At 71.8% G+C, this 56,187-nt stretch carries 56 protein-coding genes (1 of these 56 only partly in view); 40 read left to right on the top strand and 16 right to left on the bottom strand.

Going from position 1 to position 56,187, the window contains the following annotated elements; all coding sequences use genetic code 11:
- From secY to glmM, 15 genes are all read left to right on the top strand, one after another.
- Positions 1-188, top strand: the final stretch of a protein-coding gene (secY, locus tag ABT084_RS24240; RefSeq protein ID WP_351047585.1) for a preprotein translocase subunit SecY. The gene continues 1,126 nt to the left of window position 1, outside the view; the window shows 188 of its 1,314 coding nt (coding positions 1,127-1,314); its start codon lies off the left edge, out of view; the stop codon is at positions 186-188.
- Positions 188-835 (top strand): adenylate kinase, encoded by a 648-nt coding sequence (locus ABT084_RS24235; RefSeq protein WP_351047582.1) that lies wholly within the window; start codon positions 188-190, stop codon positions 833-835. Before secY ends, ABT084_RS24235 begins: the two co-directional genes overlap by 1 nt.
- A gap of 163 nt (positions 836-998) precedes the next feature.
- Positions 999-1,850 carry a type I methionyl aminopeptidase gene (gene map, locus ABT084_RS24230; RefSeq protein WP_330332037.1) on the top strand — a complete coding sequence of 284 codons (852 nt, stop codon included), beginning with the start codon at positions 999-1,001 and terminating at the stop codon, positions 1,848-1,850.
- A gap of 137 nt (positions 1,851-1,987) precedes the next feature.
- Positions 1,988-2,209, top strand: coding sequence for a translation initiation factor IF-1 (gene infA, locus ABT084_RS24225; RefSeq protein WP_003956442.1), 222 nt, complete (start codon positions 1,988-1,990; stop codon positions 2,207-2,209).
- 73 nt (positions 2,210-2,282) lie between these two features.
- Entirely contained in the window at positions 2,283-2,396 is a 114-nt protein-coding gene (gene rpmJ / locus ABT084_RS24220; RefSeq protein WP_003956441.1) for a 50S ribosomal protein L36, read from the top strand.
- Positions 2,397-2,596: 200 nt separating this feature from the next.
- On the top strand, positions 2,597-2,977 hold the full coding sequence (gene rpsM / locus ABT084_RS24215) for a 30S ribosomal protein S13 (protein ID WP_053682609.1): 381 nt from the start codon (positions 2,597-2,599) through the stop codon (positions 2,975-2,977).
- A gap of 66 nt (positions 2,978-3,043) precedes the next feature.
- A complete protein-coding gene (rpsK, locus tag ABT084_RS24210; protein WP_006376016.1) occupies positions 3,044-3,448 on the top strand; it encodes a 30S ribosomal protein S11 in 405 nt (134 codons plus the stop codon).
- A 136-nt stretch (positions 3,449-3,584) separates the two neighbouring features.
- Positions 3,585-4,607: a DNA-directed RNA polymerase subunit alpha gene (locus tag ABT084_RS24205; protein ID WP_283521070.1), complete on the top strand. Its 1,023-nt coding sequence runs from the start codon at positions 3,585-3,587 to the stop codon at positions 4,605-4,607.
- A gap of 82 nt (positions 4,608-4,689) precedes the next feature.
- The gene (rplQ, locus tag ABT084_RS24200; protein WP_330332038.1) at positions 4,690-5,157 is read left to right on the top strand and encodes a 50S ribosomal protein L17; all 468 of its coding nucleotides are present in this window, start codon (positions 4,690-4,692) and stop codon (positions 5,155-5,157) included.
- A gap of 121 nt (positions 5,158-5,278) precedes the next feature.
- Positions 5,279-6,130, top strand: coding sequence for a tRNA pseudouridine(38-40) synthase TruA (gene truA / locus ABT084_RS24195; RefSeq protein WP_351047577.1), 852 nt, complete (start codon positions 5,279-5,281; stop codon positions 6,128-6,130).
- Positions 6,131-6,200: 70 nt separating this feature from the next.
- The gene (locus ABT084_RS24190; protein WP_351047574.1) at positions 6,201-7,829 is read left to right on the top strand and encodes an ATP-binding cassette domain-containing protein; all 1,629 of its coding nucleotides are present in this window, start codon (positions 6,201-6,203) and stop codon (positions 7,827-7,829) included.
- 67 nt (positions 7,830-7,896) lie between these two features.
- Complete coding sequence (locus tag ABT084_RS24185; protein WP_351047571.1) at positions 7,897-9,144, top strand: glycosyltransferase family 87 protein; 1,248 nt, start codon at positions 7,897-7,899, stop codon at positions 9,142-9,144.
- A 237-nt stretch (positions 9,145-9,381) separates the two neighbouring features.
- Entirely contained in the window at positions 9,382-9,825 is a 444-nt protein-coding gene (rplM, locus tag ABT084_RS24180) for a 50S ribosomal protein L13 (RefSeq protein ID WP_283455924.1), read from the top strand.
- A gap of 42 nt (positions 9,826-9,867) precedes the next feature.
- A complete protein-coding gene (rpsI, locus tag ABT084_RS24175; RefSeq protein WP_351047569.1) occupies positions 9,868-10,392 on the top strand; it encodes a 30S ribosomal protein S9 in 525 nt (174 codons plus the stop codon).
- 136 nt (positions 10,393-10,528) lie between these two features.
- Entirely contained in the window at positions 10,529-11,887 is a 1,359-nt protein-coding gene (gene glmM / locus ABT084_RS24170; RefSeq protein ID WP_351047566.1) for a phosphoglucosamine mutase, read from the top strand.
- Here the strand turns inward: glmM and ABT084_RS24165 are convergent.
- Both ABT084_RS24165 and coaA read right to left on the bottom strand, forming a co-directional pair.
- Positions 11,884-12,873 carry a DUF389 domain-containing protein gene (locus ABT084_RS24165; protein WP_351047563.1) on the bottom strand — a complete coding sequence of 330 codons (990 nt, stop codon included), beginning with the start codon at positions 12,871-12,873 and terminating at the stop codon, positions 11,884-11,886. The genes glmM and ABT084_RS24165 overlap by 4 nt on opposite strands.
- A gap of 58 nt (positions 12,874-12,931) precedes the next feature.
- Positions 12,932-14,023, bottom strand: a complete 1,092-nt coding sequence (gene coaA / locus ABT084_RS24160) for a type I pantothenate kinase (RefSeq protein WP_351047561.1) — start codon at positions 14,021-14,023, stop codon at positions 12,932-12,934.
- A gap of 241 nt (positions 14,024-14,264) precedes the next feature.
- Here coaA and ABT084_RS24155 point away from each other — a divergent pair, with 241 nt between their 5' ends.
- The 8 genes from ABT084_RS24155 to ABT084_RS24120 all read left to right on the top strand — a co-directional run bounded on the left by ABT084_RS24155 (position 14,265) and on the right by ABT084_RS24120 (position 22,805).
- A complete protein-coding gene (locus ABT084_RS24155; RefSeq protein ID WP_351047558.1) occupies positions 14,265-15,047 on the top strand; it encodes a hypothetical protein in 783 nt (260 codons plus the stop codon).
- A 161-nt stretch (positions 15,048-15,208) separates the two neighbouring features.
- Positions 15,209-17,059, top strand: a complete 1,851-nt coding sequence (gene glmS, locus ABT084_RS24150) for a glutamine--fructose-6-phosphate transaminase (isomerizing) (RefSeq protein ID WP_351047556.1) — start codon at positions 15,209-15,211, stop codon at positions 17,057-17,059.
- A gap of 19 nt (positions 17,060-17,078) precedes the next feature.
- Positions 17,079-17,447 carry a holo-ACP synthase gene (locus tag ABT084_RS24145; RefSeq protein ID WP_351047553.1) on the top strand — a complete coding sequence of 123 codons (369 nt, stop codon included), beginning with the start codon at positions 17,079-17,081 and terminating at the stop codon, positions 17,445-17,447.
- 61 nt (positions 17,448-17,508) lie between these two features.
- Complete coding sequence (locus ABT084_RS24140; protein WP_351047551.1) at positions 17,509-18,960, top strand: NAD(P)H-hydrate dehydratase; 1,452 nt, start codon at positions 17,509-17,511, stop codon at positions 18,958-18,960.
- Between the two features lie 429 nt (positions 18,961-19,389).
- The gene (gene alr, locus ABT084_RS24135) at positions 19,390-20,604 is read left to right on the top strand and encodes an alanine racemase (RefSeq protein WP_351047548.1); all 1,215 of its coding nucleotides are present in this window, start codon (positions 19,390-19,392) and stop codon (positions 20,602-20,604) included.
- Positions 20,605-20,682: 78 nt separating this feature from the next.
- Complete coding sequence (locus ABT084_RS24130) at positions 20,683-21,855, top strand: alpha/beta fold hydrolase (protein WP_351047545.1); 1,173 nt, start codon at positions 20,683-20,685, stop codon at positions 21,853-21,855.
- Positions 21,815-22,378, top strand: a complete 564-nt coding sequence (gene tsaE, locus ABT084_RS24125) for a tRNA (adenosine(37)-N6)-threonylcarbamoyltransferase complex ATPase subunit type 1 TsaE (protein WP_351047542.1) — start codon at positions 21,815-21,817, stop codon at positions 22,376-22,378. Before ABT084_RS24130 ends, tsaE begins: the two co-directional genes overlap by 41 nt.
- 181 nt (positions 22,379-22,559) lie before the next feature.
- A complete protein-coding gene (locus ABT084_RS24120; protein WP_351047539.1) occupies positions 22,560-22,805 on the top strand; it encodes a hypothetical protein in 246 nt (81 codons plus the stop codon).
- A 94-nt stretch (positions 22,806-22,899) separates the two neighbouring features.
- On the opposite strand, the gene ABT084_RS24115 is transcribed toward ABT084_RS24120, so the two are convergent.
- A complete protein-coding gene (locus ABT084_RS24115) occupies positions 22,900-23,460 on the bottom strand; it encodes a hypothetical protein (RefSeq protein WP_351047538.1) in 561 nt (186 codons plus the stop codon).
- Positions 23,461-23,614: 154 nt separating this feature from the next.
- Between ABT084_RS24115 and tsaB the strand changes: the two genes are divergently transcribed.
- From tsaB to ABT084_RS24090, 5 genes are all read left to right on the top strand, one after another.
- Complete coding sequence (gene tsaB / locus ABT084_RS24110; protein WP_351047535.1) at positions 23,615-24,277, top strand: tRNA (adenosine(37)-N6)-threonylcarbamoyltransferase complex dimerization subunit type 1 TsaB; 663 nt, start codon at positions 23,615-23,617, stop codon at positions 24,275-24,277.
- Between the two features lie 107 nt (positions 24,278-24,384).
- Positions 24,385-24,879, top strand: coding sequence for a ribosomal protein S18-alanine N-acetyltransferase (gene rimI / locus ABT084_RS24105; protein WP_351047641.1), 495 nt, complete (start codon positions 24,385-24,387; stop codon positions 24,877-24,879).
- Positions 24,872-26,029, top strand: a complete 1,158-nt coding sequence (gene tsaD, locus ABT084_RS24100; RefSeq protein WP_351047532.1) for a tRNA (adenosine(37)-N6)-threonylcarbamoyltransferase complex transferase subunit TsaD — start codon at positions 24,872-24,874, stop codon at positions 26,027-26,029. Before rimI ends, tsaD begins: the two co-directional genes overlap by 8 nt.
- Complete coding sequence (locus ABT084_RS24095; RefSeq protein WP_351047529.1) at positions 26,026-26,343, top strand: hypothetical protein; 318 nt, start codon at positions 26,026-26,028, stop codon at positions 26,341-26,343. The genes tsaD and ABT084_RS24095 overlap by 4 nt, the downstream gene beginning before the upstream one ends.
- A gap of 55 nt (positions 26,344-26,398) precedes the next feature.
- Positions 26,399-27,127, top strand: coding sequence for a hypothetical protein (locus ABT084_RS24090; protein WP_351047526.1), 729 nt, complete (start codon positions 26,399-26,401; stop codon positions 27,125-27,127).
- Here ABT084_RS24090 and ABT084_RS24085 read toward each other — a convergent pair.
- Entirely contained in the window at positions 27,057-28,241 is a 1,185-nt protein-coding gene (locus ABT084_RS24085; RefSeq protein ID WP_351047523.1) for a THUMP-like domain-containing protein, read from the bottom strand. The genes ABT084_RS24090 and ABT084_RS24085 overlap by 71 nt on opposite strands.
- 136 nt (positions 28,242-28,377) lie before the next feature.
- Here ABT084_RS24085 and ABT084_RS24080 point away from each other — a divergent pair, with 136 nt between their 5' ends.
- The 3 genes from ABT084_RS24080 to ABT084_RS24070 are packed head-to-tail and all read left to right on the top strand — an operon-like array spanning position 28,378 to position 30,997.
- The gene (locus tag ABT084_RS24080) at positions 28,378-29,283 is read left to right on the top strand and encodes a polysaccharide deacetylase family protein (RefSeq protein WP_351047520.1); all 906 of its coding nucleotides are present in this window, start codon (positions 28,378-28,380) and stop codon (positions 29,281-29,283) included.
- The gene (locus tag ABT084_RS24075) at positions 29,280-30,191 is read left to right on the top strand and encodes a polysaccharide deacetylase family protein (RefSeq protein ID WP_351047518.1); all 912 of its coding nucleotides are present in this window, start codon (positions 29,280-29,282) and stop codon (positions 30,189-30,191) included. The genes ABT084_RS24080 and ABT084_RS24075 overlap by 4 nt, the downstream gene beginning before the upstream one ends.
- A gap of 23 nt (positions 30,192-30,214) precedes the next feature.
- The gene (locus ABT084_RS24070) at positions 30,215-30,997 is read left to right on the top strand and encodes a GNAT family N-acetyltransferase (protein WP_351047515.1); all 783 of its coding nucleotides are present in this window, start codon (positions 30,215-30,217) and stop codon (positions 30,995-30,997) included.
- Positions 30,998-31,042: 45 nt separating this feature from the next.
- Here ABT084_RS24070 and ABT084_RS24065 read toward each other — a convergent pair whose 3' ends face one another.
- The 4 genes from ABT084_RS24065 to ABT084_RS24050 form a co-directional block, all read right to left on the bottom strand.
- The gene (locus tag ABT084_RS24065) at positions 31,043-32,431 is read right to left on the bottom strand and encodes an FtsW/RodA/SpoVE family cell cycle protein (protein ID WP_351047513.1); all 1,389 of its coding nucleotides are present in this window, start codon (positions 32,429-32,431) and stop codon (positions 31,043-31,045) included.
- Complete coding sequence (locus ABT084_RS24060; RefSeq protein ID WP_351047510.1) at positions 32,419-33,645, bottom strand: LCP family protein; 1,227 nt, start codon at positions 33,643-33,645, stop codon at positions 32,419-32,421. Before ABT084_RS24060 ends, ABT084_RS24065 begins: the two co-directional genes overlap by 13 nt.
- 83 nt (positions 33,646-33,728) lie before the next feature.
- Positions 33,729-35,084 carry a sensor histidine kinase gene (locus ABT084_RS24055; RefSeq protein WP_351047509.1) on the bottom strand — a complete coding sequence of 452 codons (1,356 nt, stop codon included), beginning with the start codon at positions 35,082-35,084 and terminating at the stop codon, positions 33,729-33,731.
- 205 nt (positions 35,085-35,289) lie between these two features.
- Positions 35,290-35,979 (bottom strand): response regulator transcription factor, encoded by a 690-nt coding sequence (locus ABT084_RS24050; protein WP_351047507.1) that lies wholly within the window; start codon positions 35,977-35,979, stop codon positions 35,290-35,292.
- Positions 35,980-36,226: 247 nt separating this feature from the next.
- Between ABT084_RS24050 and groES the strand changes: the two genes are divergently transcribed.
- Together groES and groL are read left to right on the top strand one after the other, a co-directional pair.
- On the top strand, positions 36,227-36,535 hold the full coding sequence (gene groES / locus ABT084_RS24045) for a co-chaperone GroES (protein ID WP_283455899.1): 309 nt from the start codon (positions 36,227-36,229) through the stop codon (positions 36,533-36,535).
- 133 nt (positions 36,536-36,668) lie between these two features.
- On the top strand, positions 36,669-38,297 hold the full coding sequence (groL, locus tag ABT084_RS24040) for a chaperonin GroEL (protein WP_351047503.1): 1,629 nt from the start codon (positions 36,669-36,671) through the stop codon (positions 38,295-38,297).
- A gap of 118 nt (positions 38,298-38,415) precedes the next feature.
- Here groL and ABT084_RS24035 read toward each other — a convergent pair whose 3' ends face one another.
- The 3 genes from ABT084_RS24035 to ABT084_RS24025 all read right to left on the bottom strand — a co-directional run bounded on the left by ABT084_RS24035 (position 38,416) and on the right by ABT084_RS24025 (position 40,669).
- Positions 38,416-39,105, bottom strand: a complete 690-nt coding sequence (locus tag ABT084_RS24035; RefSeq protein ID WP_351047500.1) for an ester cyclase — start codon at positions 39,103-39,105, stop codon at positions 38,416-38,418.
- Positions 39,106-39,180: 75 nt separating this feature from the next.
- Complete coding sequence (locus ABT084_RS24030; RefSeq protein WP_351047498.1) at positions 39,181-39,954, bottom strand: SDR family NAD(P)-dependent oxidoreductase; 774 nt, start codon at positions 39,952-39,954, stop codon at positions 39,181-39,183.
- 25 nt (positions 39,955-39,979) lie between these two features.
- On the bottom strand, positions 39,980-40,669 hold the full coding sequence (locus ABT084_RS24025; protein WP_351047496.1) for an MOSC domain-containing protein: 690 nt from the start codon (positions 40,667-40,669) through the stop codon (positions 39,980-39,982).
- A gap of 80 nt (positions 40,670-40,749) precedes the next feature.
- Between ABT084_RS24025 and ABT084_RS24020 the strand changes: the two genes are divergently transcribed.
- Positions 40,750-41,655, top strand: a complete 906-nt coding sequence (locus ABT084_RS24020; protein ID WP_351047493.1) for a LysR family transcriptional regulator — start codon at positions 40,750-40,752, stop codon at positions 41,653-41,655.
- A 106-nt stretch (positions 41,656-41,761) separates the two neighbouring features.
- On the opposite strand, the gene ABT084_RS24015 is transcribed toward ABT084_RS24020, so the two are convergent.
- Entirely contained in the window at positions 41,762-42,103 is a 342-nt protein-coding gene (locus ABT084_RS24015; protein WP_351047490.1) for a WhiB family transcriptional regulator, read from the bottom strand.
- A gap of 379 nt (positions 42,104-42,482) precedes the next feature.
- Here ABT084_RS24015 and ABT084_RS24010 point away from each other — a divergent pair, with 379 nt between their 5' ends.
- The 4 genes from ABT084_RS24010 (at position 42,483) to ABT084_RS23995 (ending at position 47,126) form a co-directional block, all read left to right on the top strand.
- Entirely contained in the window at positions 42,483-43,094 is a 612-nt protein-coding gene (locus tag ABT084_RS24010; RefSeq protein ID WP_003948568.1) for a response regulator transcription factor, read from the top strand.
- Positions 43,095-43,520: 426 nt separating this feature from the next.
- Positions 43,521-44,150 (top strand): sigma-70 family RNA polymerase sigma factor, encoded by a 630-nt coding sequence (locus ABT084_RS24005; protein WP_351047487.1) that lies wholly within the window; start codon positions 43,521-43,523, stop codon positions 44,148-44,150.
- Between the two features lie 189 nt (positions 44,151-44,339).
- The gene (gene guaB / locus ABT084_RS24000; RefSeq protein WP_351047485.1) at positions 44,340-45,845 is read left to right on the top strand and encodes an IMP dehydrogenase; all 1,506 of its coding nucleotides are present in this window, start codon (positions 44,340-44,342) and stop codon (positions 45,843-45,845) included.
- Between the two features lie 156 nt (positions 45,846-46,001).
- The gene (locus ABT084_RS23995) at positions 46,002-47,126 is read left to right on the top strand and encodes a GuaB3 family IMP dehydrogenase-related protein (RefSeq protein WP_351047482.1); all 1,125 of its coding nucleotides are present in this window, start codon (positions 46,002-46,004) and stop codon (positions 47,124-47,126) included.
- Between the two features lie 104 nt (positions 47,127-47,230).
- Here the strand turns inward: ABT084_RS23995 and ABT084_RS23990 are convergent, their stop codons facing one another.
- The 4 genes from ABT084_RS23990 to ABT084_RS23975 form a co-directional block, all read right to left on the bottom strand.
- Complete coding sequence (locus ABT084_RS23990) at positions 47,231-49,048, bottom strand: insulinase family protein (RefSeq protein WP_351047479.1); 1,818 nt, start codon at positions 49,046-49,048, stop codon at positions 47,231-47,233.
- A gap of 12 nt (positions 49,049-49,060) precedes the next feature.
- Positions 49,061-50,020, bottom strand: coding sequence for a hypothetical protein (locus ABT084_RS23985; protein WP_351047477.1), 960 nt, complete (start codon positions 50,018-50,020; stop codon positions 49,061-49,063).
- Positions 50,021-50,178: 158 nt separating this feature from the next.
- Entirely contained in the window at positions 50,179-50,655 is a 477-nt protein-coding gene (locus tag ABT084_RS23980) for a hypothetical protein (RefSeq protein WP_351047474.1), read from the bottom strand.
- 130 nt (positions 50,656-50,785) lie between these two features.
- Positions 50,786-52,015, bottom strand: a complete 1,230-nt coding sequence (locus tag ABT084_RS23975; protein ID WP_351047471.1) for a nucleotide sugar dehydrogenase — start codon at positions 52,013-52,015, stop codon at positions 50,786-50,788.
- Positions 52,016-52,246: 231 nt separating this feature from the next.
- On the opposite strand from ABT084_RS23975, the gene ABT084_RS23970 reads away from it, so the two are divergent.
- Both ABT084_RS23970 and ABT084_RS23965 read left to right on the top strand, forming a co-directional pair.
- The gene (locus tag ABT084_RS23970) at positions 52,247-53,953 is read left to right on the top strand and encodes a glycerol-3-phosphate dehydrogenase/oxidase (RefSeq protein WP_351047468.1); all 1,707 of its coding nucleotides are present in this window, start codon (positions 52,247-52,249) and stop codon (positions 53,951-53,953) included.
- A gap of 143 nt (positions 53,954-54,096) precedes the next feature.
- The coding region (locus ABT084_RS23965) for a serine/threonine protein kinase (RefSeq protein ID WP_351047465.1) at positions 54,097-56,187 on the top strand (2,091 nt) is incomplete at its 3' end.

Raw genomic sequence — 56,187 nt, 5'->3', positions numbered from 1 at the left:
GGCCGGGGTCGCTGTACCTGGGACTCATCGCTCTTGTGCCGACGATGGCGTTGGCGGGCTTCGGCGCGAACCAGAACTTCCCGTTCGGCGGGACGAGCATCCTGATCATCGTGGGTGTGGGTCTGGAGACCGTGAAGCAGATCGAGAGCCAGCTCCAGCAGCGCAATTACGAAGGGTTCCTCCGCTGATGCGTATTGTCCTCGTCGGACCTCCTGGTGCGGGCAAGGGAACGCAGGCAACCGTGCTTGCCGAGACCCTGTCCATCCCGCACATCTCCACGGGCGACCTGTTCCGCGCGAACATCAGCCAGAAGACGGAGCTGGGCCGGCGCGCCCAGTCCTACATGTCGAAGGGTGACCTCGTCCCGGACGAGGTCACGATCGACATGGCGAAGGACCGTATGGAGCAGCCGGACGCCGCGAACGGCTTCCTGCTCGACGGCTTCCCGCGCAACGTCTCCCAGGCCGAGGCGCTGGACGACATCCTCAAGGCGCAGGGCATCAAGCTCGACGCCGTCCTCGACCTGGAGGTCGAGGAGGACGAGGTCGTGAAGCGGATCGCCGGACGGCGTACCTGCCGCAACGACAACAAGCACATCTTCCACATCGACTACAAGCCGCCGAAGGTCGACGGGGTGTGCGATGTGTGTGGTGGCGAGCTCTACCTGCGCGACGACGACTCCGAGGCCACGGTGCGCAACCGCCTCGACGTCTACCACACGCAGACCGAGCCGATCATCGACTACTACAAGGCCCAGGGCCTGCTCGTGACGATCCCCGCCCTCGGCGAGGTCAAGGACGTCACGCAGCGCGCGATGGACGCCCTGAAGAAGTAGCTCCCCCTCTTTGCCGTACCGGCCGCGGTGTCCCTTCGGGGGCCCGCGGCCGTCTGCGTGACGGTTTTCGGGACGTGAGCCAATAATTGAGGAACCACAGCGGAGATCAACCACCTCCGCGAGAGCGGCGGCGGTTCAGCCGCGAATGAGGGAAGGCACGTTCATGGTCCAGCTGAAGACCCCCGAGCAGATCGCGAAGATGCGGGAGGCCGGACTGGTCGTCGCCGCCATTCACGCCGCCACCCGTGAGGCGGCCGTGCCGGGCGCCACGACGCGGGACCTGGACATGGTCGCGCGCAAGGTGATCGCCGACGCCGGAGCGAAGTCGAACTTCCTCGGGTACGGCGGGTTCCCCGCGACCATCTGCACCTCGGTCAACGAGGTCGTCGTCCACGGCATCCCGGACGACAAGACCGTCCTCAAGGACGGCGACATCATCTCGATCGACGCGGGCGCGATCATCGACGGCTGGCACGGCGACGCCGCCTACACCGCCTTCGTGGGCACCGGGCACGCGCCCGAGCTCGTGGAGCTCTCCCGGGTGACCGAGGAGTCGATGTGGGCGGGCATCGCCGCCATGAAGCTCGGCAACCGCCTCGTGGACATCTCCAAGGCGATCGAGACCTACATCAAGCGCCAGCCGCGGCCGACCACCGGTGAGCACAGCCTCGGCAAGTTCGGGATCATCGAGGACTACGGCGGCCACGGCATCGGGTCCGAGATGCACATGGACCCCCACCTGCTGAACTACGTCTCGCGCAAGCGGGGCAAGGGCATCAAGCTGGTCCCGGGCGTCTGCCTGGCGATCGAGCCCATGGTCTCCCTGGGCACCGCCCAGACGGAGGTCCTGGCGGACGACTGGACCGTCATCACGACCGACGGCACCTGGTCCTCCCACTGGGAGCACTCCATCGCTCTCACCGAGGCCGGACCCATCGTCCTGACCTCTCCGGACTGCGGCAAGGCGAAGCTGGCGGAGTACGGGGTCACCACGGCGCCGGACCCCCTCGGTTAATGATCTAGACTTCGGGGCAAACTTTCCGGATTCGTCTTTCTGGGTGCCCTGACGTAGACTGACTCGTCGGCTCTCGTGCACTTCCATGCCTGCATGGGCGCGAGGCCGATCAAGGTAGCCGATTCGAAAGGCGAAGCGTGGCCAAGAAGCAAGGTGCCATCGAAATCGAGGGCACCGTGATCGAGTCCCTCCCGAACGCGATGTTCAAGGTGGAACTCCAGAACGGTCACAAAGTCCTCGCGCACATCAGCGGCAAGATGCGCATGCACTACATCCGCATCCTCCCTGATGACCGGGTCGTCGTGGAGCTGTCTCCGTACGACCTGACGCGTGGCCGGATCGTCTACCGATACAAGTAGATCTTGTCCTCACTCCTGCCTGGGCATCCGTCCCGGTGCGGGTGGTGGCACTGACCCGGAGAACCTCACCAACATGAAGGTCAAGCCGAGCGTCAAGAAGATCTGCGACAAGTGCAAGGTGATCCGCCGTCACGGTCGGGTCATGGTCATCTGCGACAACCTGCGCCACAAGCAGCGCCAGGGCTGACGCACGCCGACCGACCTGCCTTCCGCAGTTCTTCGCGCGACGTAAGAAAACGTACATACGCAGAACCCGCCTAGCCCCGACCAGGGCCGGCGGCACCTCCGGCGGGGGCCGGGGACCCGGGCGTACCACCACCCAACAGGTGTGGTCGGCGGTCGGGGTTCGGTTCTGCTGAAGACCCCCGAACACACAGGAGCCATTGAATGGCACGCGTTTCCGGTGTTGACATCCCGCGCGAAAAGCGTGTGGAGATCGCACTTACCTACGTCTTCGGTGTCGGTCGCACCCGGTCCAAGGAGATCCTTGCGGCCACCGGTGTGAACCCCGACACCCGCGTTCGTGACCTGGCCGAAGAGGACCTCGTCAAGATCCGCGAGTACGTGGACGCCAACCTCCGCACCGAGGGTGACCTCCGCCGCGAGATCCAGGCCGACATCCGCCGCAAGGTCGAGATCCAGTGCTACCAGGGTGTCCGTCACCGTCGCGGCCTGCCCGTGCACGGTCAGCGCACCAGCACGAACGCCCGTACCCGCAAGGGTCCGCGTCGCGCGATCGCCGGTAAGAAGAAGCCGGGCAAGAAGTAGTCCTCAGCCGGACGCTTACTCAGCGGTCTTCGCTGTAGGACCGACCACCTCCCGTAGGAGATTTAGATGCCCCCCAAGGGTCGTCAGGGCGCTGCCAAGAAGGTGCGCCGCAAGGAAAAGAAGAACGTCGCTCATGGGCACGCCCACATCAAGAGCACGTTCAACAACACCATCGTTTCGATCACGGACCCCGCGGGCAACGTGATCTCCTGGGCCTCCGCCGGCCACGTCGGCTTCAAGGGCTCGCGCAAGTCCACCCCCTTCGCCGCGCAGATGGCCGCCGAGTCGGCCGCCCGCCGCGCGCAGGAGCACGGCATGCGCAAGGTTGACGTCTTCGTCAAGGGTCCGGGCTCCGGCCGCGAGACCGCGATCCGCTCGCTCCAGGCCACTGGCCTCGAGGTCGGTTCGATCCAGGACGTCACCCCCACCCCGCACAACGGTTGCCGCCCGCCGAAGCGCCGCCGCGTCTGACGCAGCGACGCCTGTGCGTCTTTGAGTGTCCGGGCGGTACGAACCCCTCGCGGGGGACGTGCCGCCCGTACCCTTGCTGTACGTAGTGCCCGTAGGACGTCAAATAGTGGGCGTCCACGACTGAAGGAACACACACATGCTTATCGCTCAGCGTCCGTCGCTGACCGAAGAGGTCGTCGACGAGTACCGCTCGCGGTTCGTGATCGAGCCGCTCGAGCCGGGCTTCGGTTACACCCTCGGCAACTCGCTCCGCCGCACGCTCCTGTCCTCGATCCCGGGTGCCGCTGTCACCAGCATCCGCGTGGACGGCGTCCTGCACGAGTTCACCACCGTGCCGGGTGTCAAGGAAGACGTCACCGACCTCATCCTCAACATCAAGCAGCTGGTCGTCTCCTCGGAGCACGACGAGCCGGTCGTGATGTACCTGCGCAAGCAGGGTCCCGGCCTGGTCACCGCTGCCGACATCGCGCCCCCGGCCGGTGTCGAGGTGCACAACCCGGACCTGGTCCTCGCCACGCTCAACGGCAAGGGCAAGCTGGAGATGGAGCTGACCGTCGAGCGCGGTCGCGGCTACGTCTCCGCCGTCCAGAACAAGCAGGTCGGCCAGGAGATCGGTCGCATCCCGATCGACTCCATCTACAGCCCCGTGCTGAAGGTCACCTACAAGGTCGAGGCGACCCGAGTCGAGCAGCGCACCGACTTCGACAAGCTCATCGTCGACGTCGAGACCAAGCAGGCCATGCGCCCGCGCGACGCCATGGCGTCCGCCGGCAAGACCCTGGTCGAGCTGTTCGGTCTGGCCCGCGAGCTCAACATCGACGCCGAGGGCATCGACATGGGCCCCTCGCCGACGGACGCGGCCCTGGCCGCCGATCTGGCGCTGCCGATCGAGGAGCTCGAGCTCACGGTCCGCTCGTACAACTGCCTCAAGCGCGAGGGCATCCACTCCGTGGGTGAGCTCGTGGCCCGCTCCGAGGCGGACCTGCTCGACATCCGCAACTTCGGCGCGAAGTCGATCGACGAGGTCAAGGCGAAGCTCGCCGGCATGGGTCTGGCCCTCAAGGACAGCCCGCCCGGATTCGACCCGACCGCCGCCGCCGACGCCTTCGGCGCCGACGACGACGCGGACGCCGGTTTCGTCGAGACCGAGCAGTACTAAGAGAACTTTCCCGGGGCGTCCGCCCCGGGGGAACTGACACCGGTACCTGACACGGCCGGTGCAGATATGAAGGAGTAATCCCATGCCGCGTCCCGCAAAGGGTGCCCGTCTGGGCGGCAGCGCCGCGCACGAGAAGCACCTCCTCGCGAACCTCGCGAAGGCGCTCTTCGAGCACGGCCGCATCACCACCACCGAGGCCAAGGCCCGCCGCCTGCGTCCCTACGCCGAGCGCCTGGTGACCAAGGCCAAGAAGGGCGACATCCACAACCGTCGCCTGGTGCTGCAGACGATCACGGACAAGAGCATCGTGCACACGCTCTTCACCGAGATCGCCCCGCGCTACGAGAACCGCCCCGGTGGTTACACGCGCATCACCAAGATCGGCAACCGTCGTGGCGACAACGCCCCGATGGCGGTCATCGAGCTGGTCGAGGCCCTGACCGTGGCGCAGGTCGCCACCGGTGAGGCCGAGGCTGCCACCAAGCGCGCCGCGAAGGACGCCGAGGCTGTCGCCGAGGCTCCCGCCGCCGAGGAGACCAAGGAGGCCTGATCCTCCGGGATCTCGCTTGCTTGAACGGCTCTGAACGGGCCCGCCCCTTCCCGGGGGCGGGCCCGTTCTGCATTGGTTTGTCGGTATTCGTGTGAAGCGCGCAGCTGAGAGGATCGGTCACGTGAGTGACGAGGTGGAGCCCGGGCACGTCCGGGTGCGGCTGGACCTGAGTTACGACGGCAAGGACTTCTCCGGCTGGGCGAAGCAGCGGACGCTGCGGACCGTGCAGGGCGAGCTGGAGTCGGCCCTGGCGACCGTCATGCGGCTGCCCGGTCCGGTCGAGCTGACCGTCGCCGGGCGTACGGACGCGGGCGTCCACGCGCGCGGCCAGGTCGCCCAGTTCGACGTGGCCGACGAGGTGTGGGCCGAGCACCACGACAAGCTGCTGCGGCGGCTCGCGGGGCGGCTGCCGCACGACATCCGGGTGTGGAAGGTGGCCGAGGCCCCCGCCGGGTTCAACGCGCGCTTCTCGGCGATCTGGCGCCGGTACGCCTACCGCGTGGGCGACCACACGGCCGGCGTGGACCCGCTGCGCCGCGGGCACGTGCTGTGGCACTCCTGGCCGCTCGACGTGGACGCCATGAACGAGGCGTCGAAGCCGCTGCTCGGCGAGCACGACTTCGCCGCCTACTGCAAGAAGCGCGAGGGCGCGACGACCATCCGTACGCTCCAGCAGCTCAGCTGGGTGCGGGACGCGGAGGGGATCGTCACCGCGACCGTGCGCGCCGACGCCTTCTGCCACAACATGGTGCGCTCGCTCGTGGGCGCGCTGCTGCACGTCGGCGACGGGCACCGGCCGGTGGAGTGGCCCGGGAAGGTGCTGGAGGCCGCCGTGCGCGATTCCTCCGTGCACGTCGTACGTCCGCACGGGCTGACCCTCGAAGAGGTCGGCTACCCGGCGGACGAGCTGCTGGCCGCCCGCAGCAAGGAAGCGCGGAACATGCGGACGCTCCCGGGCGCGGGCTGCTGCTGATCCGGCGCCCGCGCGGCTGATCCGCCCACGCGGCTAATCCGTTTGGGCGGATCGCGGGCGGACCGGGACAATGCGCGGCATGGGACATCTCGAAGCGAGTCATCTGGAGTACTACCTTCCCGACGGGCGGGTGCTGCTTCCCGACGTCTCCTTCCGGGTGGGGGAGGGCTCCGTGGTCGCCCTGGTCGGGGCGAACGGAGCGGGCAAGACCACCCTCCTGAAACTGATGTCCGGTGAGCTGCAGCCGCACGGCGGCGGGGTCACGGTCACCGGCGGCCTCGGGGTGATGTCGCAGTTCGTCGGCTCCGTCCGGGACGAGACCACCGTCCGTGACCTGCTGGTATCGGTGGCGCAGCCGCGGATCCGGGAAGCGGCGAAGGCCGTCGACCGGGCCGAGCACCTGATCATGACGGTGGACGACGAGGCCGCGCAGATGGCCTACGCGCAGGCGCTGAGCGACTGGGCGGACGTCCAGGGGTACGAGGCGGAGACCCTGTGGGACGTCTGCACGATGGCCGCGCTGTCGATCCCGTACGACACCGCGCAGTTCCGCGAGGTGCGCACGCTGTCGGGCGGTGAGCAGAAGCGGCTCGTGCTGGAGGCGCTGCTGCGGGGGCCCGACGAGGTACTGCTCCTCGACGAGCCGGACAACTACCTCGACGTGCCCGGCAAGCGGTGGCTGGAGGAGCAGCTGAAGGCCACCCGCAAGACGGTGCTGTTCGTGTCGCACGACCGGGAGCTGCTGACCCGGGCCGCCGAGAAGATCGTCAGCCTGGAAGCGAGCCCGATGGGCTCCGACGTCTGGGTGCACGGCGCCGGCTTCGACACCTACCACGCCGCCCGCAAGGAGCGCTTCGCGCGCTTCGAGGAGCTGAAGCGGCGCTGGGACGAGGAGCACGCGCGGCTGAAGGCCCTGGTGCTGCGGCTGCGCAACCAGGCGGCGAGCAGCCCGGACATGGCCTCGCGGTACCGGGCGATGCAGACCCGCTTCCAGAAGTTCGAGGAGGCCGGGCCGCCGCCGGAGCCGCCGCGCGAGCAGGACATCAAGATGCGGCTCAGGGGCGGGCGTACGGGCGTGCGCGCCCTGACCGTGGAGAACCTGGAGCTGACCGGCCTGATGAAGCCCTTCTCGCTGGAGGTGTTCTACGGCGAGCGGGTCGCGGTGCTGGGCTCGAACGGTTCGGGCAAATCGCACTTCCTGCGCCTGATGGCGGGCGAGGACGTCAAGCACACGGGGACCTGGAAGCTCGGCGCCCGGGTGGTCCCCGGTCACTTCGCGCAGACCCACGCGCACCCGGAGCTGTTCGGCCGCACGCTCGTCGACATCCTGTGGACGGAGGCGGCGAAGCCGCTGGGCCAGGCGATGGGCGCGCTGCGCCGCTACGAGCTGGAGCGGCAGGGCGACCAGCCCTTCGAGAAGCTGTCGGGCGGGCAGCAGGCCCGCTTCCAGATCCTCCTCCTGGAGCTCGCGGGCACCACCGCGCTGCTGCTGGACGAGCCGACGGACAACCTGGACCTGGAGTCGGCGGAGGCGCTGCAGGACGGCCTGGAGGCCTACGACGGCACTGTGCTCTGCGTCACGCACGACCGCTGGTTCGCCCGTACTTTTGACCGTTATTTGGTCTTCGGTTCGGACGGTGTTGTACGGGAGACTCAGGAACCCGTGTGGGACGAACGTAGGGTCGACCGGAAGCGCTGAGGGGGGACACCACCCCCGTGCGAGTCGAGGGGGAGGCGTTGTGGGCCTGCGGCCTAGCATCTGGCTCATGAAGTGGGACAAGCGGGACTCCGGGAACCGGGCCGTCGACTGGCTGCTGCGCCCCGCGCCCCGGTCGTGGAAGGCCGCCTCCCTGGCCGTGGTGCTGGGCATCGCGGTGTCCGTGAGCCTGCGGCACAACTGGGGCTCGGACAACGCCTTCGTGGTCAAGGCCGCGGACACCCTCCTGTCGGGAGGCTCCCCGTACGAGGACAAGCGCTTCCTGTACCTGCCCAGCGCGGTGCTGATGGCGGTGCCGGAGGCGCTGCTGCCGATGCCGGTGCTGCGCTGGGTGCTGCCGCTCGTGATGTCGGGCCTGCTGGCCCTGGGCTGGTGGGGCGCGCTCAAGCTGTTCTCGGTGCCGATGCGCTCGCGCTTCGCGGTGGGCGGTTTCGCGCTGTTCGCCATCGGTTACAAGCCGTACATCAACCTCGTGGTGATCGGGAACTGGACGGCCATCTCGGCGGCCGCCCTGCCGCTCGCGCTGCTGCTCGCGCACCGCCGGTCGTGGGGGGCGGCCGGGCTGGTGGTGGGTCTGGCGATCGCGTGCAAGCCGATGCTGGTGCCCCTGGGACTGCTGTTCCTGGTGGCCCGGCAGTGGCGCGGACTGGCGGCCGCCGTGCTGGTGCCGCTCGGGCTCTCGCTGGCGGGGGCGCTGATGATGCCGAGCCCGACGCTGTTCTTCACCAAGACCCTGCCGTTCCTGCTCCAGGGGCAGGACGCCTACGCGCTGCCCTGGGACGCCTCGCCGATCGCCGTGCTGCCGCGGCTGGGGGTGCCGCAGCCGGTCGCGGTGCTGGTGGCGGCCGCGGGGGCGCTGGGCGGGCTGTGGGCGGCGTGGCGCAGGTGGCACCGTACGGACGACCGGGACACCGGTCAGATGCGGCTCGCGGAGACGGCCTGCATGGTGATGCTCGCCGCATTCCTGGTGTCGCGGCCGTCCTTCGACCACTACCTGCTGGTGGTGCTCCCGCTGCTGCTGGCGTCGGCGGTGCGGGAGGACTCGGTGGCCCGTTCTCCCTGGTTCTGGGTGGGTGTCGGGCCGCAGATCGCGGGGGTGCCGTGGCCCTCCGAGCTGGAGAACAAGCGGCGCGCGTTCAAGGACTTCTACACGCTCGGTGTGCTGGCGGTCACGCTGATGCGGAGGTGCGGGGCTCCGGCTCGGGTTAACCTGGATGACGTACGAACGGCAGGAGCCGTGCCCGGTCGCGCGCGCGCCGACGAGCCTGCGGATGCGGGAGCTCGTTCGGCGTTTTGACCCGTCCGGGGCATCGCGGGTATCCTGCTGGTTCGTTATGCGTATTGGCTTGTTCATTCTCACGTGAAAGGGCCCTTACGCCGGTCCACCGGGCCGATGACCAGCGGTACACACGGGTTGCGTCCCCGTTGTGGACCAGGGCTGTCGTGATCGTCCGTGGTGGCCTTGTCAGGACCCGTTCCCAAGGTCTCACGCCATATGGGAATACCCATCACTGAAGAAGCGAAGGCTACGACCGTGCGTACGTACAGCCCCAAGCCCGGCGACATCTCGCGCGTCTGGCACGTCATCGACGCCCGGGACATTGTCCTCGGCCGTCTGGCGACCCAGGCCGCGACCCTGCTCCGCGGCAAGCACAAGCCGACTTACGCCCCCCACATGGACATGGGCGACTTCGTCATCATCGTCAACGCCGACAAGGTTCACCTGTCCGGCAACAAGGCGAGCCAGAAGATGGCGTACCGCCACTCCGGCTACCCGGGTGGTCTCCGCGCCGTGCGCTACGACGACCTTCTCGCGAACAACCCCGAGAAGGCCGTCGAGAAGGCCATCAAGGGCATGCTCCCGAAGAACACCCTGGGCCGTCAGATGCTCTCGAAGCTGAAGGTCTACTCGGGCGATGTGCACCCCCACGCTGCTCAGCAGCCGGTGCCGTTCGAGATCACCCAGGTCGCGCAGTAGTTCCGGCCACCCCCTAGACCGTAGAAAATTCTGAGGAGCATCGTGGCCGAGACCACCACCGAGACCCCCGTCGTCGAAGAAGAGTTCGAGGGCAGCGTCGAGGAGTACACCACCGAGTCTGCGGACGTTCCGGAGGGTGACTACACCTCCGAGTCGCTCGCCGGCCGCTTCGGCGACCCGCAGCCGGCCGCCGGCCTGGGCCGTCGCAAGAACGCCATCGCCCGCGTCCGGATCGTTCCGGGCACCGGCAAGTGGAAGATCAACGGTCGCACCCTTGAGGACTACTTCCCCAACAAGGTGCACCAGCAGGAAGTCAACGAGCCCTTCAAGGTGCTCGAGCTCGACAACCGCTACGACGTCATCGCCCGCATCTCGGGTGGCGGCGTTTCCGGTCAGGCTGGCGCCCTGCGCCTCGGCGTGGCCCGTGCGCTGAACGAGGCGGACGTGGACAACAACCGCGCCGCGCTCAAGAAGGCCGGCTTCCTCTCGCGTGACGACCGTGCGGTCGAGCGCAAGAAGGCCGGTCTCAAGAAGGCCCGTAAGGCCCCGCAGTACAGCAAGCGTTAATCTGCGCCTGCTGGTCTGCACGATCCCGCCCCGGCGGCACACTCTGTGCTGCCGGGGCGGTTCGTTTACCGCCACAAGCGGCAAATACCTGTCACAAGCGGTCACTGCGCGAAACGCGAAACCTCGGAGGACAAACATGGGACGACTCTTCGGCACAGACGGTGTACGCGGTGTCGCCAATGCGGATCTGACGGCCGAGCTCGCGCTCGGCCTCTCCGTCGCGGCCGCCCATGTCCTCGCGGAAGCGGGCACCTTCGAGGGACACCGCGCGACCGCCGTCGTCGGCCGTGACCCGCGTGCTTCGGGCGAGTTCCTGGAGGCCGCGGTCGTCGCCGGTCTCGCGAGCGCGGGCGTGGACGTCCTGCGCGTCGGTGTGCTGCCCACCCCGGCGGTGGCGTATCTCACCGGTGCGCTGGGCGCCGACCTCGGCGTGATGCTCTCCGCCAGCCACAACGCCATGCCGGACAACGGCGTCAAGTTCTTCGCGCGCGGCGGCCACAAGCTGGCCGACGAGCTGGAGGACCGGATCGAGTCCGTCTACGAGGAGCACCGCACCGGCGCTCCCTGGACCCGGCCCACCGGCTCCGGCGTCGGCCGCGTCTCCGACTACACCGAGGGCTTCGACAAGTACGTCGCCCACCTGATCGGTGTCCTGCCGAACCGCCTCGACGGCCTGAAGGTCGTCCTGGACGAGGCGCACGGCGCGGCCGCCTTCGTCTCGCCCGAGGCCTTCACCCGGGCGGGCGCCGAGATCATCACGATCGGCACTGAGCCCAACGGCCTCAACATCAACGACGGTTGCGGCTCCACTCACCTCGGCCTGCTCAAGGCGGCCGTGGTCGAGCACGGCGCGGACCTCGGCATCGCGCACGACGGCGACGCGGACCGCTGCCTGGCCGTGGACGCCGAGGGCAACGAGGTCGACGGCGACCAGATCCTCGCCGTGCTGGCGCTGGCCATGCGCGAGGCCGGCCAGCTGCGGGAGAACACCGTGGTCGGCACCGTGATGTCGAACCTCGGCTTCAAGCTGGCCATGGAGGGCGAGGGCATCCAGGTCGTGCAGACCGGAGTCGGCGACCGCTACGTGCTGGAGTCGATGAAGGAGCACGGATACGCGCTGGGCGGCGAGCAGTCCGGCCACGTGATCATCCTCGACCACGCCACCACCGGTGACGGCACTCTGACCGGCCTGATGCTGGCCGCCCGGGTCGCGGCGACCGGTAAGACGCTGGCCGAGCTGGCCGGGGTCATGCGGCGGCTGCCGCAGGTCCTCGTCAACGTCCCGGACGTGGACCGCACGCGGGTCGCGACCTCCGGCGAACTGGCCGCAGCGGTGGCCGAGGCCGAGCGCGAACTGGGCAGCACCGGCCGGGTGCTGCTCCGTCCGTCCGGTACGGAGCCGCTCGTTCGGGTGATGGTCGAGGCCGCCGACATCGAGCAGGCGCGCGCGATCGCGGGGCGCCTCGCCGACGTCGTGAAGTCCGCCCTCGGCTAGGACGGCCTGGCCCGGTCCTTCCGATCGATCCCTTCTGATGGCGCACCCGGCGGCCGGAGCATCCGGCCCCGCTGGGTGCGCCACAGCAGTTTCTGGGCGCCGAGGGTGAGCGTGCCCGCGACCGTGATGCCGATGAGGTTCAGCAGCAGCTGCTCGGCCGAGCCCCACATCTGGGCGAACTCGCCGTAGCTGAGGGCGACCGCGCCGTTGGCGGCGGCCGGGACGGTGGTCACCGAGATGGCGACGCCGACCAGCGCGCCCGACTTCGCCGAGGTCAGGGACAGTACGCCCGCCACGCCCGCCAGGACCGCGACGATGAACGAGAACGGGTCCGGCTGCCAGATGAAGCTGGTGTTCGGGCGCGGATTGTCGAGCATGCCCGGCTCGAACTGGCCCAGGGCGTCCATGACCAGGCTGAACAGGGTCGTCGCCGCCATCGCGACCGCGAATCCCACGAGCAGGGCGATCAGCGACCGGGCGGCCAGCCGGGGCGCCCGCTGGACCAGGCCCGTACAGATTCCGGCGAGCGGGCCGAACTCCGGGCCCACCGCCATCGCGCCCACGATCAGGATCGCGTTGTCCAGGACCACGCCGCAGGCCGCGATCATCGTCGCGAGGGCGAGGAAGGCCAGGTAGGTGATCGTGAGGGTGGATTCCTCGTGGGTGGCCTCGGTCAGCTGCTCCCAGATCACCGCGTCGGCCGCCTCGCCGGGGGCTTCCCGCTCCGCCCGGTCGGCGCTGCGGGAGAGGGAGAGGTCGATGTTCTCGACGGCGATGGAGCCGTCCGTGTCGAGGCCGAGCGCGCGCAGTTCCAGGAGCAGCTCGTCCGCCGACTCCCGGGCCACGTCGCACAGGACGACGTCACCGGGCGGATCGAGGGCGGCGCCCGTCAGTACGGCGAGATGGGTGGTCCCGACCGTCTGCCGGACGAGCGCCACCACCTGGTCGGTGAGGCGCTCCGGGGTGATCATCCGCACGTGCAGCATCCCGGCAGATTAGCGGCGGGGGGCGGCGCGGGGTCGGCGAGGGGTCGGCGAGGTGCCGTCAGAGCTTGCGGAGGCTGAGCTTCTGGACCTTGTGGTCGGGGCCCTTGCGGACGACGAGGGTGGCGCGGCCGCGGGTGGGGGCGACGTTCTCCAGGAGGTTGGGCCGGTTGATCGTCCGCCACATGGTGCGCGCGTAGTCCAGGGCCTCCTCCTCGGAGACCTGGGTGTACTTGCGGAAGTAGGAGAAAGGATTCTGGAAGGCGGTCTCGCGCAGCTTGCGGAAGCGCCCCAGGTACCAGCGCTCGATGTCCTCGGGGCGCGCGTCGACGTACACGCTGAAGTCGAAGTAGTCGGCGAGGCCGACCCGGGTCCGGCCGTCCTTGCCGGGCAGCGCGGGCTGCAGGACGTTGAGGCCCTCGACGATCAGGATGTCGGGGCGGCGCACGACCAGCCGCTCGCCCGGGACGATGTCGTAGATGAGGTGCGAGTAGACCGGGGCGGTGACCTCGTCCTTGCCGGCCTTGATGTCGGCGACGAAACGGGTGAGCGCGCGGCGGTCATAGGACTCGGGGAAACCCTTGCGGGCGGTCAGGCCGCGCCGCTGGAGCTCCTTCATCGGGTAGAGGAACCCGTCCGTGGTGACCAGCTCCACGCGCGGGTGCTCGGGCCAGCGGGCGAGCAGGGCCTGGAGCAGACGGGCCACGGTGGACTTGCCGACCGCGACCGAACCGGCGACCCCTATGACGAAGGGGGTGCCCTGCTGGGCGCCGTGGCCGTTGCCCGCGTCGCCGAGGAAGGTGTTGAGGGTGCCGCGCAGATTGCTCGTGGCGCCGACGTAGAGGTTGAGCAGCCGGGAGAGCGGCAGATAGACGTCGCGGACCTCGTCGAGGTCGATGACGTCACCGAGGCCGCGCAGCCGCTCCAGCTCGTCGGCCGTGAGGGGCAGCGGGGTGCGCTCGCGCAGCGCGCTCCACTCGGCCCGGGTGAGGTCGACGTACGGCGAGGCGTCCGCCCGGCGGTGGCCGGGCCGATCGGGACGGTCCGGCCGGCCGGCGCGCTCCGTTGCGCGGTCCGGGGAGGGGTCCTGGGAGGGGTCCTCGGCGGGGTCCGGGGCGGGGTCCGTGGTGCTTCGTGGCGGCGAAGTGATCACAACGCCATTGTCGGGGGTCCGGGGCGGTTGTGGGTGGTGTGGTCGGTCACGTGAGCGACGATCATGGCCGGTTGCCGCCGCCTCCACCGGGACTCCAGACGCCGGGACGGGCGGGGACGGGTCTCGTGGTGATCACGATTCCCGGGGTGGCCGTAAATCGCGATACACCAGTGCGAATTTACTCGTACATTACTCGAGCTGCCTGTCGCAGCGATCATTTGAGTCATAGGGGAGATTCATCGTGCGTTCCACCCTCGTCCGCCGTTCCGTCCTGACCGCCTCGGCGGTGTCGCTGGTGCTGCTCGCCACCGCGTGCGGCTCGGACAAGGCGGCGAAGGACGAGCCGAAGGGCGGCGGCACCTCGGGCGCCGCCTCCGCGCCGGCCGCCGACCCGGCCGCGAAGGCGAAGACGGCCGCGGAGCTGAAGCAGCTCCTGGTCACCCAGGCTGAGGCGCCGGACTACGTCGTCAAGGAGGCCGCGCCGGACGAGGTCACGGAGGCGGCCGCGGCCAACGCCACCACCAAGACCGAGTGCCAGCCGCTGAGCCAGGTCATGTCGGGCGCCGGTGCGGGCAAGGCCGCGGGCAACGCCGCGACCAAGACCAGCAGCAAGCCCAAGAAGCCCGCCGCGGACGCCTCCGAGGCGGACAAGCTCAAGGCCATCACCGACGCCCTCAGCGTGACGGTCACGATGGTCGGCCTCAACTCCTACGACGGCAAGGGCGCCGCGGACGCGTTCGCCTCGGTGAAGGCCGCGGGCACCGCGTGCGCCGCGGGCTTCCCGGGCGCCAAGGAGGCCGACACGGGCAAGGTCACCAAGGTCGCCCCGGGCGCCGCGGTGAGCGCCGGTGACGAGGCCGTCGCGTACGCCGTCGAGCGCGACCTGGGCGGCGAGAAGGTCTCCACCCAGCTCGTCGTGGTCCGCAAGGGCAGCACCCTCGCCTCCTTCTACTCGGTTTCCCCGGCGACCGACGCCGAGCAGCCCAAGGCGCTCGTCGACGCGCAGGTCAAGAAGCTCGGCTGACCGAGCACGACGCACGACGCATGACGTACGACGCATGACGCATGACCCGGCCGGTGCCGGGTCGCGCGACGTCAACCCCGCTCCGGCCCATTCGCCGGGGCGGGTTTTTCGTCCGGTTCGGGTCCCGGGCCGAGCACCGACCGCGGCGTAGGGTGCCGCCTATGTGCGGAATCGTGGGTTACGTGGGAGCGCAATCTGCGCTCGATGTGGTCATCGCCGGACTCAAGCGGCTGGAGTACCGGGGCTACGACTCGGCGGGCGTCGCCGTGCTCGCCGACGGAGAGCTCGCCTCCGTCAAGAAGGCCGGCAAGCTGGTCAATCTGGAGAAGGAGCTGGTCGGGCATCCGATGCCCGCCGGTTCCACGGGACTCGGGCACACCCGGTGGGCGACCCATGGCGGGCCCACCGACCTCAACGCCCACCCGCACCTGGACAACTCCGGGCGCGTGGCCGTCGTCCACAACGGCATCATCGAGAACTTCGCCGCGCTGCGCGCCGAACTGACGGAGCGTGGGCACCGGCTGGAGTCCGAGACGGACACCGAGGTCGTCGCCCATCTGCTGGCCGAGCGGTTCGCCGACGCGGGCGGTGACCTCGCGGAGGCCATGCGGCGCGTGTGCCGTCTGCTGGAGGGCGCGTTCACGCTGGTCGCCGTGCACGCGGACGCCCCGGACGTGGTGGTCGGCGCGCGCCGGAACTCCCCGCTGGTGGTGGGCGTTGGAGAGGACGAGAACTTCCTCGCCTCGGACGTGGCCGCGTTCATCGCCCACACGCGGTCCGCGATCGAGCTGGGGCAGGACCAGGTCGTCGAGCTGCGTCGCGACGGGGTCACGGTGACCAACTTCGACGGTTCGGCCGCCTCCGTGCGGGCGTACCACGTCGACTGGGACGCCTCGGCCGCGGAGAAGGGCGGCTACGACTACTTCATGCTCAAGGAGATCGCCGAGCAGCCGAAGGCCGTCGCCGACACCCTCCTCGGCCGGATCGACGCGAGCGGTTCGCTGACCCTGGACGAGGTGCGCATCCCCGCCTCGGTGCTGCGCGAGGTCGACAAGGTGGTGATCGTCGCCTGCGGTACGGCGTACCACGCGGGCATGATCGCGAAGCTGGCCATCGAGCACTGGACGCGGATCCCCTGCGAGACGGAGCTGGCGAGCGAATTCCGCTACCGGGACCCGATCCTCGACCAGCGCACCCTCGTCATCGCCATCTCGCAGTCCGGCGAGACGATGGACACGCTGATGGCACTGCGCCACGCCCGCGAGCAGGGCGCGAAGGTGCTGGCCGTCTGCAACACGAACGGGTCGACGATCCCGCGCGAGTCCGACGCCGTCCTGTACACGCACGCCGGGCCCGAGGTCGCGGTCGCCTCGACGAAGGCGTTCCTGACGCAGCTGGTCGCCTGCTATCTCGTCGCGCTGTACCTGGGCCAGGTGCGCGGTACGAAATGGGGCGACGAGATCCGGGCGGTGATCCGGGAGCTGTCGGACATCGCGGGCGCGGTGGACACCGTACTGGAGACGATGGAGCCGGTCCGGGAGCTGGCGCGCTCGCTCGCGGACAAGAACACGGTGCTCTTCCTGGGGCGGCACGTCGGCTATCCGGTGGCGCTGGAGGGCGCGCTCAAGCTCAAGGAGCTGGCGTACATGCACGCCGAGGGCTTCGCGGCGGGCGAGCTCAAGCACGGGCCGATCGCGCTGATCGAGGAGGACGTGCCGGTGGTGGTCGTGGTGCCGTCGCCGAAGGGCCGTTCGGTGCTCCACGACAAGATCGTGTCGAACATCCAGGAGATCCGGGCACGCGGGGCGCGCACGATCGTGATCGCGGAGGAGGGCGACGAGGCGGTGGTCCCGTACGCCGACCACCTGATCCGGATCCCGGCGACGCCCACGCTGCTCCAGCCGCTGGTGGCGACGGTGCCGCTCCAGGTGTTCGCCTGCGAGCTGGCGACGGCGCGGGGCAACGAGGTGGACCAGCCGCGTAACCTCGCCAAGTCCGTGACGGTGGAGTGAGCGAAGCGAGTTCGTAGAAGTGATCATCGGTGTGGGGATCGACGTGGCCGCGATCGACAGGTTCGCGGAGTCGCTGGAGCGTACGCCCAAGCTGGCGCGGCGGCTGTTCGTCGAGGCGGAGTTGACCCTGCCGAGCGGCGAGCGGCGCGGAGCCGCCTCGCTCGCCGCCCGGTTCGCCGCCAAGGAGGCCCTGGCCAAGGCGCTCGGCGCGCCCGCCGGGATGCTGTGGACCGACGCCGAGGTGTACGTCGAGCCGACCGGGCAGCCGAAGCTGCGGGTCTCGGGGTCGGTGGCCGCGCGGGCGGAGGCGCTCGGGGTGCGCTCCTTGCACCTCTCGCTCAGCCACGACGCGGGGGTGGCGTCGGCGGTGGTGATCGCCGAGGGGTGACGTGCGGTCGGCCTCCGCTGATCGCCGGGGGTCGCGGGCTTCCGGCTGGCACGCTGGGGGCATGCGTACTGCTTACAGCGTGGAGACCGTGCGGGCCGCCGAGCGCGAGCTGATGGCGCGGCTGCCCGAAGGCGCCCTGATGCAGCGGGCGGCGGCCGGACTGGCCGCCGTCTGCGCCGGGTTGCTCGGGCGGGTGTACGGGGCGCGCGTGGCGCTGCTCGTGGGGACCGGGGACAACGGGGGCGACGCGCTCTACGCGGGCGCACGCCTGGCGCGCAGGGGCGCGGGGGTGACGGCCGTGCTCCTGGACCCCGAGCGGGCGCACGCGGGCGCACTGGCCGCGCTGCGGGCCGCCGGGGGACGGGTGGAGGCGCGGGTGCCCCAGCGGGTGGACCTGGTCGTGGACGGACTGCTCGGCATCGGCGGGCGCGGTGGCCTGCGTCCGGCGGCGGCCGCGCTGGTGGCGGGGGTGCCGAAGGGAGCCACGGTTGTCGCGGTGGACCTGCCGAGCGGGGTGGACGCGGACACCGGGGAGGTGGCGGGGGAGGCCGTACGGGCCGACGTGACCGTGACGTTCGGGGCGTACAAGCCGGGGCTGCTGATCGACCCGGGGGCCGCGCGGGCCGGGGTGGTGCGGCTGGTGGACATCGGGCTTGAGCTGCCGGACGCGGCCGAGGCGCGGGCGCTCCAGCACGCCGACGTGGGCGCGCTGCTGCCCGTACCGACGGCGGAGAGCGACAAGTACCGGCGCGGGGTCGTGGGCGTCGTCGCCGGGTCCGCGCAGTACCCGGGGGCGGCGGTGCTGTCCGTCGCGGGGGCGCTGCGGGGCGGGGCGGGGGCCGTGCGGTACGTCGGGCCCGCGCAGGCGGCGCAGGCGGTGCTGGCGCGGTATCCCGAGACGCTGGTCGGGCGCGGGCGGGTCCAGGCGTGGGTGGTGGGGCCGGGGCTGGGTGCGGGGCGCGAGGACGAGGTGGCGGAGCTGCTGGCGTCGGCGGCGGTGGACGGGGTGCCGGTGCTGGTGGACGCGGACGGGCTGCGCGGGCTGGACCCCGGGGCGCTGCGGGCCCGGGGCCCGCACCCGGTGCTGCTCACTCCGCACGCGGGGGAGGCGGCGGCGCTGCTCGGGGTGGGGCGGGAGGAGGTCGAGGGGGCGCGGCTGGCGGCCGTGCGGAAGCTGGCGGCGCGGTACAGGGCGGCGGTGCTGCTGAAGGGGTCCACGACGCTGGTCGCCGGGCCGGGGGGCGTGGGTGCGGTGCGGGTGAATCCGACGGGGACGCCCTGGCTGGCCACGGCCGGCAGCGGTGACGTGCTGTCGGGGCTGGCGGGGTCGCTGCTGGCGGCGGGGCTGGGGGCGGTGGACGCGGGCTCCGTGGCGGCGTACCTGCACGGGCTGGCGGCCAGGCGGGCGGGGCGGGGGGCGCCGGTGCTGGCGCAGGAGGTGGCGGAGGCGGTGCCGGGGGCGTGGCGGGACGTCCACTCGACCGGGCCCGGCCGTGACCCGGCCGACGGCTGAGGCGGGGCGGCGGGGTGCGGTGCGGCCTGGGTGCGGTGCGGCTTGGTGGGGCCTCCGGCGGGTCCTCAAACGCCGGACGGGCTGGATTTGGCTGCGCCGGGGTTTGGCCTCGGGTCGCTGGGTGGGGCCATCCCAGCCTCGCCGGCGTTTGAGGCGCCCCCGGAGGGGAGTGGGGGTGCGGTGCGGCTTGCTGGGGCCTCCGGCGGGTCCTCAAACGCCGGACGGGCTGGATTGGGCTGCGCCGGAGTCCGGCCTTGGGCCGCTGGATTGGGCTGCGGCGGAGTTCGGCCTCGGGTCGCTGGGTGGGGCCGTTCCAGCCTCGCCGGCGTTTGAGGCGCCCCCGGAGGGAAAGGGGCGGGACCTGGTCAAGGTGTGGGCTCCTTGGGTGCTTGAGCGGCGCGCTGGTGGGGTTCTGAGACACTTGCGGCGATGAACGAGACACCGCCGCGCGTACACGCCGAGATCGATCTTGACGCCGTACGGGGGAACGTGCGCGCATTGCGCGCCCGCGCACCCCGGGCCGAGCTGATGGCCGTCGTCAAGTCGGACGCCTATGGTCACGGGGCCGTGGCCTGTGCCAGGGCTGCCCAGGAGGCGGGCGCGACCTGGCTCGGCACGGCGACCCCGCAGGAGGCCCTCGCCCTGCGCGAGGCCGGCCTGACGGGCCGGATCATGTGCTGGCTGTGGACCCCCGGCGGCCCCTGGCGCGAGGCCATCGAGGCCGACGTCGACGTCTCCGTCAGCGGCCTGTGGGCCCTCGAAGAGGTACGGGCCGCCGCCCGCGCCGCCGGCCGCACGGCCAGGATCCAGCTCAAGGCCGACACCGGCCTCGGCCGCAATGGCTGCCAGCCCGCCGACTGGGCCGAACTGGTCGGCGAGGCCGTCGCCGCCCAGGCCGAGGGCACCGTCGAGGTCACCGGCATCTGGTCGCACTTCGCCTGCGCCGACGAGCCCGGCCACCCCTCCATCCAGCTCCAGCTGACCGCGTTCCGCGACATGCTCGGCTACGCCGAGAAGGAGGGCGTGGACCCCGAGGTCCGGCACATCGCCAACTCGCCCGCCACGCTCACCCTCCCCGAGAGCCACTTCGACCTGGTGCGCTGCGGCCTCGCGGTCTACGGCGTCTCGCCCGCCCCCGAGCTCGGCACCTCCGCCGAGCTCGGGCTGCGCCCCGCGATGACGCTCAAGGCCTCGGTCGCCCTGGTCAAGGACGTACCGGGCGGCCACGGCGTCAGCTACGGGCACCACTACACGACCCCGGGCGACACCCGCCTCGCCCTGATCCCGGCCGGATACGCCGACGGCATCCCGCGGCACGCCTCGGGCACCGGCCCGGTGCTGGTCGGCGGCGCGGTGCGGACGGTGGCCGGACGGGTGGCCATGGACCAGTTCGTGGTGGACCTCGGGCCCGGCGCGGACGTGCGCTCCGGTGACGAGGCCGTCCTCTTCGGCCCGGGCGACCGCGGCGAACCGACGGCCGAGGACTGGGCGCGGGCGGCCGGGACGATCGCCTACGAGATCGTCACCCGGATCGGGCCCCGGGTGCCCCGCGTGCACCTCCACGCCGACACCGGGCCCACGGGTGCCACCGGTGCCACGGGTGCGAGCGGTTCCATGAATTCGATGGGTGATCCACATGAGTGATTCATGTGCGAGGCTGAATGACTGGCTGATGAGCGGTATATCCGGAGTGTCTGGGTTTCCTGGCTGAGTGAGGTCGGCGTGAGCGAGAACTGGCGAAAGGCAGGCTGGGCGGGCGCCGCGATCGGCGTCGTGGCGGCGGGCGCGGCCGCCGGCGTGGCCGTCGAGCGGCTCACGGTCGGCCGCGGGATCCGCATGAAGGCGCGCCTCGCGCTGGACGCGTCGGGCCCCTACGGCACCCTGCGCGGCGCCGAGGGCACCTGCCGCGCCGAGGACGGCACCCTGCTCCACTACGAGGTCGACGAGCTGCCCGAGGACGCCTCCAAGCGCCGCCGCCTGCGCCGCAAGCCCGCCCCGGCCGCCACCGTCGTCTTCTGTCACGGCTACTGCCTCGGTCAGGACTCCTGGCACTTCCAGCGCGCCGCCCTGCGCGGGGTGGTCCGCGCCGTGTACTGGGACCAGCGCAGCCACGGCCGCTCGGGACGCGGCCTCGCGCAGGCCGACGGCGAAGCGGTCAGCATCGAGCAGCTCGGCCGCGACCTGAAGGCGGTCATCGACGCCGCCGCCCCCGAGGGCCCGCTGGTCCTCGTCGGGCACTCCATGGGCGGCATGACGATCATGGCCCTGGCGGCCCAGTACCCCGAGCTGGTGCGCGACCGGGTGGTGGGCGTCGCGCTCGTGGGCACCTCCAGCGGCCGGCTCGGCGAGGTGACGTACGGGCTCCCCTCGGTCGGGGTCAGCGCGGTGCGCCGGGTGCTGCCGGGCGTGCTGCGGGCGCTGTGCTCGCAGGTGGAGCTCGTGGAGAAGGGGCGCCGGGCCACCGCCGACCTCTTCGCCGGAATGATCAAGCGGTATTCGTTCGGCTCGCCGGACGTGGACCCGGACGTGGCGCGCTTCGCCGAGCGGCTGATCGAGGCGACCCCCATCGACGTGGTCGCCGAGTTCTTCCCGGCGATCATGCTCCACGACAAGACGGCCGCGCTCCAGGGGTTCGCGGACCTCCCGGTCACCGTGATCGCCGGTGACCGCGACATGATCACCCCGCCCGAGCACAGCGTGGCCATCGCGGCCGAGCTGCCGGACGCGGAACTGGTGGTCCTGGAGGACACCGGGCACCTGATGATGCTGGAGCGCCCGGAGACCGTCACCGCACTGCTGACCGAGCTGCTGGCCCGCACGGGCGCGGTCCCGGCAGCGACTAACGTTGGCGGGCATGGAAGCACCGCTGCAAGCACCGCACGACCGGGCGGCTGAGGCCGCGACCGGCGCGACCCTGATCACGATCGATTCCCCCGAGGCCATGCGCGAACTGGGCCGTGCGCTCGCCGCGCTGCTGCGCCCCGGGGACCTCGTCCTGCTGACCGGCGAGCTCGGCGCGGGCAAGACCACGCTGACCCGGGGCCTCGGCGAGGGGCTGGGCGTGCGCGGGGCCGTGACCTCCCCGACCTTCGTGATCGCCCGGGTCCATCCGCCGCTGGCCGGCGGTCCGGCGCTGGTGCACGTGGACGCGTACCGGCTCGCCGGCGGGCTGGACGAGATGGAGGACCTGGACCTCGACGTCTCGCTGCCCGAGTCCGTAGTCGTCGTCGAATGGGGCGACGGCAAGGTGGAGGAGCTGTCCGACGACCGGCTGCACGTGGTGATCGCGCGCGCGGTCGGCCACGAGGAGGTCCTCGACGACATGCGCCAGGTCTCGGTGTACGGGGTGGGCGCGCGCTGGGCGGACGCCGGGATCGAGGGGCTCGCCGCGGTCGCGGGAGCCGCCACGGAGGCCTAGGCCAGGCCTAGGCCGCCTCCCGGCGGTCCCTTACGCGCCGGACGTTCCGGCATCGTGCCGACGGGGTACCGACAATCCGTCGGTAAAATGTTGCGCTGACGGCGGGGGCCGTGATGACATGGTACCGAGAGCCGGTTAGGTATACCTAACTTCGACGATCGGTCGCGCCCAGGAGGCAGCCATGTCGGCAGAAGAGCGAGTTCCCCGCCCGTCGGCCGCGCCCGCTGCCGCTCGCGGCGCCGCCCCCACCGCCGCCCCCGGCCCGTCGACCGGCCCGTCGACCGGCCCGTCGATGGGCGCGCTGCTCGCCTCGTGTCTCGCCGCCACCGCCGTCTCGACCCCGCCCGCGCGGCCGCCCGTACCCGAGGTGCCCGCCGCACCCGCGCCCGTACGCACGCAGGCCGCTCCGGAGTCCGAAGCGGCCTGAGGGGTCGAGCGGGGCGGGCCCGGGCGGTGTCCGTCCGAGCCGTGTCGCCGTTTCGCCGTGTCACCCGTTCGGGTCAATTGCCACGGGGCGACCGCTACGGGACGACCACGACCCGCGTACCGATCGTGGCGAAGTTCCAGACCGCGTCGCCGTCGGCCCGCGCCATGCGGATGCCGCCGGTCTTCTTCGTCGGGTCCGGCTCCGGCAGCGCGCCGTCCTTGCGCGCGCTGAAACCGATCACGACCCCGTCCGTGGTCGCGAACCGCACGATGTGCTCCACCGCGGCCCCGTCCGATCCGACGACCGAGCCCTGGCGCGTGTCGACCGAGTAGCTGCCGGTCTTGGGGTGCACGGTGCTCGGCACCACCGCGAAGGTCTTCGTCTCGACGCCCGCGTCGCCCACCAGCCAGATCCGCTTCTGGGACAGGGAGTAGACCACTCGCACGCCCTTGCCCGAATCGGCCGGCACCGGCCCCGGCTTGGCCGGCTCCTGCGGCGCGGCGGGCTGGCTCGGCGCGGCGGAGGCGGCCGGCTGCTTGGTGGCCGCGGCCGGGTGGGCCGGAGCGCTCGCCGACGCCTGGTAGCCGAGGAAACCGACCGCTGCCAGTGCCGCGGCGGTGAGCCCGGCCACGATTCCCGAGCTGCTGCGTGCCACCTTGCTCCACCTCTCCGCTGCCCCGGTGTCCTCGCGGTCCCGGGGGATTCAACGCTTGATCACACCGCTGTTCACACCCGCGCTGACGGTAGCAGCCGGGGTGCCGCGTGACCGGCCGCAAGGGGCCCGGGCCGCGGAGTCGTAGGCTGTTCGCGTGCTCTTGCTCGCTGTAGATACCGCCACGCCCGCCGTCACCGTCGCCCTGCACGACGGTGAGTCCGTCATCGCCGAGGCGCTCCAGGTCGATGCCCGCCGTCACGGGGAGCTGTTGCTGCCCTCCGTCGACAAGGTCCTCGCCGAGGCCGGGCGCACGCTCGACGCCGTGACCGGCATCGTCGTGGGCGTCGGCCCCGGCCCCTACACGGGGCTGCGCGTCGGCCTGGTCACCGCCGCCACCTTCGCCTCCGTGCTCGGCGTGCCGGTGCACGGCCTGTGCACCCTCGACGGGCTGGCCTACGCCGCCCTGGACGCCGGGATCGAGGGCCCCTTCGCGGTGGCCACCGACGCCCGCCGCAAGGAGGTGTACTGGGCGCGGTACGAGGACCCGCGCACCCGGGTCACCGAGCCCGCCGTGGACCGCCCGGCGGAGATCGCCGAGCGGCTCGCGGGGCTGCCCGTGGTCGGCGCGGGGGCGCTGCTCTACCCCGCCGCCTTCCCGGACGCGCGCGGGCCCGAGCACCAGTCGGCCGGGGCCCTGGCCGCGCTGGCCGCGGAACGGCTGGCGGCGGGGGCGGATTTCCTCCCGCCGACCCCGCTCTACCTGCGCCGCCCCGACGCCGAGGTGCCCAAGAACTACAAGGTGGTCACGCCCCAGTGACGGCGTCGACGGCCCCGGCCGGCCCGGCCGACGCGAGCGGTGCGACCGGCCCGACGGCACGGGAAGCTCCGGCCGCACCGGCAGCCCCGGCCGTCCTGCTGCGCGAGATGCGCTGGTGGGACATCGAGCCGGTGCTGGAGCTGGAACACGAGCTGTTCCCCGAGGACGCCTGGTCCGCGGGGATGTTCTGGTCCGAGCTGGCCCACGCCCGCGGCCCGCTGGCCACCCGTCGCTACGTGGTCGCCGAGGAGGGGCCCGGTGGCCGCCTGGTCGGCTACGCCGGGCTCTCCGCCGCCGGCGGCCTGGGCGACGTACAGACCATCGCGGCCGCCCGCGACCAGTGGGGGACCGGGCTCGGCGCCCGGCTGCTCACCGATCTGCTCGGCGCCGCCACCGCCTTCGAATGCGCCGAGGTGCTGCTGGAGGTGCGGGTGGACAACACCCGCGCCCAGCGGCTCTACGAGCGCTTCGGCTTCGAGGCGATCGGCTTCCGGCGCGGCTACTACCAGCCCGGCAATGTCGACGCGCTCGTGATGCGACTCTCCGATCCCGCAAGCTCCGTATCCACAGACGGACCCGTACAAGGTGAATCCCATGGCTGACGAACCGCTCGTCCTCGGTATCGAGACGTCCTGCGACGAGACCGGCGTCGGTGTCGTGCGCGGCACCACGCTGCTCGCCGACGCGATCGCGTCCAGCGTGGACGAGCACGCGCGCTTCGGCGGGGTCGTGCCCGAGGTGGCCTCCCGCGCGCACCTGGAGGCGATGGTCCCGACCATCGAGCGCGCCCTGAAGGAAGCCGGGGTCAGCGCCCGCGACCTCGACGGCATCGCGGTGACCGCCGGTCCCGGTCTGGCGGGGGCGCTGCTGGTCGGCACCTCGGCGGCGAAGGCCTACGCCTACGCGCTCGGCAAGCCGCTGTACGGGGTGAACCACCTGGCCTCCCACATCTGCGTGGACCAGCTGGAGCACGGGCCGCTGCCCGAGCCCACGATGGCCCTGCTGGTGTCCGGCGGGCACTCCTCGCTCCTGCTGGCCCCGGACATCACCAGCGACGTACGGCCGCTGGGCGCGACCATCGACGACGCGGCGGGCGAGGCCTTCGACAAGATCGCGCGGGTGCTCCAGCTCGGCTTCCCGGGCGGTCCGGTCATCGACCGGCTCGCGCGCGAGGGCGACCCGAAGGCGATCAACTTCCCGCGCGGGCTGACCGGGCCGCGCGACGCGGCGTACGACTTCTCCTTCTCCGGGCTCAAGACCGCGGTGGCGCGCTGGATCGAGGCGAAGCGGAAGGCCGGCGAGGAGGTGCCGGTGCGCGATGTGGCCGCGTCCTTCCAGGAGGCCGTGGTGGACGTGCTGACGCGCAAGGCGATCCGCGCGTGCAAGGACGAGGGCGTCGACCACCTGATGATCGGCGGCGGTGTGGCGGCGAACTCGCGGCTGCGCTCGCTGGCGCAGGAACGCTGCGACGACGCGGGGATCATCCTGCGGGTGCCGCGCCCGAAGCTGTGTACGGACAACGGCGCGATGGTGGCGGCGCTGGGCGCGGAGATGGTCAAGCGGAACCGGCCGGCCTCGGACTGGGACCTGTCGGCGGACTCCTCGCTGCCGGTGACCGAACCGCACGTGCCCGGTACGTCGCACGACCACGGGCACGACGGTGCGCACAGCCACGGGCACAGCCACGGGCACGGGCATGCGCACGACCACGATCACGTGCACGAGCTCAGCAAGGACAACCTGTACTCATGAGCACCACCGTGGCCGTGATGTGGGAGGCCCGGGCAGCCGACGGCCGGGGCAACGAGCTGCTGGAGTGGGCCCGTTCGCAGGTGCTCGCCCGCGAACCGGTGCGCCGCGAGGTGTTCCGGGCCCCGCAGGAACGCGTCCTGGTCATCACCTGGTGGGAGACCGGGACGGACGCGGCGGGCACGGCGGGCACGGCGGGCACGGCGGACGGCGGCGCGGCCGAGTCGTCCGAACTGCCCGAACTGCCCGAACCGGCGGCGGATCTGATCACCCGACCGGTGCACCGGTGGCGCTTCGAGTCCGTCGAGCTGACCTGAGCGCGGCGGCACACCCGCGCCGGGAGCGCTCCGCGGTGCCGCTATCGTCATGCGCATGCCCCGCCGTGACCTGCCGCCACCGCCGCCGCCCGCTCACCTGCGCGCCTGGCTGGACGAGACAGCCGTCCGGGCCGACCGGGCCCGGTTCCTGGGGGAGTTGGAGCGGCTGAGCCTGGGTACCGGGCGGCTGTTGCTGCTCTGGGCGGTCAGCGCCGTCTTCGCCCTCGGCTGGTCCTTCGTCGGCATGGCCCTGATGGCCTTCGAAGAGGGCGGCATGGCCGAGGGGTTCGTCGGCGCCGTCTTCCTGGTGCTGGGGGCGGGGGTCCTCGTACCGGCCGGGTTCTGGTTCGTGTGGGGCGCCAAGCGGGACCGTCAGGTCCGGCAACTGCTGTGCGCCTGGGCCGAGTCGGACCGCGATCCGGTGGGGGACGCCCGGCTGCGGATGCCGGGGCGCAGCCTGGTCTGGCTGCTGTCCTCGCTGCTCCTGTGCGCGTTGGGGCTGTGGGTGACCTTCGGGTCCGCGGGCACCGCCCGGCCCGGCTCGGACACGTACGGCGAGGTGGCCTGCTTCATGGGCCTCGGGATGATCCTGTGGATCACCGGGCTGCTGGGGGCCGGAAAGGCGGCCGCGCACTACCGGTGGGCCCTGCGGGCCTTCCGGCCGCGGCGGCAGGCCCCCGCGCAGGCCCAGGCCGAGCCCGGGCCCCCGCCGGTCACCGCTCCGGTACCCGCGCAGGAGCGCCGATCAGCATCGAAGGAGCGCCCGCCACTCGGGTCAGGATGACCGTCGCGGAGTTCGGCCCCTGCGGCTTGACCTTCTTGCGCAGCTCCTCCGGCTCGATCGCCGAGCCGCGCTTCTTCACGGTCAGGATCCCCACCCCGCGCTCGCGCAGCAGCGCCTTGAGCTTCTTGAGGCCGAAGGGCAGCACGTCGGTGATCTCGTACGCGGTGGCGTACGGCGTCGGGCGCAGCTCGTCGGCGGTGATGTAGGCGATGGTCGGGTCGATCAGCCGCCCGCCGAGCTGCTCGGCGACCTCGGCGACGAGGTGGGCGCGGATGACCGCGCCGTCCGGCTCGTAGAGGTAACGGCCCACCGGTCCCGCCCCGGGGTCGGGCAGCGGGTCCTCGGTACGCAGGCTCCGCGGCCCGGGGAGCAGGGTCGCGCGGATGGCGCCGGGCGCGGTCCCGAACCAGAGCACGGCCTCCTTCACGTCCCCGCCGTCGGAGATCCACTCGGCCTCGGCCTCGGCGGGTACGGCCTCGTGCGGGATCCCGGGGGCGATCTTGATGGCCGCCCACTTGGCCGCCCGGGCGGTCTCGACGGCCCAGGACAGCGGCGGCGAGTACCCCTCCGGGTCGAAGATCCGCCCGCGCCCGCCGCGCCGCGCCGGGTCGATGAACACGGCGTCGTACCCGGTGGTGTCGACCTCGGTGACATCGGCCTCCACGACCTCGATGAGGTCCGCGAGCCCGAGCGCCTCGGCGTTGGCACGGGCGACGGCGACGGTCAGCGGGTCCCGGTCCACGGCGAGCACCCGGATCCCGGCGCGGGCCAGGGCCAGGGCGTCCCCGCCGATGCCGCAGCAGAGGTCGGCGACCGACCGTACGCCGAGGGCGGCGATCCGCTCGGCGCGGTACGCGGCCACGGCGGCCCGGGTGGCCATCTCGCCGCCGCCGGGCGTGAAGTACATGCGCCGCGCGTCCTCGGCGCCGAACTTCACCACCGCGCGCTGGCGCAGCCGGGCCTGTCCGAGCGCGGCGGAGACCAGCCCGGCGGGGTGTTCGCGGCGCAGCCGGGTGGCCACGGCGATTTCCCGGGCCGGGTCGTAGTCGTGCAGCGAGTCGAGCAGGGCGCGGCCCTCGGGGGCGAGCAGGGCGGCGAAGTCTTCGGGGTTCACCCCCTCATTGTCGGCCAGTGTGGGCCACTCGATGGATCGTCCGCCGCCGGTCGCGGTGTCGCCGCAGGTGCGCGGCGCCCGGGTGCCAGGATGCCCAGCTATGCAGCTAGTAGGAAAAACCGGAAATAAGGCGCGTATGGGTCACCGAGTCGCGGGCACGCGCGGCCGGTACGGGGTGGCGCTGGCCGCGCTGCTGGTCGCCGCCCTGGGGACGGCCTGCGGTTCGAGCGGCTCCGCCCCCGCGGTGAAGAAGGCCACGACGGAATCCGGCCGGGCGGGCGCGTCCGGCGCCCAGGGCGGCCCGGCGGTCAGCGCCGCGCAGCTCCAGCAGGCACGGGCCGTCGCCGCCAAGAAGTGGGGGCTGGCCGCGACACCGCTGGCCGCGCCCCCGGCGCCGAAGACCAAGCCGGAGATCACCTTCCGCAAGGGCTTCGAGGTGGAGGACGGCGACAGCCTCCCGCCGGTCTTCACGACCGTGCCCACCGAGGACAAGGTCGTCTTCCTGACGATCGACGACGGGGCCGAGAAGGACCCCGAGTTCCTGAAGATGATGCAGGAGCTGAAGATCCCGTTCACGGCGTTCCTCAGCGACTACCTGGTGCGCGACAACTACGCGTACTTCAAGCAGATGCAGTCCCAGGGCGTCTCGATCAACAACCACACGCTCAACCACCGCTACCTGCCCGCCCTCTCCTACGAGAAGCAGCGCCAGGAGATCTGCGGCATGCAGGACACCATCCAGAAGGAGTTCGGCAAGCGGCCGACCCTCTTCCGGCCGCCGTACGGCAACTACAACGAGGACACGCTGCGCGCGGCGAAGTCCTGCGGGATCAAGGCCGCCCCGATCTGGAACGCCGAGGCGTTCACGGACAGGATGGACTGGCGGGAAGAGGACAAGGACCTGCATCCTGGGGACATCATCCTCACGCATTTCCGGGGGCGGGAAGACTGGAAGGGCACGATGCCTGACATGATCCGCCAGGTGATGAAGACCGTCACGGCGAAGGGATACGCCGTGGCCCGCCTGGAGGACTACTTGTGAGCATCGCGCGCCGGCTGACGGCCGGAACGCTGGCGGCCGGCGCGCTCGCGCTGTCCCTTTCGGGGTGCGGGAACAGCGTGGACCCCATCGAGCGGCTCGGCCGCAAGACCGCGGAGGCGTCGCAGGGCGCGACGGACGGTACGGGCCCGGGCGGCGGCAGCGGCAAGCCGGCCCCCGCGCCCTCCGCGAGCGCCTCCCCGAACGACGCCCACACGCGGTGGGGCCTGGCCAAGCCGCTGGAATTCGCGGCGAAGCCGACGCAGAAGCCGCAGCTCCCGACGGCCGGGCCGGGCAAGATACCCGTGGTGAACCGGATACCCGTGCCCGCCGGGGAGAAGACGGTCTTCCTGACCTTCGACGACGGCGCGGAGAAGAACCCCGAGTTCCTGAAGATGGCGGCCGACCTCAAGCTGCCGATCACCATGTTCCTGACGGACAACATCGCCTCGTCGGACTACGGGCACTTCCAGTCGCTCCGCGACAACGGCTCGGGCAGCACGATCAACAACCACACGCTGACGCACCCGAACCTGCGCACGCTGTCCTTCGCGGCGCAGAAGAAGGAGATATGCGGCCAGCAGGAACGCCTTGAGAAGCGGTTCGGGAAGCGGCCGACCCTCTTCCGGCCGCCCTACGGCAACTACAACGACGACACCCTGAAGGCCGCCGCGGAGTGCGGGCTCTCGTACGCGGTGCTGTGGCAGGCTTCGATGCAGATCAACAACTTCCAGTACGCGGAAGGCAGCGCCCTGAAACCGGGCGACATCATCCTGGCCCACTTCCGCGGCCCGGCCGAGCTCAAGGGCTCGACCGAGATCCAGATGACGACCCGCATGCTCCAGCGCATCCAGGAGCAGGGCTACAAGATCGGACGCCTGGAGGACTACCTCCAGGGCCCCACCGGTTAGCCACCGCTGGTTAGGGTTCCTCCATGCGAGGACCCGGGACACAGCGGCTCACGACCTTCATGTCCGGGTTCGCCCGGCGGCAGGCGGAGCGGACCGTCGACCTGCCCGGGGGGTTCGCGGCGCTGGACGACACGTTCGACCGGTCCCGGGCCGACAACCAGGTCGTCATCGACGACCCCGCCGCCCTGGACCCCGAGGCGCTCCCGGGGATCGCCGAGGCGGCGCTGGGGCACCTTCCGTTCCGGCTCGTCAGCGCCTTCGACGACGCCGGGGGAGCCGCCTGTACGGAGCCCATGGTCCGCGCCGGGTACGGCCACGTGACGCTGGTCGTGCTGCGGCACACCGGGCCGCTGCCGGCCGCCGCGGCCGCCGGGGCGCCGACCGCCGCCGAGGTGGACCTGGCCGCGTTCCGCGAGCCGCTCGCCGCCCGCTGGCGCGGGTTCCTGCCGGACGCGGAGGACGAGGACCTGCGCCAGCTCGTGGCCCGGCGCGCGGCCCGGCTCCGGGGCGCCGAGGCCGTGCGCTTCATCGGCGCCCGCGCCCCCGAGGGGGACGTGGCCGCCTGGGCCGACCTGTACCTCGACCCGCCCTCGGGCACGGCCCAGTTCGAGGACCTGATGACCGCCGAGGCCCACCTGGGCCGCGGCTACGGCGACGCCGTCCTCGCGGAAGCCCTGCGCACGGCCGCCGCCGCGGGCTGCGGGACGCTCTTCCTCACCGCCGACGAGGCGGACTGGCCCCGCCACTGGTACACCCGCCGCGGCTTCACCCCCGCGGGCCGCGTCCACGTCTTCGACCGCGACTGACCCGGGCCCCGCGCGCCGTCGAGCCGTTGGGCCGTCTCTTTCGAGCTAGGCCGCCAGGGTTGCCGGGGGTTCCGTCATCGGCAGGGAGTCCGCCTCGCGTTGGCGTTCCGCGCTGTCGCTGATGCGGATCAGGAGGCCGATCATGATCCAGTTGGCCAGGAGGGACGAACCGCCGCTCGCCAGGAACGGCAGGGCCTTGCCGGTGAGCGGGATCAGGCCGGTCACGCCGCCCGCGACCACGAACACCTGGAGCGCCAGGGCCGAGGCCAGGCCGACCGCGAGCAGCTTGCCGAAGGGGTCGCGGGCGCCCAGCGCCATCCGCAGCCCCCGCTGGGCCAGCAGCGCGTACAGGATCAGCACCGCCATCACCCCGGCCAGGCCCAGCTCCTCGCCGACCGTGGTCAGGATGAAGTCGCTGCGCCCCGCGAAGCTGATCAGCTCCGGGTGGCCCATGCCCAGTCCGGTGCCCGAGACCCCGCCGGTGCCGAAGCTGAACAGGGCCTGCGCCGACTGGTCGGAGGAGATGCCCGGCGGGCGCGGGTCCTGGTAGTACGACAGCGGGTCCAGCCAGGCGGCGACGCGGCCCTTCACATGCGGCTCGGTCGAGCCCACCACGAAGGCGCCGACGGCGGCCATGATCCCGCCGCACACGATCCAGCTGGTGCGCTCGGTGGCGACGTAGAGCATCACCACGAAGACGCCGAAGAAGATCAGCGAGGTGCCGAGGTCGCGTTCGAAGACGAGCACCATCAGCGAGATCAGCCACACCGTGATGATCGGGCCGAGCTGGCGCATCGGCGGCAGCCGCATGCCGAGGAACTTGCGCCCGGCCAGGGCCAGCGTGTCGCGGTGCAGCACCAGGTACCCCGCGAAGAACACCGCGATCATGATCTTCACGAACTCGCCCGGCTGGAGCGACAGCCCGAAGAGGATGATCCACCGCTTCGCGCCGTACGTGTCCGCGCCGAAGAACGCCGGCGCGATCAGCAGCACCAGCGAGACGGCCATCGTGATGTAGATGAACCGCTGCAGCAGCCGGTGGTCGCGCAGGAACGCCACCACCGCGAGACAGGCGCCGACACCCACCACGGACCACATCAGCTGCCCCGGCGCGACCGCCGGCGAGTTGTACCGCTCCAGGTACGCCTGGTCGAGCCGGTGCAGCAGGATCAGCCCGAGCCCGGTCAGCAGCATCGCGAGCGGCAGGATCAGCGGATCGGCGTACGCGGCGAACCGGCGCACGCCGAGGTGCCCCACCAGCGACAGCAGCGTCATGCTGACCGTGAAGCCGGTGAGGTTGGCGGGCAGCCGGCCGTTCATGGCCAGGCTCGCGCTCACGTGCCCGAAGACGGTGATCGCGACGACCAGGGCCAGCAGCAGGGCCTCCGTCCGGCGGCGGGCGCCCGCCACCGTCCTCGGGGTCAGTCCACGCACGGGACGCCGCCGCCGTCGATGGCGCTCCTCTTCTCGCCCGTAGCGGGCGCGGAGGCCGACGCCGAGGCGGCCGGCTCCAGTGCCCGGGCCCCTGGTGACGAGGCAGCGGAGCCCGGTACGCTCGGGCTCGCGGCGGCCCTCGGCCCTATCTGCTCGGCTATGAGGCGCTTTATCTTCATATCGTCTACGACGTTGATGACGGCCCCATGGTTGCTTCCGAACCCCTCGACGGGCAGTGTCGTGAATTCCACACGGCCGCCCGAGAGGTTCTTCGCCTGCTTGACGAAGGACAGCAGATCCCAGCCCTGATCGGTCACGACGTCCTGCTTCGCCGTGGTGATCAGCTTGAGCAGTTTCACGGGATCGGTGAAGGTCCCGGCGTCGTTCAGCTTCTTCGTCGCCCCGGCCAGGAACGCCTGCTGCCGCCGCGTACGGTCCAGGTCGCCGCCCTCCAGACCCATCCGCTGGCGCACGAACGCGAGTGACTGCCGGCCGTCGAGGGTCTGCCGCCCGGCCGGGAAGTCCGCACCGGAGTTCTTGTCCTTGACGGCCTTGTTCAGACACACCGGTACGCCGTCCAGCGCGTCCGCCAGGTGGTAGAAACCGGCCAGGTTCAGCTCGGCGAAGTGGTCGATCGGCACGCCGAGGAAAGCCCGTACCGTCTCGATCGAGGCCTTGCGCCCCGCCTCGCGGCCCTCGCGCTCCAGCTGCCGCCGGTCCGTGACGCCCTGGTCGGAGAGCTGCTCTTCGCGCTTCGCCTTCGCCCGCCCGTACGCCTCCTTGATCTTCTGCTTGCCCGTGTCACCGGGCACCCCGTGCATCGTCACGAAGTCGTCGCGCGGGATCGAGAAGCCCTTCGCCCGGCCGCCGCCCGCGGGCACGTGCAGCAGGATCAGGGTGTTCGTGTTGTAGCCGCCGATGTCGGAGCTGCCCGCGTGCAGCTTGTCGAGGACGTCCTCGGGCAGCGGCTCGCCGTTCTGGTCGCGGCGGCTGTCCAGCCCCATCAGCAGGATGTTCGTATCGCCGGCCGTCGACTTCTCGGCGCCCTCCAGAGCCTTGGAGCTGCCGATGCTGCCCGCCAGATCGTCGTAGAGGTACCAGGCGCCGCCGCCCGCCACAACGGTCAGCGCGCAGCCGGTGATCAGCAGCGTGCGCCCGATCCGGCGGTGCGGCCCCCGTGTGCCCTGACCCGTCTTCCTCCGATGCGCGCTCATGGCAGTCGATGCTGGGGCCCGGGCGCTGAAGGAAAGCTGAGGGTCCTGAAGACCCGTTCAGAACCGGCCATCCCTCAGGCCCTTCAGGACCCCACGGGCAGCCGCAGCACCAGCCGCGCCCCGCCCCCGTCCGCCCCGCTCCCGTCCGCCCCGTTCCCGTCCGCCCCGCCGGGCAGCGGATCCCGCGCCGTCAGCTCGCCGCCGTGCGAGCGGGCGATCTCGCGGGCGATGGCCAGGCCCAGCCCGGTGCCGCCGCCCGCCCGGCCCCGGTCGGCGTCCAGCCGGACGAACCGCTCGAAGACCCGGTCCCGGTCCGCCTCCGGGATCCCCGGCCCGTCGTCCGTGACCTCCAGCACGTTCCAGCCGCCCCGCGCGTACGCCCGTACGACCACCTCGGTACGGGCGTGCCGCAGCGCGTTGTCCACCAGGTTGGCCAGCGCCCGCTCCAGCCGCGCCGGATCCCCGGCCGCCGGTACGGGCGCCCCCGCCTCCACCCGCAGCCGCACCCGCGGCGCCCGCCGCCGGGCCGCGTCCTCCGCCGCCAGCAGCGCCAGGTCCACCGGCTCGGCGCGCGGCGCGGGCCGCCCGTCCAGCCGGGCCAGCAGCAGCAGATCGGCCGCGATCCGCTGGAGCCGCTCGGTGTCGGCGAGGGCGGCCGCGACCGACTCCCGGTCCGGATCCCGCAGCGCCACCTCCAGCCGGGACCGTACGGCGGCCAGCGGATTGCGCAGCTCGTGCGAGGCGTCGGCGGTGAACTGGCGCTGGCGCGCGTCGGAGCGCTCCAGCCGGTCCAGGGTCTCGTTCACGGTCCGGGCCAGGCGCGCGATCTCGTCCGCCCCGCCCGGGTCGGGCACCCGCCGGTCCAGCTCGCTCGCGGTGACCGCGGCCAGCCCGTCGCGGATCGCGGTCACCGGGCGCAGCGCCAGCCCGGCCACCCACCAGGCGAGCGCGGCGGCGAAGGCGATCAGCGGGGGCGCGCCGCCCAGCATCCCGTAGGCGATGGAGCGGGTGGCGTCGTCCACGTCCCCGAGGACGGTCATCGCGTACACGTAGTGCGCGCCCGCCGGTCCTCCGGCCCCCGGCGGGCCGGGGGAGGCCACCACCACGACCGCGCGCCGCTCCCCGTCCCCGGAGGCGGGGGGCGGCAGGACGGCCGCGCGCGCGTCGTCCCCGGGAGCGGGGCGCAGGGCCGCCAGCTCGGCGGGGACCCCGCCCGGGTCCCCGCTGGCGGCGGTGACCCGGCCCGCCGCGTCCAGGACGAACACCCGGTCCACCCCGCTCTCGGGCGCGGGCAGCCGGCCGGCCGGCGGGGGCCGGGAGTCGAGCTGCGCGGCCACCTTGCGGGCGGCGAGTTCGGTGCGGCCGTTGGTGTTGTCCAGGAGGTTGGCGCGCAGCAGGGCGTGCAGCCAGATCCCGCCCACGGCCAGGACGGCCGCCATCGCGAGCGCGGCGGCGAGGGCCGCGCGGGCCCGGACGCTGCTGGGCCGTCTCTTTCGGATCTTGCCGGGCCCGCGACGCCTGGCACCGCGCCTGGCCGCACTGCCGGGGCGACCGAGTACGTCCAGTACACGAGCGCCCCGGCAGCACGGCCATGCACGGCACCAGACGCCGCGGGCTCGACCGACAAGATCCGAAAGAGACGGCCTAACCACCGTCCGGGGCCATCCGGTAGCCGGTGCCGTGGACGGTGCGGATGGAGCGGCGCCCGAAGGGGGCGTCGATCTTCTTGCGGAGCGAGGAGACGTACACCTCGACGATGTTCGGGTCGATGTCCGTGGAGCCGCCGGGGGAGCACCACACCTCGTCGAGGATCTCCTGCTTGGCCACGGCCCGGCCCGGATGCTCCATCAGACAGGCCAGGACGCCCAGCTCGCGGGTGGTCAGCTCGATGTCCCGGGTGCCCCGGCGGCAGCGGCGGGCCCCGGGGTCCAGGAAGAGGTCGCCGGCCTGGAGGGTGGTGCGGCCGGGGGCGCCGGCCCGGCGGGCCAGCGCGCGGACGCGGGCGCCCAGTACGACGAACGAGAACGGCTTGGTCAGGTAGTCGTCGGCGCCGGAGTCCAGGCCCTCGGCCTCGTCGTACTCGCCGTCCTTGGCGGTGAGCATCAGCACGGGGGTGGGGTCGCCGTGGGCGCGCATCCGGGTGCAGATCTCGTACCCGGAGATCCCCGGCAGCATCAGGTCGAGCAGGACCACGTCGTACGGGCCGCCGCTGAGCGCCAGTTCCAGACCGCGGTGGCCGTCGTGGGCGACCTCGACCCAGTGGCCCTCGGCGGACAGGCCGCGCCGGAGGGACTCGGCCAGCCCTTCTTCGTCTTCGACCACGAGAATGCGCACGGGCCAAGCGTCACATATCGGGCTGTGAACCCTGGGGGGCGAGGGTCCGCACGCAACGCCGACCGGTCGTAATTGGCACTCCGCTTGACCGAGTGCTAATCACCGGAATAGTGTCGCACCTGGCACTCGCCCCTGGTGAGTGCCAACGCAGCGACAGGCAGGTCCGGCACCCGCGACGACGGAACCACCTGGTCGCCACCCCAAAAACAGTTAACCCCGTGAGATCTCCGAAGGGGGAGACCGGAACGTGACGACCACCAGCTCCAAGGTTGCCATCAAGCCGCTTGAGGACCGCATCGTGGTCCAGCCGCTCGACGCCGAGCAGACCACGGCCTCCGGCCTGGTCATCCCGGACACCGCGAAGGAGAAGCCCCAGGAGGGCGTCGTCCTCGCCGTGGGTCCGGGTCGCTTCGAGGACGGTCAGCGCCTGCCGCTGGACGTCTCCGTCGGCGACGTCGTCCTGTACAGCAAGTACGGCGGCACCGAAGTGAAGTACAACGGCGAGGAATACCTCGTCCTCTCGGCCCGCGACGTGCTCGCGATCGTCGAGAAGTAAGTCACTTCTCCAGTTTTGCTTTGAGCTACGCCCCTGGTCACCCCTGCTGATGCCGGGCGGCGAGGGGCGTAGTTCGTTCAAGGCGGTCGCGGTGAGCGGCCGGGGATCGCAACGAGAGGGCTGAACCGCTCCCATGCCGAAGATTCTTAAGTTTGACGAGGACGCCCGTCGCGCTCTCGAGCGCGGCGTCAACAAGCTTGCCGACACGGTCAAGGTGACGATCGGCCCCAAGGGCCGCAACGTCGTCATCGACAAGAAGTTCGGCGCTCCCACCATCACCAACGACGGTGTCACCATCGCGCGTGAGGTCGAGCTCGACGACCCGTACGAGAACCTGGGCGCCCAGCTCGTGAAGGAGGTGGCGACCAAGACCAACGACATCGCGGGTGACGGCACCACCACCGCCACCGTGCTGGCCCAGGCGCTGGTCCGCGAGGGCCTGCGCAACGTCGCCGCCGGCGCCTCCCCGGCCGCCCTGAAGAAGGGCATCGACGCGGCGGTCAAGGCCGTCTCCGCCGAGCTGCTGGAGACCGCCCGTCCGATCGAGGACAAGTCCGACATCGCCGCCGTGGCCGCGCTCTCCGCGCAGGACACCCAGGTCGGCGAGCTCATCGCCGAGGCGATGGACAAGGTCGGCAAGGACGGTGTCATCACCGTCGAGGAGTCCAACACCTTCGGCCTGGAGCTGGAGTTCACCGAGGGCATGGCCTTCGACAAGGGCTACCTCTCCCCGTACATGGTGTCCGACCAGGAGCGTATGGAGGCCGTCCTCGAGGACCCCTACATCCTGATCAACCAGGGCAAGATCTCGTCCATCCAGGACCTGCTGCCGCTGCTGGAGAAGGTCATCCAGGCCGGTGCCTCCAAGCCGCTGCTGATCATCGCCGAGGACGTCGAGGGCGAGGCGCTCTCCACCCTCGTCGTCAACAAGATCCGTGGCACCTTCAACGCCGTGGCCGTCAAGGCCCCCGGCTTCGGTGACCGTCGCAAGGCGATGCTCCAGGACATGGCCGCCCTCACCGGCGCCACCGTCATCGCCGAAGAGGTCGGCCTCAAGCTCGACCAGGCCGGTCTGGACGTGCTGGGCTCCGCCCGCCGCGTCACGATCACCAAGGACGACACGGTCATCGTCGACGGTGGCGGCAGCCACGACGACGTCCTCGGCCGCGTCAACCAGATCAAGGCCGAGATCGAGTCCACGGACTCGGACTGGGACCGCGAGAAGCTGCAGGAGCGCCTGGCGAAGCTCGCCGGTGGCGTCTGCGTCATCAAGGTCGGCGCCGCCACCGAGGTGGAGCTCAAGGAGAAGAAGCACCGCCTCGAGGACGCCATCTCGGCGACCCGCGCCGCGGTCGAGGAGGGCATCGTCTCCGGCGGTGGCTCCGCGCTCGTCCACGCCGTCAAGGTCCTCGAGGGCAACCTCGGCCTGAGCGGCGACGAGGCCACCGGTGTCGCGGTCGTCCGCCGCGCCGCCGTCGAGCCGCTGCGCTGGATCGCGGAGAACGCCGGCCTCGAGGGCTACGTCATCACCGCGAAGGTCGCCGAGCTCGACAAGGGCCAGGGCTTCAACGCCGCGACCGGCGAGTACGGCGACCTGGTCAAGGCCGGCGTCATCGACCCGGTCAAGGTCACCCGCTCCGCCCTGGAGAACGCCGCCTCCATCGCCTCGCTGCTGCTCACGACCGAGACCCTGGTCGTCGAGAAGCCGGCCGAGGAAGAGGGCGACGCCGGCCACGGCCACGGCCACGGCCACAGCCACTGACCTCGTCGCTAGCGCGCTAGCGCGCTAGCGCGCTGGCCCGCAGGCTCATGGGAAAGCCCCGTTCCACTGGAACGGGGCTTTCTCCGTCTCACCTGTTCAGGTCTCGCCCGCCCAGGTCTCACATGCCCAGTTGGCGCATCAGCCCCGGTGCGTCGTAGTACCACCAGTCTTCCGCGATCTGGCCGTTCTCGATCCGGACGGTCGTACAGCCCGACATGCCGACTTCCTTGCCGGTCGGTGCGACCCCCATGAACTCGCCCTTGTGGGTGCCCCGCCAGTCCCAGAGCGTGGTGACGCAGTCCCCTTCGGCGATCTGGCGCGTCGTGTCGAAGGTGAAGTCGAACGCGTCGCGCCACATGCCGATCGTGCGCCGCATGCCGTCCCGGCCGTTGCCCCGGCCCTCGGTGTCCATCATGTCGTGGGTGATGTAGCCGGCCGCCACGCACTCGTCGATGACGTCGAAGTCGCCCTTGACGGCGATGTCGTCGAACACCCGGTTCGCGACGAGCTTGTTGAGGTACTCGTCGCGGACCACGTCGAGGTTCATGAACTTCGGCATGCCGTCACAGAGGGCCACCATCTCCTGGAACATCCGGTCCGTCTCCGGGAGCCGAGAGTTCCTCATGGCCTCCTCGTACGAGGGGAATTCGACCAGGTCCACGTAGTGGGTGCCCGAGTCGCGGTCCCTGCCGATCAGGGTGTGGGTGACCGTGCGCCTGCCCGCGGTCTGTTCCGCGTAGCGGTCGATGAGGGCGTTCATCTCATCGAAGCGCTTGGTCTCGTAATCGATTACCTGTACGAATGTCATCGCGTCGCCTCCCAACAGGAACGGGACACGTCCAGTTTAGGGACGATTGCGCCATATGGGTGGTTTACCGGCCGGTCACTGCGGTCCGTACTTGCGGCCCGTACGGGAGGACATCCCGCCCAGCAGCCCGCGCGGGGCCAGCTTCACCACGCTCATCAGCGCCTTGTAGCGGGGGTCCGGGATCGATACGGTCCGCCCGCGCGCCAGGTCGGCCAGCGCCTCGGCGACCAGCTTGTCCGCGTCCAGCCACATCCAGTTGGGGATGTTGTCGGTTCCCATGCCGGCCCGCTCGTGGAACTCCGTACGGACGAACCCGGGGCACAGGGCCATCAGCCGCACCCCGGAGTCCGCCAGGTCCTTCGCCGCGCCCTGGGTGAACTGCACGACCCAGGCCTTGCTCGCCCCGTACGTGCCGCGCGGCAGGAAGGCCGCCACCGAGGCCACGTTGACCACGCCACCGCGCCCGCGCGTGCGCATCGACTCGGTGGCCGCCGAGGTCAGCCGCAGCACCGCCTCGATGTGCACCTTGATCATCGTCAGCTCGTCGGCCATCGGGACCTCGAGGTAGCGGCCCTTGTTGCCGAAGCCCGCGTTGTTGACCAGCAGGTCCACCGGGTGCTTGAGGTCGCCCAGGCGCTGCTCGACCGCCGCGATGCCCTCCTCCGTGGAGAGGTCGGCGGTCAGCACCTCGGCCTCGATGCCGTGCCGGTCGTGCAGCTCGGTGGCCTGCTCGCCCAGCCGCTTGGTGTCGCGGGCCACCAGCACCAGGTTGTGCCCCTGGGCGGCGAGCTTCCGGGCGAAGGCGGCGCCGATGCCCGCCGTGGATCCTGTGATCAACGCAGTCGTCATACGCGCAACCTAGCCGTAGGAGGTGTCAGCCCCGCGCGCCGCCGGCGTCGGCGCCCTGCTTCGCCAGGTACGCGCGGACCTTCTCGTGCGCCTTCGGCTCCATCGCGTCCCCCGCCGCCCGCGTGCGCGGCAGCAGCGCGCGCTCCGTGGTGAAGGCGCGGAACCAGAAACCGACCGTCACCTCGTGCTCCGGCCGGTGGACGACCTCGATCCGGTCGCCGGGGGAGACCGAGCCCTCCTCGATCACCCGCAGGTACGCGCCCGGACGGGCCTCCTGGGTGAACCGTTTCACCCAGCCCGCCTCCTCCAGGAACCCCTGGAAGGTGCGGCACGGGATCCGGGCGGAGGCCACTTCGAGGAGCAGGTCCGAGCCGACCCGCCACCGCTCGCCGAGGCGCGCGCCCGTGACGTCGATCCCCGAGGTGGTGAAGTTCTCGCCGAAGATCCCGGCGGGCAGCGGCCGGCCCAGCTCGCCCTCCCACCAGTCGAGGTCCTCGCGCGCGTAGGCGTAGACCGCCTGGTGGTCGCCGCCGTGGTGGCGCAGGTCGCAGACGGCGTCCCCCTCGACCCCGCTGGCGCCGGTGCCCCTGGGGCCGGGGGCGAAGACGCGGAGCGGTCCGGGCACCGGGCGCTTGTCGCCGCCGGTCAGCCCGCCGTCGGCGTCGGTGTAGTCGACGACCGCGGCGCGGCCCACGTTGAGGGAAATCAGCTCCATGGGGTGCACGCTAACCGAGCACCCTCAAAGCCGTCCATGAGTACGGGCGCCGCTTCCAAAGCAAGGCTTATGCTCGAAGGGTGATCGAGGCACGTCATCTCCGAGTCCTGCGCGCCGTGGCCGGTACGGGCTCCTTCTCCGCCGCCGCCCGTGAACTGGGCTGTACCCAGCCCGCCGTCTCCCAGCAGATGAAGGCGCTGGAGCAGTCCGCGGGCACCCCCCTGCTCATCCGGGCCGGCCGCGAGATGCGGCTGACCCAGGCGGGAGAGGCGCTGGTCCGGCACGCCGCGGGAATCCTCGCCGGGCTGACCGCCGCCGAGGAGGAGGTCGCGGCCATCGCCGGGCTGCGCGCGGGGCGGGTGCGGCTGGTCTCCTTCCCCAGCGGCAGCTCCACCCTGGTGCCGACCGCGCTCGCCGCGATGCGCGCCGCACACCCCGGCACCCGGATCTCGCTGGTCGAGGCGGAGCCGCCGCGCTCGGTCGAGATGCTGCGCGAGGGCGACTGCGACGTGGCGCTGGCCTTCCGCTACGCCGGCGCGGGGCCGGACGGGGCCGCGGCCGAGTGGGACGACCTGGTGGTGCGCCCGCTGCTCACCGACCGGCTGGTCGGCCTGGTGCCGGAGGGGCACCGGCTGGCGGGCGCGGCCCGGGTGGGCATGGCGGAACTGGCCGAGGAGCCCTGGATCGCGGGCTGCCCGCGCTGCCGCCGCCATCTGGTCGACGTCTGCGAGGCCGCGGGATTCACCCCGCGGATCGACTTCGCCACCGACGACTATCCGGCGGTGGTGGGTCTGGTGGGCGCGGGGCTGGGCGTGGCGGTGCTGCCCGAGCTGGCGGTGGAGTCCGTACGGGCCAAGGGCGTGGCCGCGCTGGCGGTGGAGCCCGCCGTCGAGCGGGAGGTCGTGGCGCTGACGCTGCCCGACCTGGCCCGGGTCCCCGCGGTGGCGGCGACCCTGGACCAGCTCGAGCGGGCCGCCACCCGCTGAAAACCGTACGGCGGTACGGCCGGACGGGTGACGGTCCGGTGACGGCGGGCGGATCCGACGGTTCGGAGAAACGTTCCTTCGGGCGTTTCGTCCGCTCGATGTGGGCTCAGTGCGTCACGGTCGGCCCCGCGGCGACGGGCCCCGTCACGCTGGTGGCGGGGATGAGGCGGTGCCGGGCCCGGCCCATCAGTTCTTCGCGTTCGTCCTCGGTCAGGCCGCCCCACACCCCGTAGGGCTCGCGGACGGCGAGTGCGTGCGCTGCGCATTCCGAACGCACCGGGCAACGCATGCAGACCTCTTTAGCCGAGGTCTCGCGCGCACTCCTGGCCGCGCCCCGCTCGCCTTCCGGGTGGAAGAAGAGGGAGCTGTCGACCCCGCGGCAGGCAGCGAGCAGCTGCCAGTCCCAGAGGTCGGCGTTCGGTCCGGGGAGCCGGGAGAAATCTGCCATGGGTAGTCCTCTTGGTGCCGGTACTGAGGCGGATGTGATCCATGTCTCCACATCTACTGTCGTAGTAGATGTAAATATGACTCATTGGGAATCTAGCCTCAGACACATGCCAAACGGAAGGAAAGCCGCCAAATAGGGCATAGCTCCAGGTGGAGGACACGCCGGTCGTGGTGCCCGCACCGTGATCGCTGCCTCACGTAGAGTGCCGAAGGTGTGAGTCCGACCCGTAACTCTTTCGAGTGACCGTCGTTGAGAGTGCGAAGGCGGTTGAACCAAGAAGTTCTCGGACAGGTGTCCGGGAGCATCGACCGCAACGGTGACGATACGTACCAGCCTGGAGGCTCAAGGTGACGCGCATCAGCAGCTGCGGAGGGCGGTCATGACATCCGTCCTCGTCTGCGACGACTCCCCGCTTGCCCGAGAGGCGCTCCGTCGTGCGGTTGCCACCGTGCCCGGCGTCGAGCGTGTGACGACGGCTGCCAACGGCGAGGAAGTCCTCCGCCGCTGGGGTGCCGACCGCTCCGATCTGATTCTGATGGATGTACGGATGCCAGGGCTCGGCGGTGTCGAGACCGTCCGCCGGCTGCTCTCGGCCGACCCGGGCGCCCGCATCATCATGCTGACGGTCGCCGAGGACCTGGACGGGGTGGCCCTCGCGGTCGCCGCCGGCGCCCGGGGCTATCTGCACAAGGACGCCTCGCGCGCCGAACTGCGGGCCACGGTCACCCAGGCACTCGCCGACCCGACCTGGCGGCTCGCCCCCCGGCGGCTGCGCTCGGCCGAGATGGGCGCCGCGCCCACGCTCACCGCGCGCGAGATCCAGGTCCTGGAGGGCATGAGCCACGGCCGCTCCAACGCGGAGATCGGGCGCGAGCTCTTCCTCTCCGAGGACACGGTCAAGACCCACGCCCGCAGGCTGTTCAAGAAGCTCGGCGCCTCGGACCGGGCGCACGCCGTGGCGCTCGGCTTCCGCTGGGGCCTGGTCCGCTAGACCCCTCGGTACCCCGCCCCACCGGGGCGTTCGCACCGGCACGGTCCGTCCGGGCCCGCCCCGCGGACCCTCCCGGGCCCGTCGTGCGGCCCGGCCCCTCGCGGGCCGGGCGCGGAGCGGTCCCGCCCGCCGTCGCGGGCGGGGCGCCGCACCGTCCGCGGGCCGCGTCGACGGGTCGTGTCACACCCCGTGCGCGCCCGGGATTCGCGAGGCACAATCCGGGGGACGTGTCGCTTCGGGCGCGATGCCGCATCCTTGAGGGTGTGGCCGCACTTTTCGGAGCTGTGGCCTCGGGGACCGGGACCATTGGGCGAGCGGGAGGGGAGGGCGCAGGCGATGACATCAGGTGCACCCGCTCATAACGCTTCGACGCACAACACGGGCCGCGGGGCCGCGAACGCTCCGGCGCCAAGGCACCATGGACTGATGCGCGACGACGAGGCCGAGGGGTCCCCCGCGGCCACAGGCCCGACCGGCACCGCCAGTGGCGGCAGCGCCGGGGCCGTCGGCGCGCTCGTACGCCGTGCCGTCGAGGGCGACGGTCAGGCCACGCACGACCTGCTCGCCTTCGTGCACCCCCTCGCGATCCGCTACTGCCGGACCCGGCTCTCCCGGCTCCCCGGCGACGCGCGCCACTTCGTCGAGGACCTGGCGCAGGAGGTCTGCGTCGCCGTCCTGATGGCCCTGCCCCGCTATCGCGACACCGGCCGCCCCTTCGAGGCGTTCGTCTTCGCGATCGCCGCGCACAAGGTCGCCGACCTGCAGCGGGCCGCCATGCGGCACCCGGGCAGCACGGCCGTGCCCTCCGACGAGATGCCGGAGCGCCCGGACGACTCGCTCGGGCCCGAGGAGCGGGCGCTGCTCAGCAGCGACGCCGCATGGGCCAAGAAGCTGCTGGCCAATCTGCCGGAGAACCAGCGCGAACTGCTGGTGCTGCGGGTGGCCGTCGGGCTGACGGCGGAGGAGACCGGCCAGATGCTCGGGATGTCCCCGGGCGCGGTCCGCGTCGCCCAGCACCGCGCGCTCAGCAGGCTGCGCGCCCTCGCCGAGCAGTAGGCCCCGCCGGGCGCCGGCCGACCGGTACCCGCCCTTCCCGTAGACCCCCCGTGGTGCCCGGCCCTAAGCTCGGGGAAAAGTCCGTAGGAAACCACGAATCTTCCCATCGATCTTGGTCGTGGAATGAGACGCCCCGGGATCCCGTTAGCATGGACATCCGCGCTGAGCAAGACCATCTGGGAAGGTGTCATGACTGTCAACGCCGACGGAGTGCCCGACAAATTCGCCACGCTGGGGCTCACTTACGACGATGTGCTGCTCCTGCCGGGCGTGTCGGACATGGCGCCGGACCAGATCGACACCTCTTCCCTGATCTCGCGGAACGTCCGGGTCAACGTCCCGCTGCTGTCCGCCGCGATGGACAAGGTCACCGAGTCGCGCATGGCCATCGCCATGGCCCGGCAGGGTGGCGTCGGCGTACTGCACCGCAACCTCTCCATCGCCGACCAGGCCAACCAGGTCGACCTGGTCAAGCGGTCCGAGTCCGGCATGGTCACCGACCCGATCACCGTGCACCCCGACGCGACCCTGCGCGAGGCCGACGAGCTGTGCGCGAAGTTCCGCATCAGCGGTGTCCCGGTCACCGACGCCGCGGGCAAGCTGCTCGGCATCGTCACCAACCGCGACATGGCATTCGAGTCGGACCGCGCCCGCCAGGTGCGCGAGGTCATGACCCCGATGCCGCTCGTCACCGGCAAGGTCGGCATCTCCGGCGTCGACGCCATGGAGCTGCTGCGCCGCCACAAGATCGAGAAGCTTCCGCTGGTCGACGACGCGGGCATCCTCAAGGGCCTCATCACGGTCAAGGACTTCGTCAAGGCCGAGAAGTACCCGAACGCCGCCAAGGACAAGGACGGCCGGCTGCTGGTCGGCGCCGCCGTCGGCGTCGCGGGCGACGCGTACGAGCGCGCCCAGGCCCTGATCGAGGCGGGCGCCGACTTCATCGTCGTCGACACCGCCCACGGCCACTCCCGCCTCGTCGGCGACATGGTCTCCAAGATCAAGTCGAACTCGACGGTCGATGTCATCGGCGGCAACATCGCCACCCGTGACGGCGCCCAGGCGCTCATCGACGCCGGCTGCGACGGCATCAAGGTCGGCGTCGGCCCCGGCTCCATCTGCACCACCCGCGTCGTCGCCGGCATCGGCGTCCCGCAGGTCACCGCGATCTACGAGGCCGCGCTGGCCGCCAAGGCCGCGGGCGTCCCGGTCATCGGCGACGGCGGCCTGCAGTACTCCGGCGACATCGCGAAGGCCCTGGTCGCGGGCGCCGACACGGTGATGCTCGGCTCGCTGCTCGCGGGCTGCGAGGAGTCCCCGGGCGAGCTGCTCTTCATCAACGGCAAGCAGTTCAAGTCGTACCGCGGCATGGGCTCGCTCGGCGCGATGCAGTCCCGCGGCGACCGCAAGTCCTTCTCCAAGGACCGCTACTTCCAGGAGGGCGTCGGCGGCGACGACAAGCTGATCCCCGAGGGCATCGAGGGGCAGGTGCCGTACCGCGGCCCGCTCTCCGCCGTCGTGCACCAGCTGGTCGGCGGCCTGCGCCAGTCGATGTTCTACGTCGGCGGCCGGACCGTGCCGGAGCTCCAGGACCGCGGCCGCTTCGTCCGGATCACCTCGGCGGGCCTCAAGGAGAGCCACCCGCACGACATCCAGATGACCGTCGAGGCTCCGAACTACAGCCGCAAGGGCTGATCGCGGCAGCATTCCAGCAGCACCGGAGGGGCGGGCCCGCGCGGGTCCGCCCCTCCGGCGTGCCCGGTGCGTGCGTCCGTACAGCGGTCACCGGAACGCGGCGCGCCGGGGTTCGGGGATACTGGACGGGCAGACCCAGAGGAAAGGCCACCACACGTGACTGAGATCGAGATCGGGCGCGGCAAGCGCGGCCGCAGGGCGTACGCGTTCGATGACATCGCCATCGTCCCCAGCCGCCGCACGCGAGACCCGAAGGAGGTCTCGATCGCCTGGCAGATCGACGCCTACCGCTTCGAGCTCCCGTTCCTGGCCGCCCCCATGGACTCGGTGGTCTCCCCGCAGACCGCCATCCGCATCGGCGAACTGGGCGGTCTGGGTGTGCTGAACCTCGAGGGTCTGTGGACCCGGTACGAGGACCCGCAGCCGCTGCTCGACGAGATCGCCGCGCTGGACGAGGAGTCGGCCACCCGCCGCCTCCAGGAGATCTACGAGGCGCCGATCCGGGCCGAGCTGATCAAGCAGCGCATCAAGGAGGTGCGCGACTCCGGTGTGGTCACCGCCGCCGCGCTCTCCCCGCAGCGCACCGCCGAGTTCTCCAAGGCGGTCGTGGACGCGGGCGTCGACATCTTCGTGATCCGCGGCACCACGGTCTCCGCCGAGCACGTCTCGGGCGCCGCCGAACCGCTGAACCTCAAGCAGTTCATCTACGAGCTGGACGTCCCGGTGATCGTCGGTGGCTGCGCCACCTACACCGCGGCCCTGCACCTGATGCGCACCGGCGCGGCCGGCGTGCTGGTGGGCTTCGGCGGCGGCGCCGCGCACACCACGCGCAACGTGCTGGGCATCCAGGTCCCGATGGCGACCGCCGTCGCCGATGTGGCCGCGGCCCGCCGCGACTACATGGACGAGTCCGGCGGCCGCTACGTGCACGTCATCGCCGACGGCGGCGTGGGCTGGTCCGGCGACATCCCGAAGGCCGTCGCCTGCGGCGCCGACGCGGTCATGATGGGCTCCCCGCTCGCCCGTGCCACGGACGCGCCCGGCAAGGGCCACCACTGGGGCATGGAGGCCGTCCACGAGGACGTGCCGCGCGGCAAGAAGGTCGACCTCGGCACGGTCGGCACCACCGAGGAGATCCTCACCGGCCCGTCGCACTCCCCGGACGGTTCGATGAACATCTTCGGCGCCCTGCGCCGCTCGATGGCCACCACCGGCTACAGCGAGCTCAAGGAGTTCCAGCGGGTCGAGGTCACGATCGCGGACTCGCAGCACAGCCGCTGACCGCTGACCGCTGACCCCGCGGGCGTACGGACGTACGCGCGGAGGGCCGGTACCCCACTCGGGGTACCGGCCCTCCGGCGTTGCGCGGGGTGCCCCGGGCCGGGTCAGCCCCTGCCCTTGAGACGGCGGCGCAGCAGCACGCCCCACGGCACCAGCAGGACGCCCGCCAGCAGCCAGAGGATGATCACGCCCAGCCAGTCCTCGCCGCTCTCCACGCCCAGCTCGGGGTCGGTGAACATGAGGTAGGTGCTCAGCGTCGTGAAGAGGCCCGCCACCACGGCGGGGACACCGAGCACCCAGAGCACGACCGTCAGCCAGGTGAGCCGGGCGCCGGGGGCGGGGCGCGAGGACCGCGCGGCGGCGGGCGCGGTCTCCGGGCGCGGGATCCGGGACGGGTCGCGCGGCGGCATCGTCACGACCGCGGCGGGCGGGACCGCCGCGTCGAGCGGGGCCAGCTGGGCCGAGGTGATGCCGTACAGGGTGGGTTCGACGGTGAGGCTGAACCCGTCGTGCCCGACGAGGTACCGGGCGCCGTCCGGGTAGGAGTTCATCAGGACGCAGTCGGCGTAGCGGACGGTGACCTGGTTGTCGGGGGAGACCAGGCTGACGCCCTCGCCGGAGACGATCAGCCGCTGCGCGCGGTCGGCGAGGCAGGGGTAGGTCTGACCGGCGACCACCTCGGCGGACTGCTGCGGGGCCTCGGTCAGGCCCGCCCAGTCCACGCCCCGGCCGGGCACCTGCATCAGGGCGTTCGCCCACACCTCGCGCGCGATCCCGTGCAGCACCTCGACGGTGACGGCCTCGATCTCGGCCCTGGCCTGGTCGCGGGTGAGGTTGCGGTGGCGCAGCAGCAGGTTCATGGCGTGCCCCGGGAGCAGCTGCGCGGCCAGCTCCGGTACGTCGAAGCGGGCGAGCGCGGAAGCCCGTACGGAGTCCAGGTCGGCCTGCTCGATCCGGCCCGCCCGCAGCTTCGCGAGGACGTCGATGAACGCGCCGACCATCGCGTCCCGCTTCTGCGGGAGCGCGTCCGCGTACGCCACGATGGTGGCGGTGTCGGTGTCGCGCGGCTCGTAGTCGGCCCCGGCGGTGTAGGAGTAGCCGCCCTTCTGGCGCAGCTCGCGGAAGAGCTCCTTGCCCAGGACCTCGGCGAACAGGACGGCCCCGGTGGAGCGCGGCAGGACCGAGGACAGGACGGCCCCGCCCTCCTCGCCCGGGTAGTACGCGGGGGTGACGGGCAGCGCGGAGGTGACCTCCGGCAGCTCCTGCCACGCACCGGCCGGGAGGGTCAGGTCCAGGCCCTCCGGGACGGTGTCGCTGGTGATCCACAGCACCGCGTTCTCGGTGGTGAACCGGGTACGGGCCCACTCGCGGACGGCGTGCGCGGTGATCCGGGGCAGGCCCGCCTCGGCGTAGCTGACCAGACCGTGCCCGCGGGCTCCGTAGCGCCACAGCGGCATGCCGTGACCAGGGCCGCGGGAGCGCCCGGCGGCCTCGGTGCGCAGGATCTCCTTCTCGGTCTCCAGCCGGTCCATCGGCAGGTCGCGCAGCGCGGCGCAGACGCCGTTGAGGTACTCGACCACGTCGGCCGGAGTGCCCGAGACGTGGAAGTGGGTGTAGACCGCGGCGGTGGCACCGTTGTAGTGCAGGTCGCCCAGTCCGTGCCGGTGCAGCGCCAGGTGCTCGACGAGATGGGTGATCCCGCTGGTCGCGAGGGTCTCGTCGGCGCGGCCGACCCGGAAGAGCAGCCCGGCGGTGACGGGGCCGGAGCGCGGGGCGAGGACGGTGCGGATGCCGCCGACCGTGGTGTGGCGGATGCCGTCGACGACATAGGAGCCGGTGTCGGTGTCGGTGTACGAGCTTGCGGACGGGCCGCCGTACGGGCCGCCGTACGAGCCGCCGTACGAGCCGTTGTCGGTGTTCATTGGAGTGCCCCCCTAGCCCTGGGCCAGGGCGATGTCGCGGTTACGGACGAACGCGGCCTCGGCGCCGCCCTTGACGTAGCTCCACGGGAACTCGTGGGCGTGGTTGCCGAGGGCACGGAAGTGCGGGGCGGCCTCCGCGTGGCGGCCCGCCACCGAGTGGACGGCCGCGAAGGCGCTGTGCGCGCCGACGGCCTGGGGGCTGTCGCGGGCGGCCGGGTGCAGGACGGACCGGGCGGCCGCATCCCGCAGCCGGGCGTGCTGGGCGGGATCGCGCAGGTACGCCTTCGCCTCGTTGGCCGTGCCGCCGGCCAGCTCCAGCCACTGCTCCATCTGTGCGAGCGCGACCAGGGCTCCGTTGGGGCTGCCCGCCGGTGCGTTCACGGTGGCGTCCCACGCGAAGCCGTGCGCGGCCTCCCAGCTGCCGCCCCACTTCGGGCAGAGCTTCTGGAGCAGCGCCGCCTGCGCGGGGTAGTGATGCGGGTGGTACTCGGAGAGCCGGTCGTAGCGGCGGCGGGCCTCGCTCTGGCCCAGCTCCAGTCCGCGCGCGGTGGCCAGCCGGTGGAACCAGGCCAGCCCGAAGGTGGGGTACTCGGCGCACACGTCGATGAGGAGCGCCTCGGCGCGCCGCAGGCAGGCGTGGAACTCCCGGAACTGGTCCTTGGACACGTGCTCGGCGCGGGAGCCGCTGCGGATCTCCCAGCCGATCTGGATGTACCGGTCGGCGAGCAGGGTCCGGGCCAGTGGGTCGTGGGGCCGGTGCGCCACGACCCGGCCCAGGAACTCCTCGGCTCCCGCGGTCTCGGTGACGACCCAGGAGGCCGCGGGCCGCTCTTGTTCGTGGGGCAGGGCGTCGAAGCCGTAGGCGACGGCTGCCCAGTCCTGGCGCTGTACGGCGGCACGGAGGGCGGCGAGGGCCGGGTTGCGGTCGACGGGGTCGAAGACGGGCCGACCGAGCGGCGGATGAGCAGACACGCGCGGATCATATGACCAGGGCATGTGACCAGACCAGCGGCCGGGTCGCTCCGTGATCCGGTCGTGCCTGCTCAGCGCCCTGCCGGTGATGTGCCGGGGGGCCCGCCGGTGGTGTGCCGGGGGCCCCGCGGGTGGTGTGCCGGTGGTGCGGCGAGCTGTCAGGCGGCGGTCTTGCGGGCCGTCTGGAAGGCGGCGAGCGCACCGAGCACGAAGAAGACGAGGGTGATGGCGTCCGCGTCGGCCTTCCACGCTTGCTGCACGACGTCGAGGTGGTCGGTGAGCAGCTCGGTCGCGCTGAGCGGCAGCTGCTTCGAGCCGATCATGGCCTCGCCGACGAGGCCGCCGATGTAGACGGAACCGAGGGACAGCGCGGCGGCCACGATCGGGAGGACCGGGTTGCGGCCGCCGAGCTTGCCCGCCGCCAGGCCGATGAGGAGGCCGACGCCGACCGCGGCGTAGCCGATCTCGTGCTCGGTGGCGCCGATGATGGCGCCGTACACGGCGGCCGCGATCAGGGCGGCGATGACGGCCGCGATGAGGCCGAGGGCCACGTTGCCCTTCGGCGCGGGCGGGGCCGGGTAGCCGGGGGCCGGGGTGACGGAGTCGGGCGCGGGCGGCTGGAACTGCTGGCTCATGAAGAAATCCCCCCCAGGGATCAAGGCGCACGGGTGCCCCAGGGATGGCCGTGGGGACGTAAGTGCGAAATAAGAACGCCGCAGGCTAACAGGTGCCGACGACACCCGGAGGGGGGATTTCACGGGGCCTTCAGAGCCGGTGCGCGGCCCCCACCGGGCTCGCGCCCCGGGTGTCCAGGAGCAACTGCGCCTTGACCGCGAGTCCTTGCAGGTCATAGGTGCGGTGGTGCTGGAGCAGGATCGTCAGGTCGGCGTTGGCCGCGGCCTCGTACAACGATTCGGCACGCGGTACGGGCTGGTCCCGCACCCGCCACCCCGCGATGTACGGGTCGTGATAGCTGATCAGGGCCCCGAGGTCGAGCAGCCTGCTGGCGATCTCGTGGGCCGGCGACCCCTCCTGGTCGGCCAGGTCCGGCTTGTAGGTGACGCCCAGCAGCAGCACCCGCGCGCCGCGCGCGGACTTCCCGTGCTCGTTGAGCAGGGTCGCGCTGCGTTGAATGACGTACTGCGGCATCCGGTCGTTGATCTCCTGCGCCAGACCGACCATCCGCAGCGGGTGCCCGGGGGTGCGGGTGGTGTGCGGGAGGTAATTCGGGTCCAGCGGGACGCCGTGGCCGCCCACGCCCGGGCCCGGCCGGAAGGCCTGGTAGCCGTACGGCTTGGTCTCGGCGCAGCGGATCACGTCCCACAGGTCCACGCCGAGGTCGTGGCAGAGCACCGCCATCTCGTTCATCAGGGCGATGTTGACGTGCCGGTAGTTGGTCTCCAGGAGCTGTACGGTCTCGGCCTCGCGCAGGCCGCGGGCGCGGACCACCTTCTCGGTGAGGCGCGCGTAGAAGGCCGCGGCGGACTCGGTGCAGGCCGGGGTGAGGCCGCCGATCACCTTGGGGGTGTTGGCGATGCCGTGCGTCCGGTTGCCGGGGTCGTGGCGGCTGGGGGAGTAGGCCAGATGGAAGTCCCGGCCCGCGCGCAGACCCGAGCCCGCTTCGAGGACGGGGCGCAAGTATTCCTCGGTGACGCCCGGGTGGGCGGCGGATTCGAGGATGACGGTGGTGTGCGGACGCAGCCGGGCGGCCAGGGCGCGGCCCGCCTCGCCGACGGCGGACAGGTCGAGCGCGCGGTCGGCGCCGAGGCGGGTGGGCGCGCAGATCACGGCGGTGCGGACCCGGCCGAGTTCCACGGGGTTGGTGGTGACGCGGAAGCCCGCCGCCGACATGCGGCGGATCTCGGCGGCTGTGAGGGTGGAGTCGGTGGTGGGTCCGCTGTCGTATCCGACGGTCTCGATACCGGCGGAAACGGCGGCCTGGGCGAGCGGGAGGCCGAGGTGGCCGAGTCCGATGACGGCGAGGTCAGCGGGCATGGGGGTTGCCGTCCTTCCTCCCCTGACATGAGGGGGCTGAACGCGCAAGTCCTGTGGACAGCTGGAGCTGGCGCTATGTCAGACTAGGCGTATATATGACCGATCTGCGGCATTGTGGGGTGGAGGTCACCGCTGTGTTGTCCACAGGCGGTGGCCGATGTCGGGACGCACGGTCAGAATCATGACCAAGGGGGATATGAGCGGGATCACCCGCATCAACGGGAGGCAGCCGTGAGGACAGCGACACTGGGACCCGCGCAGCGCGCCGAGGCGCTCGCCCGGATGGCCGAACGAGAACTCGACGTACTCGTGGTGGGCGCGGGCGTGGTGGGGGCCGGGACCGCGCTCGACGCCGTGACCCGAGGCCTCTCCACCGGCCTGGTGGAGGCCCGCGACTGGGCCTCCGGGACCTCCAGCCGCTCCAGCAAACTGATCCACGGCGGGCTCAGGTACCTGGAGATGCTCGACTTCGCGCTGGTCCGCGAGGCGCTCAAGGAGCGTGGTCTGCTGCTGGGACGGCTCGCGCCGCACCTGGTCAAGCCCGTCCCGTTCCTCTACCCGCTCCAGCACAAGGGCTGGGAGCGGCTGTACGCGGGCTCCGGCGTCGCGCTGTACGACGCGATGTCCGTGTCCAGCGGACACGGCCGCGGCCTGCCGATCCACCGGCACCTCTCCCGCAAGCGGGCCCTGCGGATCGCGCCCGCGCTGCGCAAGGACGCCCTGGTCGGAGCCCTGCAGTACTACGACGCCCAGATGGACGACGCGCGCTACGTCGCCACGCTGGTGCGCACCGCCGCGGCGTACGGGGCGCACTGCGCCAACCGGGCGAGGGTCACCGGCTTCCTGCGCGAGGGCGAACGGGTGGTCGGCGCGCGCGTCCAGGACGTCGAAGGCGGCGGCGAGTACGAGATCCGCGCGAAGCAGATCGTGAACGCGACCGGGGTGTGGACGGATGACACGCAGGCGCTGATCGCCGAGCGCGGCCTGTTCCACGTCCGGGCCTCCAAGGGCATCCACCTGGTGGTGCCGAAGGACCGGATCCACTCGGCGACCGGGCTGATCCTGCGGACCGAGAAGTCCGTCCTGTTCGTCATCCCGTGGGGACGGCACTGGATCGTGGGCACGACGGACACCGACTGGGACCTCGACAAGGCGCACCCGGCGGCGTCCAGCGCCGACATCGACTACCTGCTCGAACACGTGAACTCCGTGCTGGCGGTGCCGCTGACCCGGGACGACGTGCAGGGCGTGTACGCGGGGCTGCGGCCGCTGCTGGCCGGCGAGTCGGACGCGACGAGCAAGCTCTCGCGCGAGCACACGGTGGCGCACCCGGTGCCGGGGCTGGTCGTGGTGGCGGGCGGCAAGTACACGACGTACCGGGTCATGGCCAAGGACGCGGTGGACGAGGCGGTGCACGGGCTGGACCAGCGGGTCGCGCCGTGCGTGACGGAGGACGTGCCGCTGGTGGGGGCCGAGGGCTACCGGGCGCTGTGGAACGCGCGGGGCCGGCTCGCCGAACGGACGGGTCTTCACGTGGTGCGGGTGGAGCACCTGTTGAACCGGTACGGCTCGCTGACGGAGGAGCTGCTGGACCTCATCGCGGCGGACCCGGGCCTGGCGGAACCGCTGACGGGGGCGGACGACTACCTGCGGGCCGAGATCGTGTACGCCGCCTCGCACGAAGGGGCGCGGCACCTGGACGACGTCCTCACCCGGCGGACCCGGATCTCCATCGAGACCTTCGACCGGGGGACGCGCTCGGCGCGGGAGTGCGCGGAGCTGATGGCGCCGGTGCTGGGCTGGGACGAGGGCCAGATCGCGAAGGAAGTGGAACACTACGAGAAGCGGGTACAAGCGGAACGGGAGTCGCAGCGTCAGCCGGACGACCAGACCGCGGACGCGGCCAGGTTGGGGGCTCCGGACATCGTTCCGCTCTGACCTCCGGGCCGGGGAACCGTGGACCCGCGACACCCGTCCGTTGCGGAGTGAGGAACAATGAGGTTTCGGCCGGGGCGGGTTACGTCGGGCCCAGCGGGATGACGGGCCGGCCGGAGAAGGCGGCACGATCGCAGAGGGGACGCATGTCGAAGCCGGAGCACAAGCGCAAGCCGGAGTCCCCCGCGGGAACGTCCGAGGACACACCGGCATCCCCCTCGACGCCGGACCCCGCCGGGGGCGCGCCCACGACCGTCCCGGGCCCGACCCGGTCGGCCGACGCGGCCGGTGGGGCCGATCGGGCCGGTACGGACCCCGCTGACCCGGCGCCGGTCGCCGAGGCCGCCGCCGCTGGTTCGGCGGAACCGGAGGACGTGGTGTCAGGCGTCGCGGGGGCGAAGGGTGGTCGGATATCCGTGGCTCCGGCGAAGGCCGCGAGGGCCGCGAAGTCCGACGCCGGTTCGGCGGAGCCGACCGGGAGCGGGCGGAAGGACGCCCGGGCCGATGTCCCCGCGCAGCGGGCGGCAGAGGCGGACGCCGACCCGGCTCCGGCGAAGTCGGCTCCGGCGAAGTCGGCATCGGCGAGGCCGATATCGGGCGGACCGGGCCCGAAGGGTGCCGAGCTCGGGCCCGAGCCCGCCGAGCCCCGGGGCGCCGAGCCCGAGGCTGCCGCGCCGAAGGACACCCAGCCCAAGGCCGCCGAGCCGAAGCGCGCCGCCACGCCGAAGGCTGACGCGCCGAAGGGTGTAGAGCCGGTGGCCGCGGCTGCGCAGGATGGCGGGACCAAGGTCGCGTTGCGCAAGGACGCTGCGCCCCAGGACGCCGCGCCGAAGGGTGCCGAGCCCGAGGATGCCGCGCCCAAGGCGGCCGCGCCTCAGGGCGTGGAGCCCGAGGACGCCGCGCCGCAGGGAGCCGGGGGTGCTCTGGACGACGGTGTCGGGGCCGAGGTGCTGGACGTGCCCGGGATCGTGCGCCGCAGCGGGCGGGGGCCGGGCGGGGACGGGGAGTCCGCGGCGGCTCGGGCCGGGCGCAAGCCCGTCGCGCCCACGCCCGCGTCACCGCCGACCGGCTCCGGGGAGGACGAAGGGCGCCTCCTCGCCCGCCGTTACCGCCTCGGCCGGGTCCTCGGCAAGGGCGGCATGGGCACCGTGTGGCGGGCCAAGGACATCACCCTCGGCCGTACCGTCGCCGTCAAGGAACTCCGCTTCGGCCACGGCGTCGACGAGGACGAGAAGCGCCGCCTGATCACCCGCACCCTGCGCGAGGCCAAGGCCATCGCCCGGATCCGCAGCAGCGGCGCCGTGACGGTGTACGACGTCGTCGACGAGGACGACCGCCCCTGGATCGTGATGGAGCTGATCGAGGGACTCTCCCTCGCCGAGTTCATCCGCGAGCGCGGCCCCCTCACCCCCCGCCGCGCCGCCGAGGTCGGCCTCGCCGTGCTCGACGTTCTCAAGGCCGCGCACGCCGAAGGCATCCTGCACCGCGACGTGAAGCCGTCCAACGTGCTCATCTCCGACAACGGCCGCGTCGTCCTCACCGACTTCGGCATCGCCCAGGTCGAGGGCGACCCCTCCGTCACCTCCACCGGCATGCTCGTCGGCGCGCCCTCCTACATCTCGCCCGAGCGCGCCCGCGGCTACAAGCCGGGTCCGCCCGCCGACATGTGGTCGCTCGGCGGCCTGATCTACGCGTCCGTGGAAGGCGTACCGCCCTACGACAAGGGCTCCGCCCTCGCCACCCTCACCGCAGTGATGACCGAGCAGGTCGACCCGCCGAAGAACGCCGGTCCGCTCACCGAGGTCATCTACGGACTCCTCGCCAAGGACCCGGCCCACCGGCTCGACGACGCCGCGGCCCGCGCCATGCTGAACGCCGTGCTCGACGCCCCCGAGGCTCCGCCCGCGCCGCTCATCCCGGCCGTGGAGGAGACCCGCCAGATATCCCTGGTGGAAGCCCAGCAGGCCGTCGCGGACAAGACGGCGGAGAAGGCGGCCGAGCGGGCCGCCGAGAAGGCGGAGAAGGCGGAGCAGAAGGAACGCGACCGCGAGCAGCGCGAACGCGCCCGCGCCGCGCTGAAGTCGGCGCGCAAGGCCGCCGCGGCGGCCGCGGCCGAACAGAAGGCGGCGGCAGCGGCCGCATCGGCGGCCGAGGGCCCCCCCCCCCCCCCCCCCCCCCCCCCCCCCCCCCCCCCCCCCCCCCCCCCCCCCCCCCCGCGGGGGGCCCCCCCCCCAAGC

The sequence above is a fragment of the Streptomyces sp. NPDC002138 genome, from assembly GCF_040296485.1.
Taxonomy (GTDB): Bacteria; Actinomycetota; Actinomycetes; order Streptomycetales; family Streptomycetaceae; genus Streptomyces.
This window is presented reverse-complemented; position numbering and strand designations above follow the sequence as displayed.

Excerpts from the sequence above, each read along its gene's own strand:
- rpsK (WP_006376016.1), top strand. The coding sequence starts at position 3,044 with ATGCCCCCCAAGGGTCGTCAGGGCGCTGCCAAGAAGGTGCGCCGCAAG.
- rpsM (WP_053682609.1), top strand. The coding sequence starts at position 2,597 with ATGGCACGCGTTTCCGGTGTTGACATCCCGCGCGAAAAGCGTGTGGAG.
- ABT084_RS24190 (WP_351047574.1), top strand. The coding sequence starts at position 6,201 with ATGCGCGGCATGGGACATCTCGAAGCGAGTCATCTGGAGTACTACCTT.
- ABT084_RS23980 (WP_351047474.1), bottom strand. The coding sequence starts at position 50,655 with ATGAGCCAGCAGTTCCAGCCGCCCGCGCCCGACTCCGTCACCCCGGCC.
- ABT084_RS24165 (WP_351047563.1), bottom strand. The coding sequence starts at position 12,873 with ATGCTGCACGTGCGGATGATCACCCCGGAGCGCCTCACCGACCAGGTG.
- ABT084_RS24120 (WP_351047539.1), top strand. The coding sequence starts at position 22,560 with ATGTCGGCAGAAGAGCGAGTTCCCCGCCCGTCGGCCGCGCCCGCTGCC.
- ABT084_RS23975 (WP_351047471.1), bottom strand. The coding sequence starts at position 52,015 with ATGCCCGCTGACCTCGCCGTCATCGGACTCGGCCACCTCGGCCTCCCG.
- tsaD (WP_351047532.1), top strand. The coding sequence starts at position 24,872 with ATGGCTGACGAACCGCTCGTCCTCGGTATCGAGACGTCCTGCGACGAG.
- map (WP_330332037.1), top strand. The coding sequence starts at position 999 with ATGGTCCAGCTGAAGACCCCCGAGCAGATCGCGAAGATGCGGGAGGCC.
- ABT084_RS24035 (WP_351047500.1), bottom strand. The coding sequence starts at position 39,105 with ATGACATTCGTACAGGTAATCGATTACGAGACCAAGCGCTTCGATGAG.
- glmS (WP_351047556.1), top strand. The coding sequence starts at position 15,209 with ATGTGCGGAATCGTGGGTTACGTGGGAGCGCAATCTGCGCTCGATGTG.
- ABT084_RS24235 (WP_351047582.1), top strand. The coding sequence starts at position 188 with ATGCGTATTGTCCTCGTCGGACCTCCTGGTGCGGGCAAGGGAACGCAG.
- ABT084_RS24025 (WP_351047496.1), bottom strand. The coding sequence starts at position 40,669 with ATGGAGCTGATTTCCCTCAACGTGGGCCGCGCCGCGGTCGTCGACTAC.
- ABT084_RS24030 (WP_351047498.1), bottom strand. The coding sequence starts at position 39,954 with ATGACGACTGCGTTGATCACAGGATCCACGGCGGGCATCGGCGCCGCC.
- ABT084_RS24205 (WP_283521070.1), top strand. The coding sequence starts at position 3,585 with ATGCTTATCGCTCAGCGTCCGTCGCTGACCGAAGAGGTCGTCGACGAG.
- alr (WP_351047548.1), top strand. The coding sequence starts at position 19,390 with ATGAACGAGACACCGCCGCGCGTACACGCCGAGATCGATCTTGACGCC.
- groL (WP_351047503.1), top strand. The coding sequence starts at position 36,669 with ATGCCGAAGATTCTTAAGTTTGACGAGGACGCCCGTCGCGCTCTCGAG.
- ABT084_RS24090 (WP_351047526.1), top strand. The coding sequence starts at position 26,399 with ATGCCCCGCCGTGACCTGCCGCCACCGCCGCCGCCCGCTCACCTGCGC.
- ABT084_RS24060 (WP_351047510.1), bottom strand. The coding sequence starts at position 33,645 with ATGAGCGCGCATCGGAGGAAGACGGGTCAGGGCACACGGGGGCCGCAC.
- ABT084_RS24095 (WP_351047529.1), top strand. The coding sequence starts at position 26,026 with ATGAGCACCACCGTGGCCGTGATGTGGGAGGCCCGGGCAGCCGACGGC.
- guaB (WP_351047485.1), top strand. The coding sequence starts at position 44,340 with ATGACTGTCAACGCCGACGGAGTGCCCGACAAATTCGCCACGCTGGGG.
- glmM (WP_351047566.1), top strand. The coding sequence starts at position 10,529 with ATGGGACGACTCTTCGGCACAGACGGTGTACGCGGTGTCGCCAATGCG.
- rimI (WP_351047641.1), top strand. The coding sequence starts at position 24,385 with ATGCGCTGGTGGGACATCGAGCCGGTGCTGGAGCTGGAACACGAGCTG.
- ABT084_RS24080 (WP_351047520.1), top strand. The coding sequence starts at position 28,378 with ATGGGTCACCGAGTCGCGGGCACGCGCGGCCGGTACGGGGTGGCGCTG.
- rplQ (WP_330332038.1), top strand. The coding sequence starts at position 4,690 with ATGCCGCGTCCCGCAAAGGGTGCCCGTCTGGGCGGCAGCGCCGCGCAC.
- ABT084_RS24185 (WP_351047571.1), top strand. The coding sequence starts at position 7,897 with ATGAAGTGGGACAAGCGGGACTCCGGGAACCGGGCCGTCGACTGGCTG.
- tsaE (WP_351047542.1), top strand. The coding sequence starts at position 21,815 with ATGGAAGCACCGCTGCAAGCACCGCACGACCGGGCGGCTGAGGCCGCG.
- ABT084_RS24005 (WP_351047487.1), top strand. The coding sequence starts at position 43,521 with ATGCGCGACGACGAGGCCGAGGGGTCCCCCGCGGCCACAGGCCCGACC.
- ABT084_RS23990 (WP_351047479.1), bottom strand. The coding sequence starts at position 49,048 with ATGAACACCGACAACGGCTCGTACGGCGGCTCGTACGGCGGCCCGTAC.
- rpmJ (WP_003956441.1), top strand. The coding sequence starts at position 2,283 with ATGAAGGTCAAGCCGAGCGTCAAGAAGATCTGCGACAAGTGCAAGGTG.
- ABT084_RS24140 (WP_351047551.1), top strand. The coding sequence starts at position 17,509 with ATGCGTACTGCTTACAGCGTGGAGACCGTGCGGGCCGCCGAGCGCGAG.
- ABT084_RS24015 (WP_351047490.1), bottom strand. The coding sequence starts at position 42,103 with ATGGCAGATTTCTCCCGGCTCCCCGGACCGAACGCCGACCTCTGGGAC.
- ABT084_RS24055 (WP_351047509.1), bottom strand. The coding sequence starts at position 35,084 with ATGGCGGCCGTCCTGGCCGTGGGCGGGATCTGGCTGCACGCCCTGCTG.
- ABT084_RS24070 (WP_351047515.1), top strand. The coding sequence starts at position 30,215 with ATGCGAGGACCCGGGACACAGCGGCTCACGACCTTCATGTCCGGGTTC.
- ABT084_RS24010 (WP_003948568.1), top strand. The coding sequence starts at position 42,483 with ATGACATCCGTCCTCGTCTGCGACGACTCCCCGCTTGCCCGAGAGGCG.